This is a genomic window from Shimia sp., from assembly GCF_039969785.1.
In the GTDB taxonomy this organism is placed as follows: Bacteria; Pseudomonadota; Alphaproteobacteria; order Rhodobacterales; family Rhodobacteraceae; genus Shimia.
Window position 1 is genome coordinate 1 of record NZ_JBDVNC010000047.1, and the last position, 56,527, is coordinate 56,527.

The following is a 56,527-nucleotide window of genomic DNA, read 5'->3' on the forward strand; positions in this document are numbered from 1 at the left end:
CATCTGCTTCGATCGCACTGGCCAAGGCCAAGCCCAGTTTTTCAGGGATCGCCGCGGGAAACCGCAAGGCGCCGTCCAGCACGCGGTGCAGCACCACGAATTTCAAGATCTTGGAGCGTTTCGGAGCCGGAGCATTTGCAAATAACGCCGCCACCGCCGCGCCTGCATTGCGATACACGCCAATCCGAACCGCTTCGGCTGCCAGACGCGCGCGCTCATAAAAGCTAAGACCGGCCCGGATCTCGTTTTCCTCGATCATGGCCACATAGGCATCTGATGCGGTTTCAGGCGCACGGATCATCGCCAGCACATCCGACTGGCCCAAACGCCTCAGGGCTTCGATCCGGCGCCACCCTGAAATCAGCCCATACCGCCCCTCGGCCAAGGCCACGACTTCGACGGGCGTTTGCTGTCCACGTGCCGCCAGACTTTGGGTCAAGGCGTCCATGTCCTCATCCGCCAGCACCAATCGATCCCGAACCAGATGATCGACTTCGATGGCCGCAATCGGCAGAGCCTGCACCAAGCGCCCTTCGCGCCGCGCGGTCTCTAACACGCCTGCAACCTCTTCAAAGGCCGCCTGTGACGCCGCCTGCGAGGCCACATCCGCAATCGGGGGCGGACTGCGCCGCACACCGGCCCAGCCATCCTTGAACGCTTTGGTCTCAAGCCCTGCAGGCACTTCAAGCTGTGCCGGAGCCAAACGTTTGCGTTTTGCCATAACTATGTTCCTCCTCAGAGCCGTGCCTGCCAATTAGAGTCTGTTACGCGGCCCCTGCATCCTCTTTTGCATCGCGACGCCACGCCCCGATCAGCAGTTTTTTGAACGCGGCATAGGTTTCATCAAACGTGGCCCGTCCACGCGCATAGGTTTCGCGATTGAAATCCCGGTAATCCGCCTCGTAAATCCCATGAACGGTTTCGCCTGCCTGACCAATCAAGGCGGTATAATCCTGCCGGTAGGGGCACAGGGTTGGCCCCAGATAGGCCTGGATCAACGCCGCCATCTCGGCCTGCTGTGCGCCGTCAAAGCGTGTGATGACCGCCTGCACCGCATCCCATTCAAACCGCAGCTCTTCGCGCCCCAAGGCGCGTGCGGCCATGTTCTCGCCCTCTTCGATGGACTGAAAGGTCGAATGCAGCATGTCGAAAAACCGGCCCGTGCTGTCAAATTCCACAAAGGACGCGCCCATCGGCACCAACAAGATATCCGCCGCAGCCAAACCATTGATCGTCAAATACCCAAGGGCAGGGGGCGTATCGAGAAAGACGATGTCATATTCATCCAGCACCCCATCCGCCGCCAGTATATCCGACAGCGCATCCCATAGCTTCCAACCGCGTGCCGCCATCCGCCAGACCGGGATTTGGAATTCGGACCAATACAGGTTCAGCTGTGCCCCGATCAGATCAATATTGGGCCAATGCGTTTTCTGGATGATGTCAGGGGCCCGCACCCCCAAGGCCTCGCTAAGCGTCTCATCAAGGGGTTGGGGCGGCTCTCCACGGTCCAGACGGCGCTGATTGTCCGCGCGCAAGTGTTCGCCGTAGTGACGCGCCAAAAGCGGAAACACGGTTTGCCATTCATCCTCGATGCGCGCGCCAAAGATCGACGTCATCGATCCCTGACTGTCCAGATCGATCATCAACACCTTATAGCCATCCAGCGCCGCCGACATGGCCAGATGCGCACAGGTGGATGTTTTCCCGACCCCGCCTTTGAAATTGGCCACAGCCACAACCTTGGCCGGCTGTCCCTTGGGGCGATAGGGCAAGTATTCTTTGGTTTTTGATCCTTCGGCCCCGAAATGAGCCCGCAGGCGCAGGACCTCGTCCAATGTGAACCACTTGGCCCCGCCATCAGTTTCAGTCACCCCTTGGGGCAAATCCAGGTTCTGGCGCAGCACGCGGCGAAAATGGGCGGGCGCCACGGGGATCAGGTATTTCGTGATCTCCCATGTTGAAAAGCGCCGCAGATGCCGCTGGCCCAGATCATCCAAACCGCGTCCGGCCAGATCGCTTCTGCCTTGTTGGCAAGCGGCTGCAATCCGTGCAAAATCACCCGTAGAGCTGGGTTCATCCATCGCCGCCATCGCGGAATCGGCGTTGATATTGAAATATGGTGGGAGGTCTGAACTGCTCATCGCACCCTCTGTGTATCGTGTTTTTGGTAGAGTACCCTAAAACACGTCACATGCAAGCATATACATCTCACCTCTAGCCTTTTCTAAGCAAATCAAGGGGTTATGCAGGTGGTATGGCGTCTGTCTGGATACGGACATTTACGGTGTATCTGTTATATTGTTGTTATTTAATTAGTTACGGGTCTTTGACGAATTCTCTAAGTCATTGATATTAAAACGATCCAGAGCTTTTTTTTGAACCTGGGCGACTCTGAACCCCCGATAGGGTGACTCTGATCCCTCGAATGACCGACTCTGATCCCCCGATGGAAACCGATGAAAACGTGAAGGCTTGTGGACAGAATCGCGGCGAGGTCTTAGCGTTGGGTGTTAATGAAACGACGAAACCCTGACAGAGGCGAAAACGCCCAAGGGTAAAGAGGCGAGCAGGCCATGACAGCAGCAGTAACCCCGGGCAGGGGGGGTGCGTTGGGACGCGCGGTGGACGATTTTTTCGTCTGTGATTTCTTTGCGGCCGTGCCCAAACATGATCTGGCCTCGATGGAGCATCCGCTGTTTTCGCTGTCCACACGTCCGGATCGGCGGATCCTGAATTACGTGCACAATGATGTCGAAGTCACCGTGACCCCGTCCGTGAAAGGGCGCGCGACAATCTTTGATGCGGACATTCTGATCTTTTGTATCAGTCAGCTGATGGCGGCGCTGAATGCGGGGCGGCCCGTAGCGCGCAATCTGACGCTGACGGCGCATGATCTGTTGATTGCAACGGGGCGTGAAACCAGTGGCGACAGTTATCGACGTCTGCGCGATGCGTTCGAACGTCTGGCAGGCACGCGCATCACCACCAATATCGTGACCGGTGACAAGGACACGACATCCGGGTTTGGATTGATCGAAAGCTGGCAGATCGTGCGGCGCACGCGAGCCGGGCGCATGGTCAGTGTCAGCGTCACGCTCAGTGAATGGTTATATCGTGCGGTGCTGTCCAAAAGCGTGCTGACGCTGAGCCGAGAATATTTTTCCCTGCGTCGCCCGCTGGAACGGCGGCTGTACGAATTGGCGCGCAAACATTGCGGGCGCCAGCCGGAATGGCGGGTGTCGGTGGAAACGCTGCTTAAGAAAACCGGGTCGGCCAGCCCGCGCCGGGTGTTTCGGGCGATGGTGCGCGATATCATCAAGCAGGGGCATTTGCCCGATTACGACCTGACCGAAGAGCCGGGTGATTTGATTGTGGTGCGCCCGCAGGTGGTTGTGGAGCCGGTGGGGCCGGGCGGTCCTCAGCTTAGCATTGCGACATTGGACGCCGCGCGCGATCTGATGCCGGGTTGGGATGTCTATGCGTTAGAGGCCGAATGGCGCGCCATGTGGCACACCAGCGGCAGCCCCCGCCTGCGCAACCCGGACAAAGCCTTTCTGGGCTGGATCAAGAAACGCACCGGGTAGGGTCACCTTGCCGGACAAAACAGACACCCACACGTTGATGCTCTGCCACGGCCTAAGCTATAGAGGCGCATCATTTCTTTAGGCAGAGGATACTTTTGGATGAAGGTCTATAGTGATTTCGACTTGAGAAATTTTTGGTCAGGTGATGACTATGAACGCGACAACTACGTAGGCGCTTTGTTGCAGCCGGATTTGGTTGCGTCTGTAGAACGCGAGTTGGGATATCAACTCCCCCAAAGCTACGTCGAATTGATGAGTGTTCAGAATGGCGGAACGCCCAACAACACATGCCACGCAACTGCCGAAGAAACTTCTTGGGCCGTCGATCACGTCGCAATAAGAGGGATTTCTGCGATTGATCGGAGACCAATTTACTCGCTGTGCGGAGAGCTCGGCAGCAAGTTTATGATGAAGGAATGGGGCTACCCACCGATTGGTGTTTATTTTGCCAACTGCCCTTCGGGTGGCCATGACATGCTATGCCTTGATTACAGGAATGTTCGGGACGGCGGCGAACCAACTGTTGTTCATGTTGATCAAGAGAGCGACTATCAGATCACATTCGTCGCACGCAACTTTGAGGCTTTCGTGCGTGGTCTAAGACACGAAGACACGTTTCCGTTCGAGGACTGAAGTATTCACCAAGGATGGTAGCTCTGGGCTCAGAGCAGCCATTCGCGACCGTCCCTCCAAGCCGCATGACCGCTTTGTCGTCAGGACAGGTGGGTCAGGCTGTTGGCGGTCACCCAACCGGTTTGGTTTTGGGGATCATCCAGAAACTGGGTGACCAGATCGTCCCATTCCATACCGATATACAACCCTTCAAGCCCCGCTTCTGCGGCATTGGAAAGTTGCGAAAACAGGTTTTGATCCTTCGGCTCAACTTCTTCAAGTTTATAACTTGATGAGTTGGGCTCATTGTTGCCATTGGCGCTATGATGGCAACAACGCAGCCCGACCCCCGCAACGCCTTCCAGCCCGGCGGCCATTATCAACCCGAGGCCGACGCCCAATTCGCAGGCGGGATATTGCCTCTGATCAAACCCTGAATGTTGGTGCTTTCGGGGATGGATTGCGCATCGACACCGATGTCTGCGGTGTGGGACTTAACCGACCTTGAACTCGATTTGGAGGTGTTCCTGCTGACGTGCGTCATCGTAGAGCGCTTTAACGCGAGGGACCAAAGCGGCGACGCTTGGTGGCAGACTAGTGCCTATAGACAATTCGATGGAGTAAGGTGGCATGACGCTGTTGATATCACTCGTGATACTATCCCATAGAGCATCCAAATTTCGCCCGTGCCAACCAGGCGCACCGAGCGATAAAAGCAAAGTACTATAAAATCCATCAACGGTTTTGCATTCTGATATGTCGATGGGAATTCGCTTCATTTTAAGAGCATCGCATACGTTTCGCGCGGTTACTATGGGCTCACTGCTGCCATTTGTGTTATGATCGCTACGATGCAGCGGAAGGCGCCCCAGCCCCTATGTGATCCCAAGCAACATTGGCTTTTTAAAACGCATCCCCTTCCGGGCGTGGATGATCTGGGTGGGTGTTGCGGAACAGGGCTGCCAGACGCTGGGCTTCGCCGTCGATGGCAAAATCCGCTTCGACTTGTGCGCGGCCCGCTTTGCCCATGATCGCGCGGCGGGCGGGGTCTTGGGCCAGTGTGACGATGGCGCGGGCCAATGCATCAACGTCTCCGGGGGCCAGAACAAAGCCGCTGGTGCCGTCTTGGACCAGTTCGGCCACACCGGCCACACGGGTGGCGATCACTGGGATTTGGCTGGCCATCGCCTCCATCAACACCACGGGCACGCCTTCGGCAAAGCTGGGCAAAACCATCATGTCCGAGCGGGCCAGAATATCGGCCACGGCGTCTTGGGTTTGGTATCCGGCAAAGGTCACAGCATCCCCCAACGGGGCGGCTGCGGTTTCTAATGCGGCGCGATCCGGGCCGTCCCCCACAAGGGTCAGGCGCAGATCGGGCACGGTTTCGCGGGCGGTTTGAAACGCATCAAACAGCAGGCGCACGCCTTTGACGGCAGCCAGACGCCCGACAAAGACGATCTCGGGGGCGGTATTGAGGGCTTTCGCGGGGGCATATCGGCTGGGCTCGACACCGCAATGGATGATTTTCAGCTTGTCCCAATGGTCAGGGTGCGCGGCCAGCATTGCCTGACTGCGGGCGTAATAGCTGATGCAGGACACAAATGCAGCGCGTGCGACCTTGAGATCCAGCCGCCAGCGGGCGGGGTCGGTCAGGTCAGATGGTCCATGCAAGGTAAAGCTGAAGGGGATATTGGCCAGTTCTGCGGCCAGCATCGTCACCGTGGTCGAGGCGTTGGCGAAATGCCCATGCAGATGTGTGATGCCGGTGGTTTGCAAATGACGGGCCAGCACGGTGGCTTCGGCAAAGTAGATCAGTTGATAGAGGGCGGCTTTGATTCCTGGTGCGCGCATGCTCCAGGCCCGACGTAGGGCGCTGAAATAGGTTTTGGGTTGGGTCAATGCGGGCTTTTGGGCGGCCAACAGCGCCTTTGGGTTGCGCGCGGTGTTCAGCACGTGAAAGGTGCGCTTGCCTTCGGCCGCTTCGGCGTCGCCTTTGTGGTGAACCGGATCGGTGCGGCGGATGGAACAGGTTTCGACCTCAAGCCCAAGGCGGCGCAGGGCCGCGACCTCGCGCAGGATGAACGTATGCGAAACCGCCGGATACTCAGCGGCCAGATAAGCGATACGTGCAGGGGCGGTGTGTGACATGACTTCCGAATACATAAAAAAACGCCCTGCTTATGCGGGGCGCTTGCGACGAAGTAAAGCCTGAGGGTCGTGATGATTAGGGCAGTTCATAGGCCCCGATGGACGGATAGGCGGGTCTGACCCGACCCAACATGTCGTCCACAGCGGTCAATCCGCTGAGTGCGGCGCCTACGGCAGTTGATGATGGGGTGAGCGAGGCCCGAAGGATTGATCCCTGACCACTTCCAAATTCTGGGCGTATGTAAGGTTCATTCATTACAGGCACGATGACACGAGTGCTGCCACCGGCCCACTTCACTGCGCTGGTGTTGGTGATCGTTATCTCCGTATCACTGAAGCTGAACGAGAAGTCCTCTGGGGCTCGATGTGCACCCACGTAAAGCTCCGGCTGATATCGCGGATCGGTACTACTTTCCGTGAAATCAGCACGCGTGAACCCACCGGTGAAATGAGAGTAAGGCACCGACATTGACTGCCCCGGTGCAACGTCTTCAGTCAGTTTATCTGGAACCGGATTGAAGCGGTCGCGATAGTCGGTATAGCGCGGCACAAAGAGTATCGACGTATCAATGTCGTGTGGTGTTTCACCAACATTAGGGCGATAACGAATGTTGTTCTCTTCTGTTACGTCCGCGAACGGAGTAGCACCCGTCTGCTTCACAGTAGGCAGCATGCCAGAAGTAGACGTCTCATCTGTATCCGAGAAGTCTATGAAGGTGTTGTTATACGCCTTGATGGGGGCTGCAAGAGCTTCCGGCGTGGTATCTAAAGAGGTTCCCGTGTAGGTCTCTAGTCTCAACCAAGTACCGGCCTTAATCGTACCAAAGATAGTCCGATCTGCGATTTTAGGTTGGATAAAGATAGAATTCCGAAGGGTCATACCACCAAAGCGGATATTCGCAATCTCTGGGCTGAAGTAGCCTCCGATAACGTGGCATTTGTCCACGATCCCGTTACAAGCAACCGGAGCGTGAGACCGGAGCGCCGTCAGGGCTAGGGCTTGGTTCGGGCTTTCCACAAAAGTCCGCTGCATATTCAACTTAGCTTCGGGGTCAGACACTTGGTTCCAACGGAAGCCGGGTTGTGGTGTGTGCATGCCAACAGTGTTAGGGAACCAGCCACTCCGGCTAAAGAAGTCACAAGCGTCAATAACTTGGCCCTTGCCTGCCTGAATACGAATAGGCCCATGTGCGTTATGGCCAATGCCCTTAACGCCACCTGAGAGCGCATTTACATCCTGTGCAATCAAGCAACCAACAACTCCGTGGCTGGATGCCCGGTCAGCATAAATGCCGAAGTTATTCCAGTTTGTGATTGTTGTGTCGCTGATAATGTTAACGTGATCTGTAACAACATCATCGGGTACGGGTGTCGTGTAAGCGATGCTCTGGTCAGCAACCATCGTGCCGAAGCCTGAGCATACACAGTCATGCACCAAGAGGGATGTGCAGCGATCTGGCCGGTTGATTATCAAGTTAATTAGACCATCAACAGGTTCCTCAGTTCGTGTATCCCACACACCTTCAAATTCGATGCCTGAGAAATTGATGTCAGTCATTTTTCCCGGTGCATCTTTGCTTGTCCGGTCCTCGAACACGGCCAGCCGGCCCGTGCCCGTCTCCTCAATGGCTTGGACGACTGGACGTGCAGCATCCCCTGACCCTGCACACCAATAGACGTTTTTCCAGTGAGACCGCATCTGTGCACCAATAAAGTTGGGATAAACTTTGCCTCGGTTCAGCATAATGCGGAAGTAGTCCAGGTCACTCGTGTTTTGACCAGTGCGTTTAAAGGCAGCTTGCAGATCATCAAACAGCTGTGCTCCGGCGGGTGCGCCTGAGAAATCTCCGTCCGGATCGACATAGAGCGTCCGAAAGCCTGGAAACTGGCTGTCCGGATCACCAACAGTCACGTCCAGAGTGGCTTGGGCAGTTTTGCCAGAGATAGGTTCGATGATGTCCATTGTGACCGTATAGGTTCCTGGAGCGTCATAGACATGTGTGGCAAGCGGCCCATAAGCGATATTGGCGTCGCGATGCTCGGGCAGAATATGCTCGGGCTTGTCATAAGTTTTGCCAGGGTCTCCGAAGTTCCAGACGTAATGAATGTCGTGGAATTGTGGATCATAGGTTCCCGTTGCAGAGCTGGGCCCTGGAGTGTCGAAGTTTTCAAGAACAACCTCGAAATTCATACCTTCAGGGGCGACCTGTAGATCACTGCGGTGCACTTGAATGGTCGCGTTGGGCCCATTTGCGCCCCAACCTTTGGATCCAGTCTGTGCTTCGCGCGCGCCTGCGGTTAGGTACACGGAATCGTGGGTCGAAAGTCCAAAAAAACCAAAACGTGCCATTTTACCTGCTCCTTTATACTCAGGTCTTTGCCTGGTGTCGTATTTCTTAGGTGAGCGAGATTCCACGACCTCCGAGCCGTGTGATGCTGCGCTGATAAATGGCCCCCATTTCGACAGTGTCCATATAGCTGTTTGATATCATCCATTCAGCACATTCGAAATCATTTGTGAAACCTGTGGTGTAGTTTGCACTACCCAGACATAGCATCTGTGACGGTAGAACACCGCGCCCCGGAGTACCACTGATTATCTGCGCTCCGGATTGATCCCCGAGCATCGGGCACAAGAACCAGCGTATCGTGAGGATGCGCGGCCTTATAATCGATGCTGAATTGTAGGGCGAGACCCATGAATGACGCATTGCCATTGTGATGATCCAACAGATGGTCTGCGGCAACCAATTCACCATTGCTGCCGCCCGATGCGCGCCCTTCCCGGGCGACTTGAAAGGTACCGGATGGATATCCAGCGCCGTCGTCAAATGTGTCCCAACCCACCATGTTTGATTGTTCCAGAAAGCTGAAAGCAATCGTCTTGCCTTGTGCCACCACAGTGTCTGAAACCAAGGTTAGGATGTCGCGGTCCGGCTGCGTGGCCGTGATGGAACAAGCCAGCGTTTGACCGACATCTGCTTGTGTCACCACATAGCTTGGGGCGATCGCACCGGGAATGCCACTGCCATTGCTGCAGCTGTTGTCCCGGTGGCCCACACACGTGTGGCCCTGATCGGAAAGGCCCCACCGGCTGCAATGTAAATCGTTTCGGTTTCCCCGCCCGTGGTCGTCAGGCGGACATACCCGCTTTGCCCGACATTGATGGCCCGACTGACAAAGGTCAGATCGACCGTGTCATTGGAGGTCACTGCAACGAGATGTGTGGCCGGGCTTTCAAGACCCGGTGCGTAATTAGCGAATGTATCAGCCAATGGAATAATTCCCTTCCCTGAGATAGCAGCATCCGAGAGAACGGATGCGACGCGTGGAAGGTCTTTTAAAAGCCTTAATACCGCCCTAGACCTGCGAACGTTGCGGATTACTTTGATGCGGCCTACGCATGCCTATGAGGGGCTTATCTTGCAGGATCCGTTGTCTCTGAGGGGACATTTGGTGTAAGACGGCACCTAGGCAGGCCGTGGATTTAAGTCTGCAAGGTATTTTGTTTATAATACAGAGGGTTGGATCGCCTGCCATGGCTAATTCAGTTGCGACACTTGCCTTGTTTTCTTGGCCTGTTGTTATCTTGATCCTCTTCCAGAAATTTGACCGCCCCCTGGCTGTGATGTTGGGTTTTTTGGGTGGGTTTCTGTTGTTGCCGGTCGAAGGGGGGATCGATTTCCCCTTGTTGCCATCATTCGACAAGTACTCGATTCCATCGCTTGCGGTACTGGCTTTTGTCTACATACTGCGGCCCAAATCAAGTGATCCGGCATCGTTACCAGGCCTGTTCCCAGCCGGGGTTTTGCCCAAATTGCTGATTGCGGGCGTCGTTATCGGTAGTTTCCTGACCGTGCTGACCAATCAGGATTCGTTGTCTTATGGGCCGCGCTACATTCGTGGACTCCAGATTTATGATGCGTTTTCCTTTGTTATGCAGACTGGCATTATTTTGTTGCCTTTACTGTTGGCGCGCAAACTTCTGGGCCACCCCGATCAACAACGCCGGTTTTTGATCGTCATATGTGTTGCGGCTTTGGGGTATTCGTTGCTGGCTTTGTACGAAGTTCGTATGTCGCCACAGCTTAATCGCATGATCTATGGCTTTTTCCCGCACTCTTGGCTTCAGCATATTCGCGGAGGTGGGTACCGCCCGCTTGTATTCCTATCGCACGGACTCGTTCTGGCGGGGTTCTTTATGGGCACTATTTTGGCCGCCACGGCTCTGATGCGGATGCACAAAGGAAACCAGCGCAGCAAATATTTGTTGGCGGCGCTGTGGCTTTTCATGACGTTGGTTTTGTCCAATTCGCTGGGTGCGCTGATCTTGTCGACCCTCTTTACGCCTGTTGTGTTTTTCCTGGGCACGCGAGGTCAACTTCTTGTCGCGGCCGTTGTCGCGGTCTTGGTGATTTTTTATCCCATCAGTCGCGGCGCAGGGATCCTCCCAATCAACTGGCTTCAGACCACGGCCACCAACTTTGATGCATCTCGCGGCGCGTCTATGGGAACACGGTTATTTAACGAGGAACGTCTGCTGGATCATGCTTCCAAACGCCCTCTGTTCGGTTGGGGCGGCTGGGGGCGCAATAGGGTCTATGAAGAAAACGGCGCCAACACGACCATCACCGATGGCTATTGGACGATTGCCATCACAGGGGGCGGCTGGGTGCGATATCTGTCTGAATTCATGTTGCTTGGTTTGCCAGTTGTATTGCTTTTCTTGCGCCGGCGACGATATGAGATTGGACCAGAAGGGGCGGCGATGGCCTTGATCACTGCGGTCTGGATGACTGAACTTGTCCCGAATGCATCCCTGACCACGGCCCTTTGGATGGCGGCGGGGTCTTTGTGGGGACGTCTGGAATATGCCCGTGTCACTGAGAGCGGTCCGGTAGAGGCCGAAACCGATTTGATCGACTCCGACTCTCCCTATACGCGGATGCCACATAAATACCGCCGGCGAGGCACAAAAGGGCTGGCGCCGGATATGATACCCGGCTCATCATATGCCCGCAGCCTCAGGACCAATTTGTCCAAAAGTTCATGACCCAAGATATGTCTCCCCCGCAAATCTCGGTTTCGATTATCAATTACCGAACCGCCGAGATGACCCTTGATTGTGTCCGTTCTGTTCTGCAGGCGGCGGCAGATGTGCCTGATATCACCATTCACACATATGTCGTTGATAACGCATCCGGGGATGGATCTGCCGATAAGATTGAAGACTGGATCACCGCAGAAGATGTCAGTGCACAGGTGACCTTGATCCGCTCGCCAACGAATTCCGGCTTTTCTCACGGTCACAATCAGGGCATCACCGCCAGCCGCAGCGATTTTGTTCTCGTGCTGAATTCGGATGCATTGCTACGTCCGGGCTTTTTTGCCCCACTGCTCGCAGCCACACAGGAATATCCTAAGGCTGGGCGTTTTGTCCCACGTCTGGAAGAGGCAGATGGTACCCCTCAAGTTAGTTGCTTTCGCTGGCACACAGCCTTCAGTGAACTGATCCGCGGGGCGCAAAGCGGGCCCGTCACGCGTGCGTTTGCCCGCTGGAACGTGCCCTTGTCGTTTGACCCAAAGCCAACCGATATTAACTGGGTTAGTTTTGCCTGCGTTCTGCTGCGCCGCGAAATGATCGATGCAATTGGGCTTATGGACGAGGGCTATTTCCTCTATTTCGAAGATTGCGAATACAATCTGCGCGCCGCACGCGCAGGATGGTCACCCGCTTTGGTGTCGCAGGCACAGGCCGCCCATGTGGGAGGAGGCAGCGGCACGCTGGTGTCATCTCAGAAAGCGCGTGCACGTCTGCCTGAATATTACTGGCGTTCACGCTCGCGGTTTTTCTATCAGGCACATGGTCGTTTGGGGCTGCTGGCCGCTAATCTGTGCTGGACGGCTGGATGGGCACTGGCGCGCTTGCGTCATCTGATCCGGCGGAGACCGCCAACGGCAACGATTGGGGAACCTATAGACATCTGGACCGGCTTCACAGCCCCCTTGGCAGCGGATGGGCGCCCGGGATCATGACGACATCACCGCAAACGGATATCGGGATCATAGTGATTGGGCGCAATGAAGGCGAACGGTTGATCCGTTGCCTAGAGGCGCTGACCGGAGCAGGGCGTAAAATTGTCTATGTGGATTCCGGATCAAATGATGGCAGCTTGGACGCGGCACAGGCCCGCGGCGCCGAAACAATTGCCTTGGATATGTCCATTCCCTTTACGGCTGCGCGCGCCCGCAACGAAGGGGTGGCGCGCCTCAAAGAGATCGCCGACCCGGCCTATATCCAGTTCATTGATGGTGATTGTGAGATGGACCCGAATTGGTTGACCACAGCGTCGACCTTTCTGGATACACATCCTGATGCGGCGGTTGCCTGTGGCCGTCTGCGCGAACGGTTTCCGGATGCCACCCTTTACAACTGGCTTTGTGATCAAGAATGGAATGGCCCCACTGGGCAGGTCAAAGCCTGCGGTGGGATTGCGATGATCCGCAGTAACGCTTTCGTAACGATTGGCGGATTTAACGCCCAAATGATTGCAGGCGAAGAGCCCGAATTATGCGTGCGGTTGCGGGCCGCGGGTTGGGATATCTGGCGTTTGCCCGATGAAATGGCCTTACACGACGCGGCCATGACACGGTTTGGTCAATGGTGGCGCCGGGCGCGCCGGGGCGGATTCACCTATGCGGAAGGGGCTGCCATGCACGGGCACCCGCCCGAACGACACAAGGTGGGGGCATTGCGCTCTGCACTGCTTTGGGGGGCGGGGGTGCCGATGTTGACCCTGCTGGGCCTACTCATTAGCCCTCTAAGCCTCGTGTTGCTTTTACTCTGGCCGTTGCAGGTCATACGCCTTGCCCGCAAGGGTATGGGGTGGACCCGCGCCAGTTTTCTGGTGATCGCCAAACTGCCCGAGGCCTTGGGCGCCATACAATATTTCATAGCCCGGTTGCGCGGCCAGCGTACAGGATTGATCGAATACAAATCTGGGGCGTCCACATGACATTTGGCGCATTATTCCCTGACACAGCGATAGCTTCTCGAGTGACGTGGTCATGGTTGTGGCCAGTTCTTGGATTGGCCTTTCTGGCGCGTCTGGCGCTTGCCTTTTGGGGGGATGTGCCGGTGCATCCCGACGAGACCTATCAGTATCATGAACAGGCCTTTCGTGTGGTGCATGGTTATGGGTTTGTTCCTTGGGAATATTCTGCAGGCATTCGGTCCTGGTTGATCCCCGGTCTCTTGGCGGGCCTACTTTGGACTGGCAATCTGGTGGGGATCGACACCCCGGCTGAGATCGGCACGCTGGTCGAAACCACTTTATGCCTAATCAGTCTGGTGTTACCTGTCGGACTGTATCGCCTGACGCAAGGTGTTGCTTCGGAACGCGCCGCGATCGTGACTTTTTTATTCGGCTGTTTCTGGCATCATTTTCTCTATTATGCGCACAAACCTATGCCCGATATTCTGGCCACATATGCCTTGATCTGGATGCTGGTTCTGATGCTGCGCGCCCCGACATCTGCGCGATTGTGGATGGCCGGCCTGTTGTCTGGATTGGCGCTTACTCTGCGCTACCAAATTGTCCCGGCTTTGGGGCTGTTGAACCTCTTTGCCTTGATGCGCTTGCGTCAGGGATATTTACCCATGTTCCTTGGAAATCTAGTGGCGCTGTTGGCAGCGGGCCTGCTGGATCTGGTGACATGGGGTGGTTTTTTGTCCTCGTTCATCGATAATTTCCGAATAAATTTCATGTACGATATCGCTTCGAATTTCGGTACGGCTCCGATTGAGTTCTATGCCAAGCGTTTTGGTGCAGAAACCGGCGGTTTGGTTCTTTTGACCGCTGCAGGCTGTGTCGTGCTCTGGCCCCGCTTTTGGCCAGTGATCGTGTCTGTGGGTACCTGCGTCGCCTTCCTGCATATCCCGGCACATAAGGAATTTCGGTTTGTCACCTGTGCCATACCTTTTGTGGTGATGGCGGCTGCTGTGATTGCGTGTCATCCACGTTTACCAGCAGTTTTGGCGCCTGCGTTTGTGCTGTTTTGGGGGGCGGGGGTCAGCCTTGTGTTTGTGGCCAGCTATACTGGGGTCGGAGCCCCCTTGGGGCATTATCAAGAGACGGCACGTCATGGGATCACTCTGATGCGTGCAGCCCGTGACACCGGATGGGTGACAGGCGTTGATATCCGCACCCTTGGCCTGACGATTGAACATCTGGGGGGATATTCCACGCTTGGACAAACCGCCCGGCTTCATATCGGATTGGATCGACCCGGTGACCGGGCCGCGATCTCACATATCATCGCGCAAGCTTCAGCGCCGCCGCCAAGTGGATTTACGAAATTGGCGCAATCCGGGCCGTTTACCCTGTGGCAATCACAAACAGACGAGCCCAGACCAGCACTAGATCTTCAAAGCCTGTATTGGCCCATCCCTGACAAGATCAACCAGAACTTTGAGCCGTACGGTAGCAAAAGCCCGATGGCCCAGCGTTAAGCTGCACCCACCCTCCTGAACGCTACAGAAGCCCTTTGTAGCTGGATGTATCTGATTGTCTTGACTGTTCTGTGAAATCCCAAAAGCGCGCCGCGAACCGCAGCCAGATACTGCGAAACATGCCTTTTTCAGCTTCAGATTTTTCTACTGAAAAAAATATTCTAGGAGAAATGATTTTCATCATAGTTCAATGCCTTACATAAAAATCTCTGCCGGATAGTTCAAAAAAGAGGGGCAGATCGGTCAATAAATGTCTTTTAATGCACATAGTTTGACAGGCAGGGCATCGTTTTTCAACGATTTCGGATGCAAGTAACTTCTGTCGGCCAAGCCTCGCTTGCAGGCGATATTATCGCTTTGCGTGGATTCTCAAGGGTTGTTGTGAGCGATAGGTGAACCGCGTAATATTCGTTATGTTAATTTTTTTAATTTACGCAGCTGGCATCAAGGCCAGGAATTCGCCTAATGCGTTGGATTTCAGGGTGAATGTCAACAGAACGATCATCAACGCAATCAGGCCAAAGCCGATATCATGGCGTAGATCCCAGCCCTGATACGGGCGCAACATCATAAGGATCAACGGATAGGTCACAAAGGCGGCAATGGCCTGGGCAAAGACCGCACCGACAATACCGTAATGCCCAATGCCAAAATACAGCGCAGCAGTTTGTACGATGGCGGTCAACAACAGGATCAGGAAAAAGCCGCGTGAATTGCCGCGTCCCATCAGCAAACTCGAATAACTGGCGATTATCACACCCGGCAGTACGGCAATGGCAAAGAATACAAGGATCGGTCCGGCTCCGTGATATTCCGGCGTATACAGAAACCGGATCATCCAGTCGCCAATTAGAGCCAGAATCAAGGTGCCGGTCATCATTGTACCGGTGATCATGGCGCGGGCTTTTGCAATGGCGCGCCGGTTTTCAGCAGATGCCTCCGTGGGGCGCTCGCGATACAGCGGCATCATCACCTGGCTGACAAGGCGCATGGTCAGCAACAGGGGGACGGACGCAAAGAAGAAAGCGATGTTGTACAAGGCCAATTCGGTGAGCGAGACGAATGTCCCAAGAATGGCACGGTCACCATTGTTGATCAGAAAGCCGCAGATTGAACTAAGGAAGATGAACTTTCCGAAATTGAACAATTCATCAAAGGCCGTGCGTTCAAATTGAAATCGGTTGGCTGGCCCTGGAAAATAACAATGGGACATTGCTACCTTGCAGCACATGCCGATAATGCCTCCCGCGACGATGGACCAGACGGACGGCCAGATCAAAACCAACCCGATGGTGACGATGATGTTGACGGCTTGAGATCCCAGTTCCAAAACAGTGGTCCGGCCCAACAGCAAATGGCGTTGCGCTGTGACCACTTTGGTCGACAGAAACCCTTGCAAGAATGCGGTCAGACCTACGGCAGGCAGTAACTGGCGTAACATCTCTTGGCCGTAAAACTCGGCTGCTGGTCCAGCAAGCGCCCATGTCATCATCCACAACAGGAAACCGCGGATCACCTGCATGGTCCAACCTGTATTCAAAAAGGCCGGATCATCGCCACGTTTGGATTGCACAATGGCTGAATTCAGTCCGATATCAGAGAACATCGCCAACCCAACTAGAAAGACCTGCACAATGGTCATCAGGCCGAAGATTTCGGGGAATAAAAGTCGGACCAGGATCAGGTTCGAAATCAGGCGAAGCAATTGCCCGCCTGCAAAATTGGCTGTGGACAGGACCGAACCACGCATGGCGCGTGCCTTCAGGCCATCGCCGTGAATCAGCCCTTGTAGACGGGCGGAAAAGCCGCGTGGCTCAGTTGAGGGGATAGACATGCAGGGCAAATCGGCCCGCGCGCAGCGATGTGCTGGCCTGCCGTCCTTGGATCAAAGTTTGAAGTGCGCCGTCCGTATCATCTTCGGGGGCTCCACGGGGATTGCGGGTGGTTTCGGAAAAAACCCAAAGGCGGGCCTTTCCGGGATGTTCTGTTGCAGCAAGCTGGGACGCGTCTGCACGCTTCACATGGGTCGACGCGAGTGCGGCATCAATCACATTCTGGGTCCAGTCACCATAGGTGAACCCATAGATACGCCCTGCCGCGAACACATCAGGCGCATACCAGCGCAAGGCCGGTTCTTGCATTTGATTGCCCAGCACCAAGATATCTTGGGTAAGGTCAAAGCCTTCAAATCCTGCGGCGACTTCAGCCAAAGGATCCTGCTCGGGGGCCGCAGGATAAAAGGACCAGGCAGCCATCAATTGCGAGACCAGTATCACCAACACACCGCCCCAACGGGCGATACGCGGCAGCGCCATCAACCCGGCCGCAAGCACCAGAATAGAAACCAGTGACCCCCAGGCCACGACCTTGGCCATGAAAATCGGTTTCCAAAAGCTGATACCAATGACCAGTGCGGGCAATCCGATGACCATTAATACACATAACCAAAAGACATGTGGCCGGTCGCGCAAAGACCAGAACCCCCAGATCAGCATCAGGCCAATAACGGGTTTCATCAATTTGGGATAGGCATAGGCCGTGGTCATCTGAGCATAGACATAAGACAGGCTGGGTTCGGGCAGCCAGAAATTAGATCCGATTGTTCCTGTGGCGTGGGCAAAGAAGGGCTGTAATGCCGGGATCAGCAGCACCAGATACAGAACGCCCGCCAGCAAGGCTTGCCCCAGAAACCGCAGGGGTAAAATGCCAAAGGCACAACAGATCAGGATCCAAAGCCCAAACAGCAACGCCACAAACGCCGCCAGAGCTTGGGTATAGAACGCCGCCGCCATGAGCACAGTAAAGGCGATCCAAAGTGGTATTGTGGATTTATGAGCTTCACCTGTGCGGGCGCGGTTGGCCAGAACCACGGCAATCCAAAGTGCGAGGGCCAGTAACAGGCTGACCAAGGCATACATGCGCAACTCGCGCCCTTGATACAGGAACATCGGGGCCGATCCGATCAGCAAGGCCGCGATCCACCCCATCTGTGGCCCACCGATGCGGCGCCCAATGGCAAAGAAAATCGCAATCACTGGCAGGATCAACACCACCTGCAAGCTGCGCACGGCTGCGACGCTGCCTCCGACCAGCCCAATCCACAGCTTTTGCAGGCCATAATAGACAGGACGATGGGTATCGAGCCCCCAATGCTCGACCATCAGGGCGTACCAATCCAGTCGCGTGAACATCAGTGTGACGTGTTCATCCCACCAAAAACTTTGCCAGCCGAGCCGAAACCACAACACCCCTGCCCCAAGGGCCAAAGCCGCCGCTAGAACGGCGCGATCACTTGCGGATATGGGTTTTACGGAAGACAAAATAACGGTTCCCTAAATAATTAAAGATCATTCCCGCCGCGATGCCACAGAGCGCTGCAAGCTGCAGACCATAGGAGATTCCCTCAAATGACCCTTCCCGCAAGATCAATGACACGCCAAAGCTGACCGCCACACCAATCGCAGAGGCGCCGACAAACCCTGCAAATTGCGCAGCAATGTTGCGATCTCGCGCATAAGAGAAGGTAAAGCGTCGGTTCAGCATAAAGTTCGTGACCACGCTGACACCAATTCCCCCCGCCAAGCACAAGGCGTCAGGTAGGCCTATCAGTTGCAACAGGCTGAGCACCAGCAGGTTCACCACAACGCCCGAGGCCCCAACAACAAGGAATTGAGCCAGATACATCGCATTGGCAAACCGGTACAAATACAGGCGGCGCAGGTGTTGGATGTATTTCAACTGTTCTTTCAGGGTCAGCTTGCTTTCCCCGTGGACCCGGTCGGTAAAGTGAATAGGCACTTCGCCAACATTGCCAAAGGCGCATTTCACGATCAGTTCCAACGCGATTTTATACCCCACAGGGTTTAAATCCTGCGCCCGGTCGAAATCAGCTTTGCGCATAGCAAAAAAGCCGGACATCGGATCGCGCACGGATGTCAGGGGGCGGGCCAGCATCGTGGCCACAACAGAATTCAGCCAACGCATAAAGCCCCAGTCATCATCCGTTGAGGCCCCCGGCACATAGCGCGAACCCACCATCATCTGTTGATCTGTGGCCAATCCCAGAACCATCTGGGGGATTTTCTCAGGGGGGTGGCTCAGGTCGCAATCCATGCAGACCAGAATAGGGTATTGTGCTGCGCTAAATCCATCGATGACGGCCCAGCTGAGCCCGCGGTTTTTCGTACGCACGATCATACGCGCCCAATCAAACCCGCTGGCTGCCACGGCTTCGACACTGCCATCCTGACTGTCATCATCCATGAACAGCACTTCGAGGGTCAGGTTATAATTCTGGCGCAGCGCATCCAGACGGTTCAGGATATGCGGAATGTTCTCCACTTCCTTGTAGGTCGGAATAATAATCGACAGGCCTGTGTTCAGACGGATTTCAGCTAAAGGCTGAGCATCCGCAGGACCGGTCTCAAATAAAGAATCTTGCATTAATGGGTTCCGTTGCGCGCAAAGTTTCGCGCCTCATAACAATTCAGGTCAACTGCAGGAAGGCATAGCGTGCAGATGGCCTGCAATATTCGCTTTTTTATGGCCATTTTGAGGATTTCAAAGCTGCTGCGGGCGTGGATCGATCAACAAAGCCATAATCCACCCGGCAACAAAACCGCCCAGATGGGTTTCCCAAGCCAGTTGGCCATCCAAGGCCCACCACATCACGAGGTTAAGCGCGCCCAAAATCAGCACCATGCGCCCCACCGGCCAGATGGCTTCGCTGAATGTGTAGCGATCAACATAGGCCCAAGCCAACAAGCCCCCTGCCAGCCCAAACAATGCCCCCGACGCCCCCACCATGGGCAGAAAGAAAACCGCCCGATCCGCCAACAACACAAATCCAATGCCGCCGCCAAACTGTGCCACCGCATACAGCAGAACCAGCCCTTTTGCCCCCACACGGTCCAGCACCGCACTGCCAAGTGACCATAGGGTGACCATATTGGCGACCACATGCAAAACGCCACCATGCAAAACACCGTATGTCAGGAACATGATCCAAGGCTGCGCTGGATAATTGGCAGGCCAGTCTTTCCAAAGCCCCGCCCAGAACCCACCGTAATCATACGCCAAGGTGCGCAAACGTTGTGGCCCGACAATGCCTTGGTCGCTCAGCCATAATATCGCTTCGATCACAAGGCACAGCGCAATGAGGATGATCAGGAATGACCGCCCTTTGGGGGGCTGCGTTTCGGACATGTCCGCAGGCTCTGAAGCAGAGGTCTCTTGTGGATCAGAATGAGAACCGGATTCCGAAGCAGTCATAAGGCCAGAGTGTTCAAAGGACGCACCTGTTGGCAAGGCTGGAATGACAGGATCATCCGGTTTGGCATGTCCTGCGCGCTTTAGTTCCAGACCAGACTGCGTTCCAGCCCGATGAAGATCGTATTTGAGTCGCGGTCAGTCGTGCCGTCTTGTGTGGAATGGCTATAGCGATACCCGCCAACCATGTCCCAGTCGCGTTCCAGTTCACGCCGATATGTCAGGCTGATATCAACCCGACGACTGTCTATGCCCAAGGCCCCCAGTTCGTTACTGTCCCGCAAAGACGCATCCAGCGACAGGCTGGACAAATCCGTCACCTCTTGTGTCACACCAAGAGATAGCGACGTATCGATCTGTTCATTGGCCAGCGCATCTGATGTCACTGATTGGCTCAGCGACAGCGATATGCTGCCTCGGGCCAGATCACGGATCCAGTCGATGCCATAAAGCGGGTCTGTGCTTAATCCTTCGGTGTGCGTGAGGCCAAAGGATAGGCCGAGAGATCCGGATTTGAGCTCTAGATCTCGGCGCAGATTAAGCTGATCGCGTCGACCACTTTCGGCCACATCCGAACTGAAGGTCAGCCCCCAGGACCCGTTCGGCGTCAAACGGGTCAATCCGCCGGATATGCTCAGGCCGTCTGTTGTACTTGGGGTGGGCCCAAGGAATTCGATCTCATCATAGCTCAGCGTCAGGTTCCCACTAAGAATGTCGGAAATTTCCGCATCCAGAGTGGCACCCAAAACCGTCGTTTCCCGATCGACCCCGCCCAGGCCATCCACATCGCGATCCGTATACCGCAAGAAGCTGCGCAGACTCAGGCGTGGGCTGAAGCGAAAGGTAAAGCCACTTTCAATTGTATCGGTGTCTTCGTCCAAAAGGCTGGTATCGGTTGTATCCGAATAGCGCAGTTGATCCCGGCGAATATTGAAGTCGGTTCCAAACGGCGCTTCAATCCCGGTGGCCCCGGAAATTTCCAATGTCAGGTTCTGACGGGTGCCTACATCTGACCCCAGAATGTCATCATCCAGATCGGTCAATCCGGTTGAATCTGAATTTGACACATCCGTTTCGCTATATCGCAGGCTCAGGCCCAGACGGGTATGTCGTACATCCCGGTCAAAGCTCAACACGACAAACGGGTCTTGAAAGGCGCTCCCTTCCAAATCCCCTGTACCCAGCTCTAAATCTCCGCCGATGCGGAAGATCAGAGTGTCGATGCCCGTGCTGCGTTCATGGGTCAGGCCGAGCGATGTCAGCGAAACCAGTTGCGAGTCTCCATCGACCACGAAATCCGGGTTATCACTGAATTCAAGATTTTGCCCGATCGTGATTTCGGTGCGTCGCCCGCCCGTTTCGTCACGGCCTTGCGCAAAAGGTTGCACAGGCAAAAGGGATAAAACGCACAAGCCAGTCACCCCACCAGCAGCAGGGCGTGCCATACGTCTGATTGCCCCCTTTACCGGACTATTCGAAGAGGCGGCGCTCCGGCACCAGAATAATGTCACCGTCAGTCAGCTCGATATCTGTTGTGGCCAGCGCCCCGTCTACAAGGGCCTTATAGTTAATTTGCGTTACGCTTTGCTGGCCGGTTTTGGGATCGGTCCGACGCAACTGCACACGTTTGGTTGCGGCAAAGCGGGTAAATCCACCGCCAGTCGCAATCGCCTGCAAAAGCGTTGTTCCGGGTTTTAATTCGGCACGTCCAGGCGACGCCATTTCGCCCATGAAAAAGACATCTATCGTACGTGGTGCACGTGCAGGGCCTGCTGCTTTGGGCAAACGTTCCTGAGGTTGGACCGTTACAAAAACATTTGGCGTTGCTGCAAAATTACTGGAGATCGCGTTGCCAATTGCAGCTTGGACCTGATCCACTGTGCGCCCACCCGCCCGCAAAGGGCCCGTGAACGGAAAACTGAAGCTACCATCGGGCAAAACCGGCACAGAACGATTCAGGCCTGGGTCTTCTAGCACCTCAATAACCAAGGTGTCCCCTGGCCGAATTTGATAGGTGCTTTGGGCCTGCACAGCCAAAGCCGGTAGCAATAGGGCGATCGTATATATAACGACGCGAAAAACGTTCTTCATCCTGGTCATCCTGATCCGGAGGCCCCCTCAAGCGCTTCGAGGTGCATTGTGACCTTTAAATGTCATGATCAAAAGAGAAAAAACCGCCAATCAGTCTGACCGGCGGTTCTCTGTCGTCATTGCGCAACGGTTGCACACATTCTTCAGTTCTGTTGCGAGGCTGTCCGCAAACGGCTGATTTCCTCACGCGCCCGTTCAATTTGGATACGTGTATCGGCTGGACCGGCCAACTCAACCGCCTTTTGCAGTTGTGTTAAGGCTTCTTCTTCGCGTTCCACTTGGGCCAATACAAAGCCCAGATGCGCCTGAACCAGCGGATCTCCGGGCAGACCTTTGGCCGCGGCTTCCAGATAAGGCAATGCGTCCTCAGCGTCCCCCCGGCGGAAGGCAATCCATCCATAGGTGTCTTGCAAGGCTGGGTTTTCAGCACCGCGCAGACGCCGTGCAATGGCCCAAGCCCGGTCAAGGCTTTCTGGATCTTCTTTGTAGGTCGACAAAAGGCTGGCGAGGTTATTGGCAATCACCACGGCATTCGAATTCCGCTCGTAAAGCGTTTCATAGATGGCAATGGCGCCATCTACGTCACCGTCTTGTTCCAAAATCGAGGCCTGAGCCCACAGCAATGCGCCATCTTCAGGCTGTACAGCCAAACCATCTTCAATGGCTTTGACCGATCCGGCCCGATCACCTTGGCGTGCCAACGCCCGTGAAAGTTCAAGCCAGACCCGACCACGTGTATCGTCTTCGCTCAGAAGCGCTTTGTATTCCGTGACGGCTGTGTCCAGATCGCCTGCCACTGTGCGCACAATGGCCAGTGCAAAACGCAGCAGATCATTGTCCGGATTCTCAGCGGCCAGTTCATCCGCCAGTTCCAAGGCCGCATCCGTTTCCCCAACCGACAGGCGGGCCCGGACCAACATCATCTTGTCGTCCAAATCCGCATCGCCACTTTGGGCCACTTGTTCCAGAAAATCCAAAGCCTGTGCGGTGCCTTGCGTGGCATTCAAAAGAGTGGCTTCCAGACCATCGGCCGCGCGGTTTCCATCATCAGTTTCAAGGCGACGCAACGTGTCGACAACCTGACGCGCACGCCCCAGATCTTCCATCGGGATATAGATTTGCCCCAGGGCCGACAGCAGTTCGATATTGCGGGGTTGCTGGCGCAGGGCCGGCAACAAAACATCTTCGGCGGCTCTGTAACGTTCTTCTGTTGCCAGCAGTCGCGCATAACGCAGTGCGGGTTCAGGGGCATTGTTGGATGCATCCACAGCAAGGGCAAGGAAATCACGCGCCAGATCATGGCTGCCGGAGCGTGTATAGGCTTCGGCCATCAGGTTCATCGCTTGCACGTCTTCAGGTTCGCTGTCCAATGCCAGACGCAGATTGGCGATTGCCCCATCTGTGTTGTCAGCCTGAATGTGCCAGGCGGCCTGCATCTTCAACGCATCGGCATGCCCGGTATCCGCTGAGAGGACTGTTTCCACCTGTCGGCGTGCGCCCACCTCATTGCCTTGCGTTGCCAGCATCCGCGCCAACATGACCCGCACGTCGTTGCGCGCACTTAGCGCTGCGGGATCATCTTCCGGCAAGTCTTGTGCGATGATAGCTTCCAATGCCGAAATCGCTTCGTCTTGCTGGCCTGCTCCAAAATCAAGCATCGCGCGCATCGCGATAAACCGTTCGGGCTTGGGGTTCACTTCAATGGCGCGTTCAATTTCGGCTCGTGCCGCATCTGGGCCCCGAACTTCGCCGACAAACCGGATGAGATCCAAGAAGAACCCAGGATCATCTGCCGCCGGATCCGAGATTTCACGCAAGAAGGTTTCAGCCTGATCCAGCTGCTGACGTGATATATAATATTGTATCAACTGCGCTTTGACTTCGAGCACATCAGGGAAGCGGTCGACCATCTCGCGCAGCTGCTCTTCGACGGCTGATATGTCGCCCATCTGCGTCAGATACCCAATCCGACGTTCATACAGCTGTCGGCTGTCGGGTTCGTTTGCAATCCGGTTGTCGATCTGTGCGAGGGCTGCTTCGTATCGCCCGCCTCGCGTGTAAGTGTCGATCAGAATTTCGCTTAGGATATGATTGTCCGGCATCTCGGCAATCAACGCTTCGGCTTCAGTGCTCAACGCTTCAAGCGCGGGTTGATCCGTGTCTTGTACCGCGCTGCGATAGTTGCGCGCCAAGGCAATTGCCTTCACGCGCAGTTCATCTGGAGCCAGTTCCATGGCCACTTTGCCGTGACGTTCAAGCTCGTCCCAGTTGCGCACTTCAAAGGCCAGCTCGGACAGAACGATGCGGGCTTCCTGATCATCGGGAAACCGTTCGGCCAGATACAGGTAATTTGAATAGGCACTTTGGATGTTGCGCTGTTCCAGCATCATCCGGGCGATGGTCACCCGCGCCTCGCGGTGGTTCTGATCCAACTGGAATACATTGCGCAGTTCGACCAGCGCACGGTCCGTATCCCCTGATTCAATCAGTTCGAGCGCGGATTGGTAATATTCCTCTGCTTGTTCTTCGGCCGACTTACAAGCCGCTAGGGTCCCGCACAGAAGGCCGATGGCCGTGTATTTCACGATAGAAGAAGCAAAAGACATTAAGGTTTTCCCTGAGCTATATCTTTGGGTGAACATTTTAGGCGAGTCTAACGTAAGATTGATGGTCCTGCCAACAACCCTACGTGAGCTCAGCCGTATAAATGTGGCGCCAGTAAGGAAAACCCGTTGGGATCAGTACCCAGTGGCTCGCACGACGACGCCAACTGTCTGACACAGAACTTGCATATCCCGTTTGAAAGATAAGGTCTGATCATAGAGATCGTCGTAATCCACACGTTGGACAAAATCGCAATGATTGCGGTCAGACACTTGCCAAAGGCCAGTGATGCCGGGGCGCATACGATAATAGGACTGCCCATGATAATAACGCTGTTGATCTGTCATCATCGGACGTGGACCCACGAGGGACATTGTACCGTTGAGAACGTTCCACAGCTGGGGCAGTTCATCCAGTGAGGTTTTACGCAGAAGGCTTCCGATCCGTGTAATCCGTGGGTCGGTTTTCAGTTTCTGCGTGCTGTCCCACTCGCGACGGGCTTCTGGGTTGGAGGCCAAATAGGCTTCCAAAAGCACATCTGCATTGTGAACCATGGTTCGCATCTTCCACATACGGAACATACGGCCTTTGCGGCCCACGCGCATTTGCGAATAGAACGGTGACCGCCCATCCAACGCAACCAGCAATGCCATAATAGCAACGACCGGTAAAACAAGCGGTGCGGACAGAAGGACAAGGGTGACATCGAACAAGCGTTTAAAGGCTCGACGATACGCGCTGTGTGGTGCGGGGGTGTGTGCCGTAAGTGAGGCACTTAAAACAGGCTGAACGCCCGAAACGAGATCCGGTGAATGCATTGTCATATATAAAATATCTGGCTGGCAGCCAAACCTTTCGAAACCGTATACACTCTGCAGATCTAAATGATCCGCAACTAAAGTTAATCAATACTAGTGGTGTACCATTCAGGCGAAGTTTAGGAAAGTATGGAATTTCTTGATGGCACGTTATTCCCCACAAATGGTTGATTTATTATTATTATTACCACTTTCTTACAGAGTTTGGCCACAGAGAAGCCGCAAAATTTCTACCTAAGAGGGATAATTTTCTACCTCTGCGCACAATTGCACAAAAAACCGACTCACCGGATCTTAGGGTGCGCTCACTTAAACCTACACAATGACCTCGACAATTTGGAACGAATCACACATGGGGCTGACATTTACGACCAAAGCGCCATATTATAGCCGTGCCAAGGCTGCAGAAGGCCATTATATAGTATCATAAGCTGCCGACAGGGCAGCTTGCATTTGAATGAGTGGGTATCGTGGGCAGAGATCTTTATTCAGAACACTTCGGATTCTCCGAGCGGCCGTTCACGCTGCTACCGGATCCCGACTTCCTGTATTGGTCCCGTGCACATACACGCGCCTACACAGTTCTTGAGTATGGCTTGATGACTCATGCTCCGCTCACAGTGCTGACCGGCGAAGTTGGCACCGGCAAGACGACTTTGGTTCAGGCTTTGCTGCGCCGCACCGAAGACGAGATGACCGTGGGCTTGATCTCAAACGCACAGGGCGGCCGCGGGGATTTGCTGCGTTGGGTGTTGAATGCATTAAATATAGCCCCTCACCCTTCCGGCGATTACGTCGAGCTGTTCCAGCAGTTGCAGGATTTCGTCATTGCTGAATATTCAGAAGGACGGCACGTGGTGCTGATCATCGATGAAGCGCAGAACTTGACCGCCGAAGTCCTCGAAGAATTGCGCATGCTCACCAATATCAATTCAGGCAAAGATGAATTGCTGCAGATGATTCTGCTGGGTCAGCCGGAACTGCGCGAAATGATCACCCAACCAGAATTGCGCCAGTTTGCACAGCGTGTGACTGCAACTTATCATCTGGACCCTATGGATTTGGAAACGACCCTTTCCTATGTAAACCACCGCCTTACTCACGTTGGGGGAACCGGTGCTGAAATTACAGAACAGGCCGTTGCACTGGTCCATGAAATTTCGGTCGGGGTGCCCCGCATGATCAACAAGATCTGTGATCTGGCTTTTGTCTATACGGCAGCTGCTGGCGAAGCCACGGTGTCGTCAGAGACGGTCAAAGAGGTTGCGCGCGATCAATTGATCTTGCCCAATGCACAGGCGCCCTATTATCTCACCAATCCGATTAACTCTTCTTCTCCTAAGGCTGCAGAATGAACTTTGATCTAAGATTTTACTGCTCCCTTTTCCTGCGCCGCTTGCCGGTGATGACAGCACTTTTGCTGATCTGTTCTGGTGTAGGCGTTGTCACAGCGCTGAAATTGCCGCCGATCTATTCCACCGCAGCTCGGATGTTGGTTGAAGAACCCCAGATCGAAGTCGACACAGTCACATTGGCGGTCGATGCCGCGCAGCAGCTGCAGGTGATCGAACAACAACTGATGACGCGTGCCAATCTGATCGACATCGCTCAGCAATGGCGTGTCTTTGAAGACATGCGGTCGATGACACCCGATACTATTGTGTCGGAAATGCGCGAGAATACTCGGATTCTTCGGTCCGGTGGGCGGGGTCAGGCGACGCTGATGACGATCCAGTTTTCCGGACGCAGCGGACAGATTGTGGCCGGTGTGGTCAATGAATATGTCACGCTGGTCCTCGAAAAGAACAAATCGGCAAGTCTCGCAATTGTTGAGAACGCCCTGAGATTCTATGAACAAGAAGTTGGGCGACTGAATAGCGCGCTGGACCAGCAAAGCGCCAAGATCATCAACTTTAAGAATGCCAATTCAACCGCCCTGCCCGATGATCTGGTGTATCGGCAGGGGCGCCAAACTTTGCTGCAAGAACGCTTGAGCCGTTTGGAAGGCGATCGTTCTGGATTGATCAATCAGCGTGCTGAAATGGTCGCTGTTTTTGAAGCCACGGGCAGTTTGCGCCCCTCAGGTACGCCACAACGCGAACTCAGCCCAGAAGAACAACGATTGAACGCACTGCGCCTTTCACTTCAAGAGGCGCTTGGCGTTTATTCCGAAACTCACCCAAGTGTACTCCGGCTGAAAACGCAAATCGAGCAGCTGGAAGCCGAGATCGGAGCACACAGCGGCATCGACAACACAGACACCGAAGATCAATCTGGTGTGCCTTCGCTTTTGGACGTCACCCTGACGGATATCGACCAACGTACTGAAAATATAGACCGCGACATTGCGCGGACGAACGATGAACTCGGCGCATTGGAAGAGTCGATCTCATCCACAGCCGCCAACGCCATCACTTTGGATGGGTTACAACGAGAATACGAAAACATCCAAAATCAGTATAACGCCGCAGTGACCAATCTGAACCTGGCGCGCGCCGGTGAACGCCAAGAGGAAAATGATCAGGGCCAGCGGATCACAATCATTGAAAACGCCAGTGTCCCGCAGGATCCCTCCGGCCCCGGGCGCACCAAGATTGCAGCGGCGGGCATCGGTGCCGGGCTGGGACTGGCTGGGGGGTTCTTTTTCCTGCTGGAATTTCTGAACCGAACCATCCGCCGTCCAACCGAGCTGAGAGCTCGCTTTGGCATCGTACCCTTGGCCAGCATCCCCTATATGGAAAGCCGCCGCGAACGCACCATGCGCCGCACAATCCTGATCACAGCCTTTGTCGCCGTCCTGATCAGTGTTCCGGCTATACTATATTATATAGACACCCAGTACATGCCGCTGGAACTGCTCGCCAACAAGATCATCAATCGCCTGGGTATTGGCTGACGCCGCCCTTCAGTCTCAGGGCGCAACGCGCCTTGTGATCTGAGAACAGCCAAGCCGGAGAGAATGTTATGGAAAAGTTGCAAGCAGCGCTGGAAAAGGCCCGCCTGAAACGCGGAGGTGGTTCCGGGACAATGCCCGCTCAGACCGCGCCACAACGCGTCCCGCGTGCGCAAAATGCACGCTCGGCAAATGTAGATACCTTATGGTCGTCGATCCCCTCTGTTGCGCTGCAAGATTCCGCCTTGCTCCGTCATCGCATTGTGACCCGCAATGCATCTGAGGAAGCCACCCCGTTTGATATCTTGCGCACTAAAATTATCCTTCAAATGCAACAACATGGCTGGTCTCGCCTGGCTGTGACATCCCCTATGCCGCAATCCGGAAAAACAACCACGGCCTGCAATTTGACATTGGGCTTGGGGCGTCAAAACAATCTGCGCGCCATGCTCTTTGATATGGATTTTTCGTCCCCCTCTGTGCACAAATCTTTCGAACTGGACCCCCGCGATTCAATCAAGCGGTTTTTGACCGGCGATATCAGCTTTGAAGATCAGGCCACGCGCATTGGCGAAAACGTCATCGCATCGATGTCCCCGCGTGTCGAAAGCGACCCCACACAGGTCCTGCTTGCCGAACGGACAATGCATGCTCTGGACGAAGTCCAAGACAACTATGAACCCGATATCATGATTTTTGATCTGCCCAGTGTTCTGAAAGGTGACAACACCCGTGCCTTCCTTAAAAATGTGGATTGCGCGTTGATCATCGCCCGTGCCGGCATCACCCGATATGGCCAGTTCAACACAGCCGAACGCGAGATTGCAGAGCATACAAATGTGCTGGGTGTTGTCCTGAATGCTTGCGGGTCAGGCGTGGGCCACGGCGACGTAGAATAGGCAAAACTTTGCTGAAATGTGGCACGCCGCCAGCAGTTCTTGCCATGGTTGAAATTGAAACGAATCAATTTCAACCTCACATCACCAGATTGTTCAGAAATCCTTCATTAATAAGCCCCAATAACCGGAGCTGTTGAAAAACTGCGCCAAAATTCGCAAAAAAAATCTGTTTTGGGGCAATATTATGGCTAACAAATGTTTAACACTTGGTCGGAATAGGCTATTATCTGCCGGTGTAAGCGTCTCCCAATTGTGGGGAATAGTGAGGAAATAGCATGAAACGTATTCTAACTACAGCCAGCGCGGCCCTTCTGGCACTTGGAACGGCAGCATCGGCATCTACATTTTCATTGGTCGGTGAAACAGCTGGGATTATCCCCGGTGCCGGAGCAACAAACGAAGTTCTGACCGAAACGTTCAACCTTGGTGGTGCGGCTGGTTACTTCGGTGCACAAGTAGAGCTGGACGCAGCTTCCGATATTGAAGTCGCGTTTTTCGGTTACGAAGCAGGCTTTACAAACAGCTTCTCATTCGGCGGCGTGACGACCACGACTGAAGTCCCGACGCTCGCGCTTCCTGGTCTAGAGTTGGGTCTAAACGGTGACAGCCAATCAGAGTTTGCTGCCGACGAAGCAAGCCCATTGTCAAGCTACACAGCCTCAGGCATTGGCGCTGGTCTGCTGGACTTCTCGTTCCTGACAAGTGGTTCTGCTGGTGGAGTTGTCAACGGTTTCAACCCTGACAACTCGTTGGTTGACGCGAACTTCTTCGTATCGTTCGGTCGGGATTCGCTCCGTCAAAGCATCTTCTTGTTCTTTGATGACGGTGGTGCAGAAAACGATGACAACCACGATGACCTCGTCGTCCGTTTGACCATCGGCAACGGCCAAACAGAGCCAAACCCAGTTCCGCTACCTGCAACAGGTCTTCTGCTGCTTGGCGCCCTGGGTGGCATGCGCATGATGAAACGCCGCAGCTAATCTGCATCGTTTCTTACAGAATTCTGAAAAGAGGCCCCAACCGGGCCTCTTTTTTTGTGCCCACCCTTGTACCCGCCCTTTTGCAAAGCAGCACAAATTAAAAAAGGCAGACGCGCAATCGCACTCTGCCTCTCTGCCATCCTAGAGCGCCCGACCTTAAACATGAATCGCTTTTCGCTGCCTCTCCCTTTGGTCGAACGCGAAAAGTGATATTCGATGGCTCAGGTTAAAGGCCAGACGCTTTAGAATGTTCTGAAACGGATTAAGCTTTTACGCCCAGACGTTCACCCACACCGTGCCGATCTTGCAAAGCGCGCCACCAGGCTTCGTTTTCAAGATACCATTGCACCGTGCGTTCAAGCCCTTGTTCAAGGGTCACCGATGGGCGCCAGCCCAGTTCGGTTGCGATACGCGTGGGATCAATCGCATAACGTTGATCATGTCCCGGGCGATCCGTCACAAAGGTAATCTGATCGGCGTACGGCGTGGATTTGGGGCGTTTGCGATCCAAAATCGTACAGATCATCCGAACCAGATCAATATTCGCGACTTCGTTTTCACCGCCAATATTATAGCTGCGCCCCAACGCGCCCTTTTCCAGAACGGTCAGCAACGCATCGGCATGGTCTTCGACATACAGCCAGTCCCGCACATTATCGCCCTTGCCGTAAATTGGGATCGGTTTTCCAGCCAGCGCGTTCAGAATGACAACCGGCACCAGCTTTTCGGGAAAATGAAACGGGCCATAATTATTGGAACAATTCGTCAGCACCACCGGCAACCCATAGGTTTCATGCCAAGCGCGCACCAGATGATCGGATGCGGCCTTTGAGGCGGAATAAGGCGATCGCGGATCATAAGATGTGTCTTCTGTGAACTGCCCGGTTTGCCCCAGCGACCCAAACACTTCGTCTGTTGAAATGTGGTGGAACCGGAAGGTTTCGGGTTTGCCCGCATTGGTCCAATGGGTCCGCGCCGCTTCCAACAAGTTATACGTACCGGTGATGTTGGTTTCGATAAAATCGCCCGGCCCATCAATTGACCGATCCACATGGGATTCCGCCGCCAGATGCATCACCGCATCGGGCCCATGGCGTTCAAACACCGCGTCCAATGCGGCGCGGTCGCGCAGATCGGCCTGTTCAAATGTATAAAGCGGGCTGTTGCCAACAGAAGCGACGTTATCAAGACAGGCCGCATAGGTCAGCGCATCCAGATTGATGACTGTGTGACCCTGCGCCACGGCAAGACGCACAACCGCTGATCCAATAAAACCTGCGCCACCTGTAACAAGAAGTTTCATCTCTGCTTATCCTTCATAGACAAATGGGCTGTCAAAGCTGTCCAATGTTGGCGCAGATTTGTCCTTTGCCGACAGAACCGGTGCGATCCCGGCCATGCCCCAATCAATCCCAATCTGCGGACAATCAAAGCGCACCGCGCCATCGCATTCCGGGGAATAATAATCCGAGCATTTATAGACGATCTCGGTATCGGGTTCCCGTGTGACAAACCCATGCAGGAAACCCGCAGGAACCAACAATTGCTTGCCGTTCTCAAAACTCAACTCAGTTCCGAACCATTTGCCAAAACTGGGGGATCCTTTGCGGATATCCACGGCCACATCAAACAACGCCCCGCGTCCGCATCGCACCAGCTTGGCCTGTGCATGAGGCGGTGCCTGAAAATGCAGACCTCGCACGGTGCCCACTTGCGCAGACACAGAATGATTATCCTGCACCCACTCGATATCGAATCCGGCGTCGACCATACGTTGGCGGCTCCAGCTTTCGCAAAAGAACCCGCGTGCATCGCCAAAGCGTTTTGGCGTCAGAACAACAACGCCGCTTAAATCCGTTTGCTCAATCAACACATCGAAATCCACTCGCTCACAATATCGCTGCCCCATTACCAATGCGCCCCTGCCCTGTCACGCCAAAAGAACAGATTGAAACGGATAACGCCCCAGACAAAAATAGGGGGAGCAAAGATGCGGCGTCCCGGTATATGAAGGCCCTGAGTCTTCGTAAGTTAGGAGCAAGTCTTTGAAAACCATTACTCCGGTTCTGCTATGTGGCGGGTCTGGCACACGGCTTTGGCCTTTGTCGCGTAAATCGTATCCCAAGCAATTTGTCCCTCTTGTTGGGGAAGAAACTCTTTTTCAAGCGTCAGCCAAACGGTTGTCCGGGGGCACGGATGCTCTTGGCTTTGCCGCTCCGATGGTGCTGACCAATGCTGATTTCCGCTTTATTGTTGCGGAACAATTACAAAGCGCGGGGATTGATCCCGGTGCGATCCTGATCGAACCTTCGGTGCGCAACACCGCCCCTGCCATTCTGGCCGCGGCCATTCGTGCGGCTGCAGTCAACGAAAACAGCATCCTGCTTGTCGCTCCGTCAGACCACGTGGTTCCGGATGTTGCTGCATTCCATGCGGCCATGATCCGTGGCTTGTCTGCCGTCGAACAAGGGCAGATCGTCACCTTCGGGATCAAACCAACCCATGCCGAAACGGCATATGGGTATCTGGAACTGCCACACGCACCTGATGCAGACGGCGCCCCCATGGGGCTGACACGCTTTGTCGAAAAACCCGACGCGGCGCAGGCACAGACCTTACTAGAGGCCGGGAATTATCTGTGGAACGCAGGTATCTTTATGTTCCGCGCCGGCGATATGCTGGCCGCCTTCAAAGATCACGCACCCGACCTTTTGACCCCGGTTCAGCGGGCCGTGGACGAAGCCGAAGAAGACCTTGGCTTTTTGCGCCTTGCCCCAGACCCTTGGGCCGAAGCGGATGATATCTCGATCGACTATGCGGTTATGGAACGCGCCGAAAACCTGTCGGTTGTGCCCTTTGACGCCGATTGGTCCGATTTGGGCGGCTGGGATGCGGTGTGGCGCGAAAGCGGGCCAGATGCAAAGGGTGTGGTCACATCAAACAGCGCCACAGCCATCGATTGCTCCAACACATTGCTGCGCTCTGAAAGCGAACGGTTGGAACTTGTTGGCATCGGGTTGGACAACATCATGGCCGTGGCCATGAATGACGCGGTTCTGGTCGCGGATATGTCGCGCGCCCAAGATGTCAAACTGGCCGTGGCCGCGCTCAAGGAAAAAGGCGCGGATCAAGCCGTCGCTTTCCCCAAAGACCACCGCCCTTGGGGCTGGTTCGAAAGCCTTGTTGTCGGCAATCGCTTTCAGGTGAAACGCATTCTTGTGCATCCCGGTGCCTCGCTCAGCCTGCAAAGCCACTTCCATCGCTCGGAACACTGGATTGTCGTTGAAGGCACCGCCCGTGTGACGGTGGATGATGACGTCAAATTGGTGACCGAAAACCAGTCTGTCTATATCCCGCTCGGGGCTGTGCATCGCATGGAAAACCCCGGCAAAGTGCCAATGGTGCTGATCGAAGTGCAGACTGGTGCCTATGTCGGAGAAGACGACATCGTCCGCTACGAAGATGTCTATTCACGCAAATAATCCTGCAGGTGCGTGTATCTGATCCCAAATCAGGGTCTGATACGCGCGCCCGCTCACCCAACAGGCAGGCAATATGCAGCGGGTTTTCATCACCGGGTCCGCCGGCTTTATCGGATTTCACCTTAGCCAGCTTTTGCTGAAAGAGGGGTACCAGGTCCATGGCTATGACGGGATGACGGATTACTATGACGTGCGCCTGAAACAACGCCGTCACCAAATCCTCCTGCAAAGCCCGGATTTTTCCGCCACCGAAGCGATGCTGCAAGACGACGACACGCTGCAACAGACTGTCGATCGCTTTGCCCCGGATGTGATCATCCATCTCGCTGGGCAAGCAGGCGTGCGTTACAGCCTTGAAAATCCACGCGCCTATATCGATGGCAATGTCACCGGCAGTTTCAACGTAATGGAAGCCGCGCGCCGCCTGAACGTGCAGCATCTGCTGATGGCGTCCACCTCCTCCGTCTATGGTGCCAACACCGAAATGCCCTTTGCAGAAACGCAAAAGGCCGACACGCCCTTGACCATCTATGCCGCCACCAAAAAGGCGACCGAAGCGATGGGCCATTCTTACGCGCATCTGCATGACCTGCCCGTGACCATGTTCCGCTTTTTCACGGTCTATGGGCCATGGGGGCGCCCGGATATGGCGTTTTTCAAATTCACCGATGCGATCCTGAAAGGCGATCCCATCGACATCTATAACAATGGCGAAATGTACCGGGACTTTACCTTTGTCACCGATCTGGCCCGCGCCATCCGCCTGTTGATCGATGCCGTGCCGCCCACCCCAGCAGGCCGCCCCGAGGACATGACACCCATCAACGGCGACAGCCTCAGCCCCGCCGCCCCCTTCCGGGTGGTCAATATCGGCAATTCAGACACCGTACATCTGATGGATTTCATCGTCGCCATCGAAGACGCGACCGGCACACAAGCCAAACGCAATTTCATGCCCATGCAAACCGGCGACGTCCCGGCCACATGGGCCAATGCCGACCTGCTGAATGCGCTAACCGGATACCGCCCGCAAACCCATTACAAAGACGGGGTCGCGCAGTTTGTTCGCTGGTTCAGAGATTATTATCAGCTTTAAGGGGCGAAACAGGCAAAGTCTGCTGTGCGAACATTGTGTGCTCTACAGACCCGTAAGATGGCTTTGGACACAGCCCATGTATGTAACACCCATGCTATACCCGCTCCGCGCGACAACGTGATTTTTGTGTTATCCACATTTCTGTCACGATACTACTTATGAAAAAATCTCTCTGCATCCCCGCATTCGTTCTGACGGTCACTTTGACAATCAGCTCTGCCATTGCGCACGCTGAAACCGCAAAGCCTCGGGTTTTGACATTGCCAGATAGAGCAGATGCCACCCTGCCCGGAAATCAGACCCAAGCGCGCCACGGTGTGAAAATCAATCGCGGCTCTGGCTTTCCGGAACCTGTGATCAAGATTGTTGAACCGAAGGTAGAGCCCGTAGTGCCCCGTCGTCGGATTATCCGCAAAAGGTCGCGTTGGTGACGTTGCAAACCTAGAGCATTGCACAGAAAGCCGCGCCAAAGACGGGGTCGCACAGTTTGTCGGCTGGTTTAGAGACTATTATCAGCTGTAAAGAGCCCGTCCTCGACGCCATCGTTCTGACAAGATCACTTGATACCGCCCGAAGTGAAACTTCGGAGGTGTATTGTCTTTGCGTTTGATGAAAAATAGTGCGCGCTTTCGCTGCTGTCCTTCTGGTTTTTGCAAGTACCGATGCCAAAGCTGATCTGTGGGGTGGTAAATCACATAATCAGTTTGAGACGATCTACGAACTCATCCCGGATGTCGAACTCAAGTCGCATACTGTCTTCTCGCATCACCGATATGACATTATCGGTGCCAAAAACCGTCCTTGGCAGCCTAATACTTTGCCAGCTGTTCAATGCAGATGGTGAAATTATCTCGGCACAACACACAAACACCCAAACCGACAAAACTCAATTACACCTCAGTGTAGAAGAACCCGCTGTATCGGTAAAATGCGCAACCATGCGCGTTCAAAAAAGGGTGGCGTCTCCTTAACATTCCTTCGTGCATGGGCACTGGCCCGACCTGTGCGCATGCCCTTTCAGGTCAGGCGGGTCAGGCTGTTGGCGGTGACCCAACCGGTTTGATTTTGGGGATCATCCAGAAACTGGGTGACCAGATCGTTCCATTCCATACCGATATACAGCCCTTCAAGCCCTACTTCAGAAGCAGTAGAGAGGTGCGAAAACAGGCTCTGATCGGCCACAATTTGCGCCATAGCCCCAGCCAGCGCCACCGAATCAGAAGCGGCAAATTCCAGACAATCGGTGCCCGGTGTCAGGCGTCCGCGAAAGGCGGGGTGATCTGACAGGATCAGGGGTGAGCGCGAAGCAAGCGCTTCGTAGATCACATTGGGCAACCCTTCGGGATAGCTGTGGCGCGAGGGCACGATGACCATGTCATGCGTAGCCATTTGGGCACGCACCTGATCATGGGGGATCAGCCCGATAAAATCGACCCGGCCGGCCACATCCATTTGGGCCGCCTCAGCGCGCCAATGATCCAGATCACCGCCCCCCGCAAAGGTCATGCGCAGACCCGGCGTTTGTTGCACTGCACGCAGGCAATCACCGACGCCTTTATCCTCGCTGAGGGCGCCTGCATAAAACGCACAAGGGGCTGTGGCATCGTGCAGGCCCGTGCGGGCGGGCGCGACATTGCGCAAGCGAGCCCAATCCCAAGGCACAATCCGGGACGGATCAAGGCGCAGCACATCCTTGAGGGTTTGCGACGCATTCAAGCTGTGATTGGCGACACAAGGAAACGGCCCGTTCCGCAGGGCGCGCATCAATTGCCAATTGGTCCAGCGTGTGCGCGGGCCGCCCTGTTGGAACAGATCAGCAAAGCAAGGCAGGGTCGGGATGTTGCGGGCCTTGGCGGCTTTGATCAGGGGCAAATGGGGCAGTCGCAAAATCAGCCGGTCCGGGGCCAGACGATCCAGCAATGCGCCTGCATCCTGATCACGCGCAATGCCTTCTGATATCAGACCCGGCGCCAATTCATCTTGATGTGGGCCTGTGGTCGACACGGTGGTGACACGTGTCAGGTCTGACCGGTCCAGTAGATCGGCCACAAACTGCACCGAGGCGCGCTGATCGCGATAGGTTTCTGCCCCCCCTTCGGCAAAGCGCCGGTAGGCATCGGCGTAATGGCCGGTCTGAATAAATACGCAATGCACGCGGGGTTGTCCTTGCTCGATCTGCCTTTGGGGCGGGTTCAAGATAGCTGTACCTGATTTAAAACGCACTGGCAGGGCCTGATCCAAGATATTTTGGGGAATAACAGAGCAAAATTACCCCTTTATTCAGTGTATTGTTCATGAAAAACCTTCATTGCCATGAAATCACCCCATTGGCATTGCACGGGCATGGCAAGGCCCGCTATGTGAGGCCGCGATTAGATCGCCCCTTTGGCGGAACAAAGAACAGATACAGAGTTTATATATATGACCGAACGTCTCAAGATCGCCGTGGTTGGTCTCGGTAAGATGGGTCTTTCACATTTTTCGTTGGTTGGGGCGCATCCTCAAGCCGAAACGATGGCCTGCGATGCTGCGGGTTTCATGGTCGATGTGTTGTCCAAAAATGTCCCACACACGATCTGGAAAGATTACGACAAGTTGCTGTCCGAAGGCGCGCCGCAAGCTGTGGTGATTGCCACGCCGTCCCGCCTGCATGCCCCGATGGTGCGGGCTGCCCTTGAAAAGGGTGTGCATGTCTTTTGCGAAAAGCCCTTTTGTCTGGATTGGCGCGAAGCCGAAGAGCTGGCCGCGCTGGCGGATGAAAAAGGTCTGATCAATCAGGTGGGCTATCATTACCGCCATGTGGGTGCATTCCAAGAGATGAAGCGCCTTGTGGATGCGGGTGCGATTGGGCGGATCACCCATGTGATGGCCGAAGCCTATGGGCCGGTGGTGCTGCGCCCCAAAAAGCAAAGCTGGCGCACAACCAAATCCGAAGGGGGCGGGTGTCTTTATGATTATGCCGCGCACCCGCTGAACCTGTTGAACTGGTTCTTTGGCACGCCTGCCGAAGTAACTGGATCGGTGTTGAATTCGATCTTTTCGGAAGGCACCGACGACGAAGTCTTTTCGACGCTGCGCTTTGAGGGGGGCCAGACGGCACAGATGTCGGTGAACTGGTCCGATGAAAGTCACCGGAAGATGTCGACCAAGATTTCGATGATCGGGACCAACGGGCGCCTTTATGCGGACCGGCAGGAATGTCAGGTCTATCTGCGCGAAGAGGTTCCGGGCCTTGACGGCTATGGCACGGGATGGAACGTGAAATATACAACCGAGCTGACGCAAGAAAGCTGGTTCTATTTGCGCGGTGAAGAATATTCCAACCAGATCGATGCGTTTATCCGCAGCTGTCTGGGGGAAACTGCCCCGTTGGGCACTGATTTTCGCGATGCAGCGGCCACAGATCGGTCGATTGCGATGATCTTGCAGAATGCAGAAACAGGTCAGGCCGTGGGCGAAGCGCCCGCCCCTGTGACACCTCAGCCCGCCAAACGGCGCGGCTGGTTTGGACGCTAGGGGAGCGCGACAATGGAACATCAGATGGACAAGCTTCTTTTTGGCGACAACCAGTTCTTTGGCATCAACCACATGTCCGAAGAAAAAGCGCGCGCGCAGGCCATGCGGTTTCAAGACAGCAACGCAATCATGGACGTGTTGGATGTCGCGTATGATGCGGGCATCCGCACCTTTATGTGCACCACCCATGACCGCATCGCCGAAATTGCAGAGATCGTGCGCAACAACCCCGAACGCTATCCCGACTTCCTGTTTTACCCCTGCATGCCCTATGCCCATAAATACGCCAATGCGGTAACAGATTTCGGCATGATGGGCGCGGTTCAGCATTTCATGCCCGAAGGTGGCATGTTGCAGACTGCCTTGCGCGGCGGTGCTGCACTGGCCACGAAAGATGTGGACGGGATTGCGAAAATCCTGATCGACGCGGAAATGAAGATGTTCAAGGGGCTGAATACGCCTGTTGTCTTCATGCAGAACGTCTTTACGGATTTGCTATTGGGTTTGGGCTTTGGTCGGGCGTTGCGTGTGTTCCACGATCACGTGCGCGAAACCTATAATGCAGAGCCGGGTTTCATCACGATGAACATGCCCTTGTGTCTTGAGGTGCTAGAACGTGAAGGCATCGAAAATCCGATCATTTGTTCCAACATCAACAAGATTGGGTTCCGTATGTGTGGCGGCGCCGAAGCCTATAAGGCTGCAATGGAAGCAGGGCGCGTGCGTGCCGTGGCCATGTCGGTTTATGCATCCGGTGCCATTCCACCGGCCGAGGCCATAGAATGGGTGTCAGAATTGCCAAATCTGGAATCCATCGTCTTTGGGGCCTCCAGCCGGGCCAATATCCATTCGACACGGGATCTGGTTGCGCAGCATATGGGGCCTTCGGGGTAGTGCCCGACACGATTTCATCTGCGTTCCAGCCTCGACGGGACGAAATCTTTGCACACACGACGCTTCGAGGTGTCGCGGCGCTGTGCGTGGTCGCACATCATGGATTTCATCTGTCCGGACATACGCCCGGCTACAATCCGATCTATGCTTTTTTTGATTCATCCTACTTATTTGTCGACCTGTTCTTCATTCTAAGTGGCTTTATTATGCAGGAGACCTATGGGCGAAGCTTGCGCAAATCTTACACCGATACAGGTTGGATGCGATCGGTCGGACGTTATTGGCTTCGACGGGCTCTGAAAGTTATCCCAAATTACTATCTGGGTGTTCTGGCAGGAGTGACCGTATTTGTACTGATCAATCATTTGCGCTCTGAAGCCTTATTCCCGGATTGTCTACGCGAGACGACAACGGCATATCTTTTTATGTATCAGGAACTGTCCGGAGGAACCTGTCTCAGCATCAATCAACCTCTATGGTCAATCGTGACCGAGATGATGTGCTATTTGGTTTTCCCTTTGATGCTTCTGATGCTGAAGATCCCGCTGTTTTACCTGGTCGTTTCATCGGGCCTTTATGCGGTGTTGATGTTGTATGCTCAGGATATGAATATCATTCATGGGGCTCTATCTATATTTAGAACATTAGCGGGGTTCTTGTTGGGGATGTATATTGCGCAAGCGCATAACGTTCTGTCAGACGTCGCTAAAGCACGCCTGCAACTGCCTACCCTTGTGGGGGTCGTGCTGTGTGTCTGCTTAGGACTGGAATTGTTGGCACTGGTTTGCTTTGCGGTGATGGTACTGGTGACGGCAAGCCAGCACGGTCCGTTGGTGCAAATATCAAAAGCATCGGCACTTTATCAACCAGGACGAGCGTCATTTGCCATTTACCTCGTACATATGCCCTTGTTGATCTTCTTTAAGCTGGTCGTGCATAAGCTAGAGGCGGACTCGGGCCTTGAGATCACATCCTATCCTTCGCTGTTCGTGTTTGTATCGCTATGCCTTGCGCTTGGTTTTGGGGTGCTGGCTTTCCGATGGGTGGAATGGCCGATAGAGAACATAGCGCGGTCCATTCGACATAAGGTCGAAAGAATATGATGGACTTGATAAATTTAACTCATAAGACAATTCCTATTGCGACGGTTTCTTTTTCTTGGCGATGGAACTTGTGCTGTAGGAAAAGAAACCTATGCCTGACGGATCAAAAATGCTTGTAAACCAAAATCTTAAGCCCGTGCCCATGCTCAACGCATTTGTGCATGATCTGGATATGGATGATCTGGTGAAGAACTTCACCGAAGGCATGATGCTGACGCTGCATGTCGATATGATCATGAAGCTGCAGCAGGATCAGGAGTTCTATGACATCCTTGATCAGTTCGACGTGGTCACCTGTGACAGCCAGATCATGTATTTCGCCACCAAGTTTCTGGGTACGCCTGTGCGTCAGCGGGTGTCAGGATCAGATTACTTTCCCAAGTTTTATATGCATCACAAGGACAACCCCGACATGACGTTGTTTATGATGGGGGGCAAGCCGGGTGTGGCAGAGCTGGCCGCCAGCAATGTGAATGAAAAAGTCGGTCGCGAATTCATCGTGGGCACATATGCGCCGTCCTTTGATTTCGAAGACAAACCTGACGAGATCGAAGACATGATCGCACAGGTCAATGCCAGCGGCGCCACCGCTTTGTTGGTCGGGCTTGGCGGCGGACGTCAGGAAAAGTTTATCATCAAACACCGGGATCGGATGCCCGGGGTCAAGCTTTGGCTGCCTTTGGGGGGAACCATCGATTACGAAAGCGGGACGTTTGATCGCCCCCCGGCTTGGATCACCGAAGCCGGTTTTGAATGGCTCTATCGTTTGATCAAAGAACCACGCGCCCGGTTTCATCGCTATGTGGTTCATGAACCTCCCTTTTTGTGGGCGGTTCTCAAGCAAAAGCTGGGGTTTTACCGCGATCCGTTTGCGAAGGGCTGAGGATCATGGTGCTGGCCCAAGCCCCCACTCTGTTGCGTATCGCAGAACAGACCTTTCCCGGCCGCAAGCTTGCGAATGTAAAGCTGAAGGCCAAAATGTTGGCTGCTGCTCAGGGGCAAAAGCAATCGCTAAAGCCGTTTTTAGAACCCGCGCCCGAGACAATGCTGGCCCGTGTCATGGCGCAGCGGCCCGAAATGCTGGGCGCGTTGATCTGGCCTTATCAATGTGCATCTTGGAAAGCCGAGACACGCCTGAACCGGATCGCAGCCCATTACCAAGCTGTTGATGCGATTGGTGGGCCCTATTGCTTTGATCTGGATGATCAGTTGGTGGTTGTGACGCTGGATGAACAGCATGCAGGTCTGCGTGTGGTTCTGGATCAACCCAAATGGTTCATGCGCGAAGGCGGATTGACCGTGAACCTGTTCGTTGGGGATTTCCGTGCGTTTTCATTGGCGTTTTCACTGTGGCCAACGGATCAGGGTCTGGTCGGGGTGATTGGTGGATTACAAGGGCGTAATCGCGATAACGCGTTGGATCTGTACCGGCAACTGACCAAGGATTTGCATGGGTTGCGGCCACGGGATTTCCTGCTGGATATCTTCCGCATGTTGGCGCGGCGCATCGGCGTGCAAGAGATCCACGCCGTGGCCCAAGCACAGCGGCACCATCTGCACCCTTTCTTTGGCGACAAGGAAGTGAGCCCCAATTACGATGCAATCTGGACAGATCGGGGGGGCACACAGATGGATGCGGGTTTCTGGCGGTTGGATGTGGCGCCTGAAATACGTGATATTGAAACCGTCAAACCAAAGAAGCGTTCTTTGTATCGCAAGCGGTTTGCCTTTTTAGACACCTTCGAGGCCGCCTTTGCTGAAGGATTGGACACAGCGCAACCCACGCAGTTTGTAGATACCTGACTCATGCTGATTGATAAACGTGACCAGAGACTGATCAGGGCGATTCACCGCTATCAACATCATCGCGATGCGCGCGGGCTGTGGGCGCGCCTGCAATGCGCGCGCGGCAAGTTGGGTCACGAAATCTGGTCGCTGTTAAGCGGGTCCGACATCAACCGCGAAGCCGATCTTGCCGCTAATCTGCGCATGCCTCATCCCACCGGGATCGTGATGCACCGCAACGCCCGTGTCGGGGCCAATTGCCTGATCATGCAGCATGTGACGTTGGGTGAAATCGAAGGGGGCAAGGCTCCACAGATTTCTGACGATGTCTATATCGGGGCTGGAGCGCGCATTTTGGGTGGTGTGACCATTGGCAAAGGCGCGCGTATCGGGGCCAATGCGGTTGTGTTGCAAAACGTACCAGCAGGTGCCACCGCTGTTGGTGTTCCAGCGCGTATTCTGACAGGCTCAAAACAAACATAAGGATTACCTTTGTTCTTCCCTTCGCAGAACACAGCGGAAGGCATCATGTTGTTGCAATTCATACCCGTGAAATGACGGCACCAGGTGACAATTGTCTCTACGCCACTGCCACTGTCCCGGACCAGTTGGAAGAAAAATCTGAAATATAAGATGAGGTTTGAACCCCGCCCGCCTGAGTGACCGTTCGCGTGCCGAATGTCGATGATATGCCAGACGCGGGTGTGATCATCGTGGACCTGTCGCGGTTTGATGCCGCTCCTTTGATAGCATTCACTGCAACAAAGGAGACTGAATATGGAACTAAAACGGACAGACGAATTCCGCCGAGATGCGGTGCGTATCGCATTGCCAAAAAAGGACATGCCATAAACCCACATCCCAGCCGAACTGTCGCGGCTGACTGATATTGGGCAACGGGTTCGCTCCCCGCCCAATCAGGCCCCCCACCAGCTGTGGTAAAAGATCCAGAACTGGAGTTCGGTAAACAGCATCGTGCCGCTCGCTTAGACGGTTTCAGGGGACCAGAGATCAGCCCGTTCTGCTTCGATTTCAGAAGCTGCACGGGCTTTGCCCACAGACAAAGCCCGACGTTGATAGGCTCGGATGAAGGCACGCAATTCGGCATCCCCATGCTGTGGGTCGCGCCGCAACATCGCGCCAAAATACCCCTGCAGGATGGAAAGCCCGCCCGTCACATAGGGTGGCTGGCGCATCTTGTTGATGGCGGACGCCACCAGATATACCGGCCCCGTGCCCATGTAATACTGACCAAAGCCGTGGCGACGGCGGCCCACATGAATATTTGTCTGGCTTGATCCCATCGGGCGCAAATGTTCGAAAGCCAGTTCAGGCGCATCCCAGCTGCCCACAATCCAACCCAGCTGACGCGCCTTGTGGCAATCCAGACCATCCCACATGACCTCGCGGGCAAAGCCGCCGATCTGGTTGAAACAGCTCACGCGCATGAATTTGGACGCCCCGATCGACATCTCGTCTCCGATGCCTTCCGAAATCTGCTGGCCCTGCGGCCCGCTATACCACGTCTTGCCCGAACAACTGCCGACACGGGGTTCTGCCTCCATCCGGTCCATCAGGCCCGCAAAATAAGTCGGCGGCAAATCCAGATCGAGATCGAGCTTACATAGGTAAGTGTACTCGCTCAGCGTCACCGTCTCGAGCCCGGCATAAAAGGCTTCGATCACGCCAGGACCCACGGCCCGCTTGCCCCGATCTTCGCGGTGCACCACACGGATCCAATCATGTGCGGCCGTGTATTCGGCCAGAATCTGAGGGCTGTCATCCGTCGACCCATCATCAACAATAACCCAAAGGGCGGGCCGTTCGGACTGTGCCACCATGCTGTCCAGCGTGCGGCGCATATAGTCGGCCTCGTTACGTCCGGGCGAAATGACGACATAAGCGCGGGTATCAATTGCGTGTTTCATAGCTGGTCTATGTTCGATATAGACAGCACAGACAAGAAGACGCTTATCCTGTTATGACGATTATCTAAGTTTGTTTGAAAGATGCATACCTCAATATCACAGCTCACACCGCCCTCTATACCCCCCCCGAGACAGATCTAGCTCTGTCTTAAGCGTGTCGCAGTGTTTTCACGAAATCGACCCACCTCCTCGATATTGCGCCGCAAGCGCTCTCATGGCAGGAGCAGCCCGGGCAAATTTTTAAGCTTCAAAGGACTATTTCATGGCGCTTCTGGATGTAATTTCCTCCCGTAAGGCCCGTGTGGGCATCGTTGGTCTGGGCTATGTTGGCCTGCCGCTGGCCGTCACGGCCGCCCGACAAGGGTTTCCCGTCACCGGGTTTGACATCGATGACAGCAAGATGGCGCGTCTGGATGCAGGCGAAAGCTATATCGGGGCGGTGACAGATGCCGATCTGAACGCGGTCAAGGACGGGTTTGACTGGACCACGGATTTCAGCCGTCTGGCCGAATGTCAGGCCATCCTGATCTGTGTCCCCACGCCCCTGACCAAGCAGCGCGAACCCGATCTGTCCTTTGTGGAAGAGACCACACATAAGATCGCGCAGCATATCAGCGCCGGCACCGTTGTTGTGCTGGAATCAACAACCTATCCCGGCACAACCGAAGAAGTACTCGCCCCGATCCTTGAAACATCAGGTCTGACACTGGGCAAAGACATCTTTCTGGGCTTTTCCCCCGAACGCGAAGATCCCGGCAACACCAGTCACAACACACGTTCGATCCCCAAAGTGGTTGCAGGTATGGGCGATCTGGCCGGCGATCTGGTCGAAGCGCTCTATGCCGGTATCGTGGACACGGTTGTGCGCGTGCCAACACCCGCCACCGCCGAGGCCGTCAAAATCACCGAAAACATCTTTCGCGCGGTCAACATCGCTTTGGTCAACGAACTCAAGCTGATCTATGACAAAATGGACATCGATGTCTGGGAGGTCATTGAAGGGGCCGCCACCAAACCCTTTGGCTATATGCCCTTCTATCCCGGCCCCGGTCTGGGCGGGCACTGTATCCCGATTGATCCGTTTTACCTGACATGGAAGGCCCGCGAACACGAAGTGCCGACGCGCTTTATTGAGCTGGCTGGCGAAATCAACACCAACATGCCGCATCATGTCGTCGACCGCCTGCGTGAAATCGTCGACCGCGAAGTCGGCAAAGGCCTAAGCCGTGCGCGCATCCTGCTGGTGGGTGTGGCGTATAAGAAAAACGTTTCTGATATGCGCGAAAGCCCCTCCATGAAGCTGATGGAGCTGTTGGACGAAGCGGGCGCAGAGGTGGTGTATATCGATCCGCATGTGCCTGAAATCCCGCCCATGCGCGAATACAAACAATACGTGGCGCGCAGTGCGACCGATCCCAAAACCCTGACCGCAGACCAAATTGATGCCGTGCTGATCGCCACAGATCACGACGCCACCGATTATGCCGCCCTGCTGGATCTGGATTGCCCGATCATCGACACCCGCAACGTGATGGCCAAACGCGGGCTTGATCTGGACCGGGTTCGCAAGGTCTAAAACGGCAAAGGGCTTCTTATGGCGACCACGCCTCCTATCCTGATCCACGCGGGATACCAGAAAACGGCTTCGACGTTTCTGCAAAACCAGATCTTTTCGGATCAGGCGGTTTTTGCCGCGCCGTGGGGCACACAATCCGCCATGGCAATCGAGGCGTTCATTCTCAGTCACCCGGCGCACTTTGAGTCTGACGCGATCCGTGCCGATTTTGCCAATACGGATGGGCGCATCCCGGTGATCTCACACGAAGACTTGCTGGGCTATCCAATTTACGGACGCTATCACGCGGAAGCGGCTTTGACACGGATGGCCAAGGCGTTTCCCGAAGCCCGTCTGCTGGTCTGTGTGCGCGAACAACGCAGCATGATGATGGCCCAGTATTTGCAATATATCCGTCAAGGTGGATCTGAAACGATCCAAACCATGCTGACGGGCAACATGGACCGCCCCGGGTTTCGCCCCATTCTGCGCCGGGATCATTTCGAATATGACCTAAGCTACGATTTGGCCTGCGCACATTTCCCAAGGGAACAGGTTCTGTTCATGCCCCACGAGCTGATGCGTGCGGACCCTGCAGCTTATATGCAGCGCCTGAATGGGTTTTTGGGCACAACGCTTGAGGAAACGCGCCTTGAACAGGTTGTCTATGCCCGGCGCGGTGATGCTGCGATCCTGCTGGAGCGTTGGCTGAACCGTTGGGTGCCTGTGCCTGCCGTGCGCCCGGCCCGTTACGAAGACAACACCCGTCTGGTCAAGCTCAAGAATACACTGATCAAGCGGATCGATCCGATCTTGTCGCGCCACACCAAAATCGGCGCCCGTCAAATCACCGCGATCCGCGGCTTTATCGATGACACCATCGGAATCGAATACGCCGCATCAAACCAACGATTAAGTGATCGCATTGAATTGGACCTGACAGGGCTGGGATATCCGGTCGCAACTTAACCTTTTGCTCACACAAACCACCAGACAAACTGGGTGCACAGGCTTTCAAAAAGAACACGCTTCTGCCATAGAACAACCAGTTTCAGCTGGTACCCCTTAGCATTTAAACAGATAGACAGTGACCCATGACCGATCCTATTTTTTCCTTTGATCCCGAGATCATTCCTGATCCCATTCGACAAAGCAAAGGAGATCGGCACATCCTATGCCGAGACCTATCAGGCCGGTCAGCCCGATAGTCACATCTGCATCGACAACTTCCTACCCGAACCCGTCCTAGAGAACGTGATCGCGGATCTGGGTATATTGCCCGCCCCTGAATCCAGCTTTGGGCGTGCACAGGAAAACCTGAAATCTTCCTATATCCCAGAGCGTCTTCCGTCCTATACGAAGAATCTCTTTTACGCGTTCAATTCACGCCCCTTCATTCTGTTCCTCGAAGAGATGACAGGAATCAAAGGCTTGATCCCCGATCCTTATTTCATGGGCGCTGGTATCCATAAAACCCAGAATGGTGGGCATTTGAACATCCATGCGGATTTCAACCTGCACCAAATGATGCAGGTCGAGCGCCGCCTGAATATTCTGATCTATCTGAACCGCGACTGGCAGACCGAATGGGGCGGTAACTTTGAGATCTGGGAAAACGACATGTCTGCCAAGGTCAAAAGTTTCACGCCGACCTTCAACCGCATGGTCTGTTTTTCAACCGGTTCGAACACGTTCCATGGCAACCCCGAACCAATGAACCACCCCGATGGTGAAGCGCGTCAATCGATTGCGCTGTATTACTACACCGCCACCTGGGGTCCGGATCGCAAATCCCACACGACGCTGTTCAAACCGCGCCCCGGCACCGAAGATCAAGCAGACAGCGTGATCGCACGCCGTGCCATCATGAAGGACATCCTGCCCCCCATCGTTTACCGCCGGATCGGATATCACCTGCGCAGAGTCGGATTCTGATCAGGTGCTGGCTGGGCTCGCCGCACATATCGGACATCTCTATCCGCTAAAGTCCGGGTGTGGGCCCCTTGCCAATTCCAGGCTGTTTCGATGGCTTGACCCAGCGGGCGGGCCGGATGGCATTGCCTCTGTGACAGGCGGGCGCGCCGTGGTCCCTGCGGGTGATTATGTCGGACGCTCCATGCGCTTTGTCGGGGACCTTGATCCCAAAGTGTCATGGGTGGTCGACCGAGTACTGAACTCTGGCGATATCGCCCTTGATATAGGCTCTAATCTTGGGCTTGTGTCCTTGCGCATGGCCGCGCGGGTCGGCCCTTCGGGGCAGGTCCATGCCTTTGATCCGCAACCGCGTATGCAGGTTTATTTTCGCCGCACGCTGGATCTGAACCCGGATTTGCCGATCACCCTGCATCCCATCGGCCTCGGCCCTGAAAGCACCACACTGGAATTGGCTATCCCGCTCAACAATTCTGGCTCTGCGTCGCTGTCGACCCAGTTTGAAAACCTGCCCGGCACAGAAACCGTGCAGGTGCCTGTCGAACCGCTCGACAACTATGCCCAAACGGCCGGGATCACACAGGTCAAGATGATCAAAATGGATGTCGAAGGCTTCGAGACCCAAGCCCTGCAAGGGGCGCATACCTTTCTGGGGCAGACCCGCCCTGCGGTTATCCTGCTTGAGGAAAACGCCCCTGACCCGGAAACTGGTCTGTCCCCTGCCCTCGAGCTATTACAGGCGCGAGATTACACCCTTATACACCCTGCCTCGTGCACTGTGGACTGTGCGTCTGGCCCCCCTCTCTGAACACGCGACAGCCCATGATTATGTCGCCGTCGCCCCGGACGCCCCGGACGCCCCGGACGCCATTCGCAGTGCTTTGGGCATAAACTAAGATCACAGTTTCGAGATCATGCCATTGTTACAAATAGTTACATAAGGGTACACTGGATTACATTGGCCCTGATCTGTTAAAATAAATTGGCAAATGGTCTTTTTTAGGCCATATCGTTCGGTCAAATGCTTTAGTTGAAATTTATTGAGAGCGCGTGGGTTAATGTCGACAGTTGAGCAAGTCTCAAAACAATCGAAGATCGCAAACGATTTCCTGCATTGGGGCAGCTTCTGGCTGATCGTGATTACGCTTGGAGCCGTTGTTTTCTTTTATGAAGGCATCGAAGCCTTGTTGGTTGCGTGGCAATTGCCCGAATACAGTCACGGTCCCCTGATCCCCATTCTGTCGGGATTGCTGTTCCTACGCCAACTCAAAATGGTGCCCGAGCACCACGGCGCTATCAAAAACCGCTGGCCCGGTGTCGCGCTGATCCTGTTTGCGGTCCTGATGGGCACGCTGGGTAAGCTCGCCAATATCGATGATATCGTAGCCTATGCGCTGATCCTGTGGGTTGGTGGCCTGCTGCTGGTCAGCTTTGGCTGGCAAACCGGCAAGCATTTCTGGCCCCCCGTTGTGCACCTGGTTTATATGCTGCCCCTGCCCGGCGTGATCTATTACAAGATGACCACATGGCTGCAGTTTATTTCCTCTGAGCTTGGGGTTTGGTTCCTGAAGCTGATGGCCGTTCCGGTGTTTCTGGACGGTAACATCATCGATCTGGGCATCACCAAACTGCACGTGGCCGAGGCCTGTTCGGGTCTGCGCTACCTGTTCCCGATCCTCAGCTTTTCCTACATCTTCGCTGTCCTCTATCGCGGTCCAATGTGGCACAAGGCTGTGTTGCTGATCTCGGCGGCTCCGATCACGGTTCTGATGAATTCGGTTCGGATCGGCATTGCCGGATATGTTGTGAACCACTGGGGTGTCAGCTGGCTCGACGGCTTTACGCACTTTTTCGAAGGTTGGGTGATCTTTGTTGCCTGTATCCTTCTCTTGTTCGCGCTGGCCCGCATCATGTTGTTCTTCAACCGCCAAAAAATGAGCCTGGTCGAAGCGCTTGATCTCGATACGGACGGCCTGATGACGCAAGCGATGCGCCTGCGGTTGGTGCAACCGTCAAAAGCGTTGATCGTATCCGCAATGGTTCTTGTGGTCGGGACATTGACATGGGCCGCTTTGCCGGATCGTGGCGATATACGCGTCCCACGCGACAGCTTTGCTATCTTCCCGCGCACGCTGGGTGAATGGTCACAATCAGGCCCGCGCGAATTCCTGAACCCTCATGTGGAACGGGTGTTGGCGGCGGATGATTATCATCAGGTGAACTTGGCCAAACCCGGTGTTGAGACGACTGTGGGCTTGTTCATGGCTTGGTATTATGACCAATCCGCAGGCGGCGTACATAGCCCCGAAGTGTGTCTGCCCGGCGCGGGTTGGGAAATCGCATGGCTGGAACGGACGGACATCACCGCTGAAATGAACAGCGACACCCCTTTCCAAATCAACCGGGCGATCATCCAAAAGGGTGAATCCCGCATGATGGTCTATTACTGGTTCGAACAGAAAGAACGCCGGATTGCCTGGGATTTTGCGGCCAAGTACTGGCTGATGGTGGATGGTATCCGCACAGGTCGGACCGATGGGGCGCTGGTGCGTCTGACAACATCGATTCAACCCGGCGAAGATGACTCCGCTGCCGAAACCCGCCTGAACGAAGTGTTGAAAGAATTGCAAGGCCCACTGCCACGATTCATTCCAAAAGGGTGATCTAAGGACCAAGTTCGTTGATCTGGAGCGCTTTTGCCAATAGAGGCAAAGCGTGACAGTGACAGAACACATAAGCCACCCAGGGCAGGTCTTGGGCGACCTCGTTGCGATCAATTCGCTGCGCACCATCGCCTTTACCATGCTGGTCAGCTACCATGTGGTGGGTCTGGGAACCACCAGTGGGCTTGGCCTTGATTACCCGCATTTCCTGCGGTTTTACGCAGATTATCTGATCCATGTGCGGATGCCGATCTTTGCTGTGATCGCCGGGTTTGTGTATGGGATGCGCCCTGTACACTTACCCGATTACGGACGCTTTATCGGAGGTAAGGTTCGCCGTCTTCTGATCCCCGGCGCCATTGCCGCCTTGGTCTTTGCCTTAGCGGGAACGCTGATGGGCAATCGGTTTGGCCGCACCCCCACCGACATCTGGGAGATCTTTTTCTTTCCCTATGCACATTACTGGTACCTGCAAACGATGATGGTGATCTTTGTGGGCAGCGCCTTGGCGGATGCCCTGCTTAAGGGGCGTCACACACATTGGCTGTTTCTCGGGGCCTGTGCCTTTTCGCTGTCCAGCGTCTGGCCACCTGTGTTCTTTTCTTTGCGCACCGTACCGTTCTTGTTGCCATTCTTCTTGTTTGGCGTGGTGCTCTATCGCAATTTCAATCTGTTTTATCAGGCCCGCACCCTGGTGATGGGCCTGTGTCTGCTTGCGGTCTTGGGGGTATCTTACCTGCAGGCCCAGCATTACTGGGCTGAGGGCACGCTGATGTTGGGCCGCCGCACGCCAAGCGCGTTGGTCTTTGGTGTGGCAGCCTGTACCTTGTTGTTTCTGGCCATGCCGCGGATCGCCCTGCTGGACCGTTTGGCACCCTTTGCATTCACCATCTATCTTTACCACATATTTGGCACATCCGGCATGCGCGAAGTGCTGGAAAAGCTTGGCGTGGATGCATTGATGCTCAAAACAATCTTGGGCCTGATCGCTGGGATCGCGTTGCCCATCGTCGTTCACAAGCTTGCCGAGAAAACAGGCCTGACACGCCGCCTTGTCTTGGGCTTGCGCTAATAAACTCAATCACCGGCTGTTTTCATCTGCCAGCAGATAGGCGCGCGGCAGATGCGACAGCACACAGGGCATTCTCCACCCCCATGCTTCCGGACAAGAGAGGCAAAACGCTTCATGCAATAGGTATGATCCCGCGTTCTTCCAGGAGATCGACGACATCCTGAAACGACAGCGGAAACCGCAGGTACCACCGCACGGCGCAAAGGATGATATCACGTGGAAAACGGTGGTGTTTGAACGGGGATCTACGTGGCATACTCAGCCCCAAAAGCACAGAGCTCGCCGAAACCGCCGATTTCTTAGGAAGGGGCGTGTACTTCACAAAGGATGCAAGGTGAAGTACGCGCTTATCGCCGAACACCGGTCCTAATTTCCGGTACGCAGGATGTGCCCTTGCCTCAGCATTCATCCTAGGGTCATGCAATAGTTCCTCTGCTAATGAGTGACGGCTACACTTGGTGAAATGCTTGCAAAAGTTGTGATTTTTTAATCCGTGGTGGCCTGCTTTTGTCGTGATTGGGCCACAAAACAATTGCGAAGTGCCCCTGGTACTTTTGAAATCACTCCGAAGGTACGTAAACGGGATCTTGCCGATGGGAAAACTCCCACCAATTCGCCAATCTCCGAACGCGAAGTTTACCGTCCACTCAGGCGGAACAATGCTTATCAAAACGAGCTCAAAAACGCCTTGGGAATCCGTAAGATAGGGGGAAACCGAACTTTTTTTCGTCATAATTTGACCGCTTCGACACCATAGTCTACGCAGGACTCTGCCGATTTAAGGGGGGCGAATTACATCTGACACAACCCTGCCCTATTTTCGTCCTCATCTACTCCACTTCACGCCTCACTCAGGACCTAAACAAATCTTAAGAATTAAAACTCATGGTTGTGTAACCACCGCTTAAGCAGTGGGTGAAAGAACCATGTCGTTTTTTACTCGTGTCTCCTTGCTCGGAACGCGGGTTCGCTATGCGCCTGTGCGAGCAAGTATGAGGAAATGCGCTTAATGTCTGACTCTCTTTCTTCGACCCTATTCTCGAACCCTCTTCCTGCCGCCATACCAGAGTCTGAAAGCGCCTCAGAGACTGATACGGACTCGGATAATACGGGCTTAGATGTAGGAATTGATCAACCAATATCCTCTGTCGAAGCCATGTCTGCAGCCCCCGAATTTGAAACCACATCTGCTCAGGAAGAGGCTCCGACCGAATATCTGAGCACAGGCAACCTTATGGCAGGACGTGTCACCGTTCTGCAGCCTGAGGGCTATGAAACTGCGCAATCCGTCACGATCGTCGAACAACCCGAATTCGGACATGCCTCGATCAACCCCGATGGGACCATTTCACTTGTTCTGACCGACGCCGCGCAAACCGGTTCGGTTTCGTTGAGCTATCAGATCATTCAGGCCAACGGCGCCATCGACGTTGTGAATGAAACCCTAGACATCGAAGAAGGCACGCAGGTGGCCGGATGGGCACAGGGTAACCACTATATGCTGGCCACAGACGAAGACGATCGCGTCATCGTTGAGACCGGTGAAAATCACCGCAAAGTATTTGTCTCTAACAGCGAAGACGCATTGACGCTAGACGACATTGCCGCTCGCGAAGGGATCGATTTTGGTGATGTGACGGACCTTCTCAACAACCCTAGCAGGGCCATTCAGGTCGGCCGCCAGATCGAAGCGTTGCTGGACGACTATGGTGCATCTGAAGACATGGCTCTGGCTCCAGATGCTGGTATGGCTCTATGGTATGCGACCACGTGGTCGCAATCTGAGCCCAACTCGAACTGGTTGCTGTTCGAAAGTGGCTATGAATACGACAATCTAGGTCAGGTGGTATCCCGCGAAACCTTCGGCGAAGACCCCTTGCACCCTGTCCACATCACATCCTGGGGTGAGGGTGAAAAGCCAATCATCAATTCCGAGATTAAAATCTGGCAAAAGCAATCCGAAAACATTGTGCTATCCGACCTGCATCTAAAGGGTGGTTTCAACGGATTGACTGGCAAGAACATCATCCTTGAAGACATCGAGTTCAGCGGAACTGGTGCGGCCATTCAGCATGCCGAAGGCGTGACCCTCCGGCATACAGAATTTTACGATATCTTCTATGAAGAAGTGAGAGAGGGATTCGATGATTGGGCGCCCCATTCCCACCGCACCGGCGGCCTGTACGTAGGCAATGCGGATGGTATACTGCTGGAGAACATCGTCGTCAGCCACACAGGTTGGGAAGAAGGCTATGACCCCAATGGCAGTGCCGATTACGGCCAGCCCCCAAGTCAATACAGCCACAACATTTACATACAGCGCAGCGTAACAGATTTCACTTTCCGCGACAGCGTTTCAGCAGAAGCTGCGTCGTTTGGAATACATGCCAAAAGCGGCGGCTTTCTGGACGGCAACCTGTTCTTCGAAAACAACGCGGGTTTCTCCGCCCTTGGTGGGAACTCTGACGGCTATAACGATGCGCAGGGCAACTACAGCCTTGTACTCGACAATGTTGTGACCTCAGCGGCGCATAAAGGGGCCTTTCAGATTGGAGCTCTGGCCAATGGATTTTACAGTGCAGGCAACGATTCAAGCCTTATCGGCAACGTTGTCGCGCACTTGGCTGATCCAAACGATCCCGATGATCTGGCAGCCAAGGAAATCAACTCGGGCAGCGGTATCTATCTGCGCGACCCGTTCTATGACGACACCATCATCTACAACTGGCACAGCCGCCGGAACGTTGAAATCGGCAACTCTGACGATTTCGAGCTGAACGTAGACGACTTGGATCCAGAACTGGCCGATCAGACCACGATCCAAAATCTGGCCAAACTGGTCCTGAACGATCCGAACGCCGACCAACACGATCTGGCTGAATACATCAAACATAACGATGTGTCCGTAGAAGAACTGATCGCCTATTTCCAACAGGGCTTCGGTGTCAATGATGGGTCAATTCGCACAACCAACCAGACTCTGACCTTTGAACCCGATGAACGGGGTGACGGGGTCCGCTGGGACAACCGCCTGAACTGGAGCACGGAAGACGACGTCCTGAACGGCGATTCAATCGATCTGGCCGGAAACTGGGTCAATTACAGCGGCACATTCCGTATCAACAATATGACCCTGGGCGAAGATGGCACATTGGCCGTCGCACAAGGGCGCTTGACCATAGACGGCACACTGACAGGGGGCTCAGACAGCGCCATCAACGTGTCATACGCCGGACAACTCTGGCTGACGGGTGATCTTTCGGGTGCGTTGCACTTTGATGTGTCAGGCGGACGCTTTGTCAACACGGTCGATACAGGTTCAGCAGATCCGCTGACCATCAACATTTCAGGCGGGCAGGCCATTCTGGCCACAGCTGGCGCGACATTCAACCTATCCGGTGGCGACATCCTGACCGTTGAAGGCAGCGCGGCGAATCTGGGCTTTGACGGCGAAACCGGTGGCCTGGCTCTGTTGGCCTTTGACACCAATGCAGAACTCCATTTCGATGCAGACAGCGGCGGTTTCTCAACCATTCGCGAATTCCGCTCTGGTGCCTTCGGGGACGCGCCCAACGTGGCCTCACACGTCGACTTTGGGAACAGCACACTGGTTATCGACCTGTCCGATGCAGCCGGATTGGCTGGCACATTCGACCTGATCACGGTTGACCAGCTTGTCGGCGAATTCCAAGATATCCAAGTGCAGGGGCTTCCGAGCAACCAAGATGCCAACCTGCAGATCGATTACGTAAACGACACGGTGACCATCACCCTTACAAACGGTGGTTCGGGGGCTGTAACGTCCAGAACGATAACCGCAGACGGCGTAAACGATGGCACCAGCATCACCACCGACATCCCCGAAGACGAAGGGGACGCACCGGGCGACGACACTCCGGGCGACGTCCCAGCCATCGAAAACATCGCGGTCACTGGCAGTAACGGCGCGGACTACCTCCAAGGCGGTCTGGGCGATGACACGCTTGGCGGCGGCAATGGTAGCGATACATTGGTCGTGAGTGACGGCAATGACTTTGCTTATGGCAACGCCGGTGCTGATACGATCTATGGCGCAGGCGGCGACGACTTTGTCGCAGGCGGTAAAGGTGCAGACACCGTTTACGGTGGCACAGGCAACGATCAGGTCAAGGGCGGCAGAGGTCTGGATGACCTGTATGGCGGCCAGAACCATGACACGTTGTACGGCGGCGGCGGCAGTGACACATTGTACGGCGGCAACGGCGATGACATCCTTGTGGGCGGCGGTGGAGCCGACACCCTGACCGGTGGTCTGGGCGCGGATATCTTCACCGTAGCTTCGGTCGCCCACAGCTCGTTGGCGCCAAACAAACGCGATCACGTTCTCGACTTCTCACAAGACGAAGGGGATTTGATCTCACTCAGTGGATTTGACGCAAACACCCTAACGGCTGACATCAACAGCTTCTCCTTCGTCGGCGAAGGAGACACGGAAGGGGCGGGCACGCTGTCCTTCACACAGTCAAACGGCATCACAACTGTGATGGCTGATATTGATGGTGGCGGTGCAGATCTATCGATCACGATCCAGGGTGAAATCAACCTGACCGAAAGCGACTTTGTTCTCTGAACTTAGATTTTCGTGATTTCGCACGCGAAACGAAAACCTCCAAGAGGCTGAATTTAAACTACTTTTCAGACTTCTTATCGGAATTCCCAGACCGCGCAGCAAACCATGCACGCAGATCTGCAGCCAACGCATCATCCACACCCCGACCACGCAGAACCATGCGGCCTTGCTTTTGTTCCAGCATCACACCCGGCGCGATCTCAATTGGATCGACTGATGTGCGCGGAGCAGGGGCGGCGCCTTTCTTTAATGCCCGTTCAAGACGGGCGCGTTCTTCTGTGGCATCTGATGCAGGTGTTTTGCGCAACGCATCGCGCAGCCGGTTGCCCATCGGCGCATCTGCTTCGATCGCACTGGCCAAGGCCAAGCCCAGTTTTTCAGGGATCGCCGCGGGAAACCGCAAGGCGCCGTCCAGCACGCGGTGCAGCACCACGAATTTCAAGATCTTGGAGCGTTTCGGAGCCGGAGCATTTGCAA

The 56,527-nt window shown here is 54.8% G+C and carries 44 protein-coding genes and 2 pseudogenes; 25 read left to right on the forward strand and 21 right to left on the reverse strand.

Annotated elements, in window-relative coordinates:
* The coding region (locus ABJI08_RS20565) for a ParB N-terminal domain-containing protein (protein WP_348403731.1) at window positions 1-721 on the reverse strand (721 nt) is incomplete at its 3' end.
* Window positions 722-764: 43 nt separating this feature from the next.
* Window positions 765-2,144, reverse strand: coding sequence for an AAA family ATPase (locus tag ABJI08_RS20570; RefSeq protein ID WP_348398750.1), 1,380 nt, complete (start codon window positions 2,142-2,144; stop codon window positions 765-767).
* A 432-nt stretch (window positions 2,145-2,576) separates the two neighbouring features.
* On the opposite strand from ABJI08_RS20570, the gene ABJI08_RS20575 reads away from it, so the two are divergent.
* Both ABJI08_RS20575 and ABJI08_RS20580 read left to right on the forward strand, forming a co-directional pair.
* Complete coding sequence (locus ABJI08_RS20575; RefSeq protein ID WP_348398760.1) at window positions 2,577-3,587, forward strand: replication initiator protein A; 1,011 nt, start codon at window positions 2,577-2,579, stop codon at window positions 3,585-3,587.
* A 99-nt stretch (window positions 3,588-3,686) separates the two neighbouring features.
* Window positions 3,687-4,220 (forward strand): SMI1/KNR4 family protein, encoded by a 534-nt coding sequence (locus ABJI08_RS20580; RefSeq protein WP_348398761.1) that lies wholly within the window; start codon window positions 3,687-3,689, stop codon window positions 4,218-4,220.
* 80 nt (window positions 4,221-4,300) lie between these two features.
* Here the strand turns inward: ABJI08_RS20580 and ABJI08_RS20585 are convergent, their stop codons facing one another.
* From ABJI08_RS20585 to ABJI08_RS20605, 5 genes are all read right to left on the reverse strand, one after another.
* A complete protein-coding gene (locus tag ABJI08_RS20585) occupies window positions 4,301-4,600 on the reverse strand; it encodes a hypothetical protein (RefSeq protein ID WP_348403732.1) in 300 nt (99 codons plus the stop codon).
* A 502-nt stretch (window positions 4,601-5,102) separates the two neighbouring features.
* Complete coding sequence (locus ABJI08_RS20590) at window positions 5,103-6,365, reverse strand: glycosyltransferase family 4 protein (protein ID WP_348403733.1); 1,263 nt, start codon at window positions 6,363-6,365, stop codon at window positions 5,103-5,105.
* Window positions 6,366-6,426: 61 nt separating this feature from the next.
* Window positions 6,427-8,700: a hypothetical protein gene (locus ABJI08_RS20595; RefSeq protein WP_348403734.1), complete on the reverse strand. Its 2,274-nt coding sequence runs from the start codon at window positions 8,698-8,700 to the stop codon at window positions 6,427-6,429.
* Window positions 8,701-8,891: 191 nt separating this feature from the next.
* Window positions 8,892-9,341: a hypothetical protein gene (locus ABJI08_RS20600; RefSeq protein ID WP_348403735.1), complete on the reverse strand. Its 450-nt coding sequence runs from the start codon at window positions 9,339-9,341 to the stop codon at window positions 8,892-8,894.
* Window positions 9,338-9,625 carry a hypothetical protein gene (locus tag ABJI08_RS20605; protein WP_348403736.1) on the reverse strand — a complete coding sequence of 96 codons (288 nt, stop codon included), beginning with the start codon at window positions 9,623-9,625 and terminating at the stop codon, window positions 9,338-9,340. Before ABJI08_RS20605 ends, ABJI08_RS20600 begins: the two co-directional genes overlap by 4 nt.
* Window positions 9,626-9,978: 353 nt before the next feature.
* Between ABJI08_RS20605 and ABJI08_RS20610 the strand changes: the two genes are divergently transcribed.
* Genes ABJI08_RS20610 through ABJI08_RS20625 form a run of 4 tightly spaced genes read left to right on the forward strand, consistent with a single transcriptional unit; the run spans window position 9,979 to window position 14,862 of the window.
* Window positions 9,979-11,403: an O-antigen ligase family protein gene (locus ABJI08_RS20610; protein WP_348403737.1), complete on the forward strand. Its 1,425-nt coding sequence runs from the start codon at window positions 9,979-9,981 to the stop codon at window positions 11,401-11,403.
* Between the two features lie 8 nt (window positions 11,404-11,411).
* A complete protein-coding gene (locus ABJI08_RS20615; RefSeq protein WP_348403738.1) occupies window positions 11,412-12,386 on the forward strand; it encodes a glycosyltransferase family 2 protein in 975 nt (324 codons plus the stop codon).
* Complete coding sequence (locus ABJI08_RS20620; protein WP_348403739.1) at window positions 12,383-13,366, forward strand: glycosyltransferase; 984 nt, start codon at window positions 12,383-12,385, stop codon at window positions 13,364-13,366. The genes ABJI08_RS20615 and ABJI08_RS20620 overlap by 4 nt, the downstream gene beginning before the upstream one ends.
* A complete protein-coding gene (locus ABJI08_RS20625; RefSeq protein ID WP_348403740.1) occupies window positions 13,363-14,862 on the forward strand; it encodes a hypothetical protein in 1,500 nt (499 codons plus the stop codon). Before ABJI08_RS20620 ends, ABJI08_RS20625 begins: the two co-directional genes overlap by 4 nt.
* 430 nt (window positions 14,863-15,292) lie before the next feature.
* On the opposite strand, the gene ABJI08_RS20630 is transcribed toward ABJI08_RS20625, so the two are convergent.
* The 8 genes from ABJI08_RS20630 to ABJI08_RS20665 all read right to left on the reverse strand — a co-directional run bounded on the left by ABJI08_RS20630 (window position 15,293) and on the right by ABJI08_RS20665 (window position 25,538).
* Window positions 15,293-16,696, reverse strand: a complete 1,404-nt coding sequence (locus tag ABJI08_RS20630) for an oligosaccharide flippase family protein (RefSeq protein WP_348403741.1) — start codon at window positions 16,694-16,696, stop codon at window positions 15,293-15,295.
* Window positions 16,677-18,053, reverse strand: a complete 1,377-nt coding sequence (locus tag ABJI08_RS20635) for a hypothetical protein (RefSeq protein ID WP_348403742.1) — start codon at window positions 18,051-18,053, stop codon at window positions 16,677-16,679. Before ABJI08_RS20635 ends, ABJI08_RS20630 begins: the two co-directional genes overlap by 20 nt.
* A 97-nt stretch (window positions 18,054-18,150) precedes the next feature.
* On the reverse strand, window positions 18,151-19,305 hold the full coding sequence (locus ABJI08_RS20640) for a glycosyltransferase family 2 protein (RefSeq protein WP_348403743.1): 1,155 nt from the start codon (window positions 19,303-19,305) through the stop codon (window positions 18,151-18,153).
* A gap of 117 nt (window positions 19,306-19,422) precedes the next feature.
* Entirely contained in the window at window positions 19,423-20,133 is a 711-nt protein-coding gene (locus ABJI08_RS20645; protein WP_348403744.1) for a rhomboid family intramembrane serine protease, read from the reverse strand.
* 80 nt (window positions 20,134-20,213) lie between these two features.
* Window positions 20,214-21,575, reverse strand: coding sequence for a hypothetical protein (locus ABJI08_RS20650; RefSeq protein ID WP_348403745.1), 1,362 nt, complete (start codon window positions 21,573-21,575; stop codon window positions 20,214-20,216).
* Window positions 21,576-21,600: 25 nt separating this feature from the next.
* The gene (locus ABJI08_RS20655) at window positions 21,601-22,221 is read right to left on the reverse strand and encodes a polysaccharide biosynthesis/export family protein (RefSeq protein WP_348403746.1); all 621 of its coding nucleotides are present in this window, start codon (window positions 22,219-22,221) and stop codon (window positions 21,601-21,603) included.
* 143 nt (window positions 22,222-22,364) lie between these two features.
* Window positions 22,365-24,827, reverse strand: coding sequence for a tetratricopeptide repeat protein (locus ABJI08_RS20660; RefSeq protein ID WP_348403747.1), 2,463 nt, complete (start codon window positions 24,825-24,827; stop codon window positions 22,365-22,367).
* Between the two features lie 132 nt (window positions 24,828-24,959).
* The gene (locus tag ABJI08_RS20665) at window positions 24,960-25,538 is read right to left on the reverse strand and encodes a sugar transferase (protein ID WP_348403761.1); all 579 of its coding nucleotides are present in this window, start codon (window positions 25,536-25,538) and stop codon (window positions 24,960-24,962) included.
* Between the two features lie 566 nt (window positions 25,539-26,104).
* On the opposite strand from ABJI08_RS20665, the gene ABJI08_RS20670 reads away from it, so the two are divergent.
* The 4 genes from ABJI08_RS20670 to ABJI08_RS20685 all read left to right on the forward strand — a co-directional run bounded on the left by ABJI08_RS20670 (window position 26,105) and on the right by ABJI08_RS20685 (window position 30,415).
* Window positions 26,105-26,998 (forward strand): AAA family ATPase, encoded by an 894-nt coding sequence (locus tag ABJI08_RS20670; protein ID WP_348403748.1) that lies wholly within the window; start codon window positions 26,105-26,107, stop codon window positions 26,996-26,998.
* 50 nt (window positions 26,999-27,048) lie between these two features.
* Window positions 27,049-28,539 (forward strand): chain length-determining protein, encoded by a 1,491-nt coding sequence (locus ABJI08_RS20675; protein ID WP_348403749.1) that lies wholly within the window; start codon window positions 27,049-27,051, stop codon window positions 28,537-28,539.
* Window positions 28,540-28,607: 68 nt separating this feature from the next.
* Window positions 28,608-29,435, forward strand: coding sequence for a CpsD/CapB family tyrosine-protein kinase (locus ABJI08_RS20680; protein WP_348403750.1), 828 nt, complete (start codon window positions 28,608-28,610; stop codon window positions 29,433-29,435).
* A gap of 275 nt (window positions 29,436-29,710) precedes the next feature.
* Window positions 29,711-30,415: a hypothetical protein gene (locus ABJI08_RS20685; RefSeq protein WP_348403751.1), complete on the forward strand. Its 705-nt coding sequence runs from the start codon at window positions 29,711-29,713 to the stop codon at window positions 30,413-30,415.
* Between the two features lie 262 nt (window positions 30,416-30,677).
* On the opposite strand, the gene rfbB is transcribed toward ABJI08_RS20685, so the two are convergent.
* Both rfbB and rfbC read right to left on the reverse strand, forming a co-directional pair.
* The gene (gene rfbB, locus ABJI08_RS20690) at window positions 30,678-31,718 is read right to left on the reverse strand and encodes a dTDP-glucose 4,6-dehydratase (RefSeq protein WP_348403752.1); all 1,041 of its coding nucleotides are present in this window, start codon (window positions 31,716-31,718) and stop codon (window positions 30,678-30,680) included.
* A gap of 6 nt (window positions 31,719-31,724) precedes the next feature.
* Window positions 31,725-32,288, reverse strand: coding sequence for a dTDP-4-dehydrorhamnose 3,5-epimerase (gene rfbC / locus ABJI08_RS20695; RefSeq protein WP_348403762.1), 564 nt, complete (start codon window positions 32,286-32,288; stop codon window positions 31,725-31,727).
* A 172-nt stretch (window positions 32,289-32,460) separates the two neighbouring features.
* On the opposite strand from rfbC, the gene ABJI08_RS20700 reads away from it, so the two are divergent.
* Together ABJI08_RS20700 and ABJI08_RS20705 are read left to right on the forward strand one after the other, a co-directional pair.
* Window positions 32,461-33,897, forward strand: coding sequence for a mannose-1-phosphate guanylyltransferase/mannose-6-phosphate isomerase (locus tag ABJI08_RS20700; protein WP_348403753.1), 1,437 nt, complete (start codon window positions 32,461-32,463; stop codon window positions 33,895-33,897).
* Window positions 33,898-33,970: 73 nt separating this feature from the next.
* Window positions 33,971-34,993 (forward strand): NAD-dependent epimerase/dehydratase family protein, encoded by a 1,023-nt coding sequence (locus ABJI08_RS20705; RefSeq protein WP_348403754.1) that lies wholly within the window; start codon window positions 33,971-33,973, stop codon window positions 34,991-34,993.
* A gap of 1,017 nt (window positions 34,994-36,010) precedes the next feature.
* Here the strand turns inward: ABJI08_RS20705 and ABJI08_RS20710 are convergent.
* On the reverse strand, window positions 36,011-37,147 hold the full coding sequence (locus ABJI08_RS20710) for a glycosyltransferase family 4 protein (RefSeq protein WP_348403755.1): 1,137 nt from the start codon (window positions 37,145-37,147) through the stop codon (window positions 36,011-36,013).
* A 267-nt stretch (window positions 37,148-37,414) separates the two neighbouring features.
* Between ABJI08_RS20710 and ABJI08_RS20715 the strand changes: the two genes are divergently transcribed.
* From ABJI08_RS20715 to ABJI08_RS20740, 6 genes are all read left to right on the forward strand, one after another.
* Window positions 37,415-38,509: a Gfo/Idh/MocA family oxidoreductase gene (locus ABJI08_RS20715; RefSeq protein WP_348398746.1), complete on the forward strand. Its 1,095-nt coding sequence runs from the start codon at window positions 37,415-37,417 to the stop codon at window positions 38,507-38,509.
* 24 nt (window positions 38,510-38,533) lie between these two features.
* Window positions 38,534-39,403: a hypothetical protein gene (locus ABJI08_RS20720; protein ID WP_348398745.1), complete on the forward strand. Its 870-nt coding sequence runs from the start codon at window positions 38,534-38,536 to the stop codon at window positions 39,401-39,403.
* Window positions 39,403-40,506 carry an acyltransferase gene (locus tag ABJI08_RS20725; RefSeq protein WP_348398744.1) on the forward strand — a complete coding sequence of 368 codons (1,104 nt, stop codon included), beginning with the start codon at window positions 39,403-39,405 and terminating at the stop codon, window positions 40,504-40,506. The genes ABJI08_RS20720 and ABJI08_RS20725 overlap by 1 nt, the downstream gene beginning before the upstream one ends.
* A 142-nt stretch (window positions 40,507-40,648) precedes the next feature.
* Entirely contained in the window at window positions 40,649-41,389 is a 741-nt protein-coding gene (locus ABJI08_RS20730; RefSeq protein WP_348403756.1) for a WecB/TagA/CpsF family glycosyltransferase, read from the forward strand.
* 5 nt (window positions 41,390-41,394) lie between these two features.
* Window positions 41,395-42,309 carry a DUF535 family protein gene (locus ABJI08_RS20735; protein WP_348398742.1) on the forward strand — a complete coding sequence of 305 codons (915 nt, stop codon included), beginning with the start codon at window positions 41,395-41,397 and terminating at the stop codon, window positions 42,307-42,309.
* 3 nt (window positions 42,310-42,312) lie between these two features.
* A complete protein-coding gene (locus tag ABJI08_RS20740) occupies window positions 42,313-42,774 on the forward strand; it encodes a DapH/DapD/GlmU-related protein (RefSeq protein WP_348398741.1) in 462 nt (153 codons plus the stop codon).
* A gap of 503 nt (window positions 42,775-43,277) precedes the next feature.
* On the opposite strand, the gene ABJI08_RS20745 is transcribed toward ABJI08_RS20740, so the two are convergent.
* Window positions 43,278-44,219, reverse strand: a complete 942-nt coding sequence (locus tag ABJI08_RS20745; protein ID WP_348403757.1) for a glycosyltransferase family A protein — start codon at window positions 44,217-44,219, stop codon at window positions 43,278-43,280.
* Between the two features lie 262 nt (window positions 44,220-44,481).
* On the opposite strand from ABJI08_RS20745, the gene ABJI08_RS20750 reads away from it, so the two are divergent.
* From ABJI08_RS20750 to ABJI08_RS20775, 6 genes are all read left to right on the forward strand, one after another.
* Entirely contained in the window at window positions 44,482-45,795 is a 1,314-nt protein-coding gene (locus tag ABJI08_RS20750; protein ID WP_348398758.1) for a nucleotide sugar dehydrogenase, read from the forward strand.
* A gap of 18 nt (window positions 45,796-45,813) precedes the next feature.
* Window positions 45,814-46,743, forward strand: a complete 930-nt coding sequence (locus tag ABJI08_RS20755) for a sulfotransferase (protein WP_348398757.1) — start codon at window positions 45,814-45,816, stop codon at window positions 46,741-46,743.
* Window positions 46,744-46,890: 147 nt separating this feature from the next.
* On the forward strand, window positions 46,891-47,709 hold the full coding sequence (locus ABJI08_RS20760) for a 2OG-Fe(II) oxygenase (RefSeq protein WP_348398756.1): 819 nt from the start codon (window positions 46,891-46,893) through the stop codon (window positions 47,707-47,709).
* A gap of 4 nt (window positions 47,710-47,713) precedes the next feature.
* A complete protein-coding gene (locus ABJI08_RS20765; protein ID WP_348403758.1) occupies window positions 47,714-48,514 on the forward strand; it encodes an FkbM family methyltransferase in 801 nt (266 codons plus the stop codon).
* 250 nt (window positions 48,515-48,764) lie between these two features.
* On the forward strand, window positions 48,765-50,369 hold the full coding sequence (gene xrtD, locus ABJI08_RS20770) for a VPLPA-CTERM-specific exosortase XrtD (RefSeq protein WP_348398754.1): 1,605 nt from the start codon (window positions 48,765-48,767) through the stop codon (window positions 50,367-50,369).
* Window positions 50,370-50,427: 58 nt separating this feature from the next.
* Entirely contained in the window at window positions 50,428-51,441 is a 1,014-nt protein-coding gene (locus ABJI08_RS20775) for an acyltransferase (protein WP_348403759.1), read from the forward strand.
* Between the two features lie 127 nt (window positions 51,442-51,568).
* Here the strand turns inward: ABJI08_RS20775 and ABJI08_RS20780 are convergent.
* Window positions 51,569-51,697: pseudogene (locus ABJI08_RS20780) on the reverse strand (IS6 family transposase); the annotation flags it as partial.
* A gap of 900 nt (window positions 51,698-52,597) precedes the next feature.
* Between ABJI08_RS20780 and ABJI08_RS20785 the strand changes: the two are divergent.
* Window positions 52,598-56,050: a calcium-binding protein gene (locus ABJI08_RS20785; protein WP_348403760.1), complete on the forward strand. Its 3,453-nt coding sequence runs from the start codon at window positions 52,598-52,600 to the stop codon at window positions 56,048-56,050.
* Window positions 56,051-56,108: 58 nt separating this feature from the next.
* Here ABJI08_RS20785 and ABJI08_RS20790 read toward each other — a convergent pair.
* Window positions 56,109-56,527: pseudogene (locus ABJI08_RS20790) on the reverse strand (hypothetical protein); the annotation flags it as partial.

Bases quoted from the DNA above. Each gene is read 5' to 3' on its own strand.
- ABJI08_RS20570 (WP_348398750.1), bottom strand. From the start codon at position 2,144: ATGAGCAGTTCAGACCTCCCACCATATTTCAATATCAACGCCGATTCC.
- ABJI08_RS20575 (WP_348398760.1), top strand. From the start codon at position 2,577: ATGACAGCAGCAGTAACCCCGGGCAGGGGGGGTGCGTTGGGACGCGCG.
- ABJI08_RS20580 (WP_348398761.1), top strand. From the start codon at position 3,687: ATGAAGGTCTATAGTGATTTCGACTTGAGAAATTTTTGGTCAGGTGAT.
- ABJI08_RS20590 (WP_348403733.1), bottom strand. From the start codon at position 6,365: ATGTATTCGGAAGTCATGTCACACACCGCCCCTGCACGTATCGCTTAT.
- ABJI08_RS20595 (WP_348403734.1), bottom strand. From the start codon at position 8,700: ATGGCACGTTTTGGTTTTTTTGGACTTTCGACCCACGATTCCGTGTAC.
- ABJI08_RS20610 (WP_348403737.1), top strand. From the start codon at position 9,979: ATGTTGGGTTTTTTGGGTGGGTTTCTGTTGTTGCCGGTCGAAGGGGGG.
- ABJI08_RS20615 (WP_348403738.1), top strand. From the start codon at position 11,412: ATGTCTCCCCCGCAAATCTCGGTTTCGATTATCAATTACCGAACCGCC.
- ABJI08_RS20620 (WP_348403739.1), top strand. From the start codon at position 12,383: ATGACGACATCACCGCAAACGGATATCGGGATCATAGTGATTGGGCGC.
- ABJI08_RS20625 (WP_348403740.1), top strand. From the start codon at position 13,363: ATGACATTTGGCGCATTATTCCCTGACACAGCGATAGCTTCTCGAGTG.
- ABJI08_RS20630 (WP_348403741.1), bottom strand. From the start codon at position 16,696: ATGTCTATCCCCTCAACTGAGCCACGCGGCTTTTCCGCCCGTCTACAA.
- ABJI08_RS20635 (WP_348403742.1), bottom strand. From the start codon at position 18,053: ATGTTCACGCGACTGGATTGGTACGCCCTGATGGTCGAGCATTGGGGG.
- ABJI08_RS20640 (WP_348403743.1), bottom strand. From the start codon at position 19,305: ATGCAAGATTCTTTATTTGAGACCGGTCCTGCGGATGCTCAGCCTTTA.
- ABJI08_RS20645 (WP_348403744.1), bottom strand. From the start codon at position 20,133: ATGACTGCTTCGGAATCCGGTTCTCATTCTGATCCACAAGAGACCTCT.
- ABJI08_RS20650 (WP_348403745.1), bottom strand. From the start codon at position 21,575: ATGGCACGCCCTGCTGCTGGTGGGGTGACTGGCTTGTGCGTTTTATCC.
- ABJI08_RS20655 (WP_348403746.1), bottom strand. From the start codon at position 22,221: ATGAAGAACGTTTTTCGCGTCGTTATATATACGATCGCCCTATTGCTA.
- ABJI08_RS20660 (WP_348403747.1), bottom strand. From the start codon at position 24,827: ATGTCTTTTGCTTCTTCTATCGTGAAATACACGGCCATCGGCCTTCTG.
- ABJI08_RS20675 (WP_348403749.1), top strand. From the start codon at position 27,049: ATGACAGCACTTTTGCTGATCTGTTCTGGTGTAGGCGTTGTCACAGCG.
- ABJI08_RS20680 (WP_348403750.1), top strand. From the start codon at position 28,608: ATGGAAAAGTTGCAAGCAGCGCTGGAAAAGGCCCGCCTGAAACGCGGA.
- ABJI08_RS20685 (WP_348403751.1), top strand. From the start codon at position 29,711: ATGAAACGTATTCTAACTACAGCCAGCGCGGCCCTTCTGGCACTTGGA.
- rfbB (WP_348403752.1), bottom strand. From the start codon at position 31,718: ATGAAACTTCTTGTTACAGGTGGCGCAGGTTTTATTGGATCAGCGGTT.
- ABJI08_RS20705 (WP_348403754.1), top strand. From the start codon at position 33,971: ATGCAGCGGGTTTTCATCACCGGGTCCGCCGGCTTTATCGGATTTCAC.
- ABJI08_RS20715 (WP_348398746.1), top strand. From the start codon at position 37,415: ATGACCGAACGTCTCAAGATCGCCGTGGTTGGTCTCGGTAAGATGGGT.
- ABJI08_RS20720 (WP_348398745.1), top strand. From the start codon at position 38,534: ATGGACAAGCTTCTTTTTGGCGACAACCAGTTCTTTGGCATCAACCAC.
- ABJI08_RS20730 (WP_348403756.1), top strand. From the start codon at position 40,649: ATGCTCAACGCATTTGTGCATGATCTGGATATGGATGATCTGGTGAAG.
- ABJI08_RS20735 (WP_348398742.1), top strand. From the start codon at position 41,395: ATGGTGCTGGCCCAAGCCCCCACTCTGTTGCGTATCGCAGAACAGACC.
- ABJI08_RS20740 (WP_348398741.1), top strand. From the start codon at position 42,313: ATGCTGATTGATAAACGTGACCAGAGACTGATCAGGGCGATTCACCGC.
- ABJI08_RS20745 (WP_348403757.1), bottom strand. From the start codon at position 44,219: ATGAAACACGCAATTGATACCCGCGCTTATGTCGTCATTTCGCCCGGA.
- ABJI08_RS20750 (WP_348398758.1), top strand. From the start codon at position 44,482: ATGGCGCTTCTGGATGTAATTTCCTCCCGTAAGGCCCGTGTGGGCATC.
- ABJI08_RS20755 (WP_348398757.1), top strand. From the start codon at position 45,814: ATGGCGACCACGCCTCCTATCCTGATCCACGCGGGATACCAGAAAACG.
- xrtD (WP_348398754.1), top strand. From the start codon at position 48,765: ATGTCGACAGTTGAGCAAGTCTCAAAACAATCGAAGATCGCAAACGAT.
- ABJI08_RS20785 (WP_348403760.1), top strand. From the start codon at position 52,598: ATGTCTGCAGCCCCCGAATTTGAAACCACATCTGCTCAGGAAGAGGCT.